At 68.7% G+C, this 57,122-nt stretch carries 49 protein-coding genes and 3 rRNA genes (2 of these 52 only partly in view); 30 read left to right on the top strand and 22 right to left on the bottom strand.

The window, feature by feature from the left end; translation table 11 throughout:
• The 4 genes from A4R43_RS19210 to A4R43_RS19195 form a co-directional block, all read left to right on the top strand.
• Nucleotides 1-888, top strand: the 3' portion of a protein-coding gene (locus A4R43_RS19210; protein WP_113693596.1) for a S8 family peptidase. Its footprint begins 324 nt before the window's first position; only the last 888 of its 1,212 coding nucleotides appear in the window; its start codon lies beyond the left edge, outside the window; it ends in the stop codon at nt 886-888.
• Between the two features lie 73 nt (nt 889-961).
• Nucleotides 962-1,714: an SDR family oxidoreductase gene (locus A4R43_RS19205; protein ID WP_113693595.1), complete on the top strand. Its 753-nt coding sequence runs from the start codon at nt 962-964 to the stop codon at nt 1,712-1,714.
• Nucleotides 1,714-2,376 carry a histidine phosphatase family protein gene (locus tag A4R43_RS19200; protein WP_113693594.1) on the top strand — a complete coding sequence of 221 codons (663 nt, stop codon included), beginning with the start codon at nt 1,714-1,716 and terminating at the stop codon, nt 2,374-2,376. The genes A4R43_RS19205 and A4R43_RS19200 overlap by 1 nt, the downstream gene beginning before the upstream one ends.
• Before the next feature lie 13 nt (nt 2,377-2,389).
• Nucleotides 2,390-3,307 carry an SMP-30/gluconolactonase/LRE family protein gene (locus tag A4R43_RS19195; protein WP_113693593.1) on the top strand — a complete coding sequence of 306 codons (918 nt, stop codon included), beginning with the start codon at nt 2,390-2,392 and terminating at the stop codon, nt 3,305-3,307.
• 77 nt (nt 3,308-3,384) lie between these two features.
• Here the strand turns inward: A4R43_RS19195 and A4R43_RS19190 are convergent, their stop codons facing one another.
• From A4R43_RS19190 to A4R43_RS19170, 5 genes are all read right to left on the bottom strand, one after another.
• A complete protein-coding gene (locus A4R43_RS19190; protein ID WP_205215378.1) occupies nt 3,385-4,563 on the bottom strand; it encodes an IS30 family transposase in 1,179 nt (392 codons plus the stop codon).
• Nucleotides 4,564-4,616: 53 nt separating this feature from the next.
• The gene (locus tag A4R43_RS19185) at nt 4,617-5,426 is read right to left on the bottom strand and encodes a sugar phosphate isomerase/epimerase family protein (RefSeq protein ID WP_162788517.1); all 810 of its coding nucleotides are present in this window, start codon (nt 5,424-5,426) and stop codon (nt 4,617-4,619) included.
• Entirely contained in the window at nt 5,426-6,583 is a 1,158-nt protein-coding gene (locus tag A4R43_RS19180) for a dihydrodipicolinate synthase family protein (protein ID WP_113693590.1), read from the bottom strand. Before A4R43_RS19180 ends, A4R43_RS19185 begins: the two co-directional genes overlap by 1 nt.
• Before the next feature lie 72 nt (nt 6,584-6,655).
• Nucleotides 6,656-7,813: a mandelate racemase/muconate lactonizing enzyme family protein gene (locus A4R43_RS19175; RefSeq protein WP_113693589.1), complete on the bottom strand. Its 1,158-nt coding sequence runs from the start codon at nt 7,811-7,813 to the stop codon at nt 6,656-6,658.
• Nucleotides 7,810-8,841 (bottom strand): LacI family DNA-binding transcriptional regulator, encoded by a 1,032-nt coding sequence (locus tag A4R43_RS19170; protein ID WP_113693588.1) that lies wholly within the window; start codon nt 8,839-8,841, stop codon nt 7,810-7,812. Before A4R43_RS19170 ends, A4R43_RS19175 begins: the two co-directional genes overlap by 4 nt.
• Before the next feature lie 131 nt (nt 8,842-8,972).
• Here A4R43_RS19170 and A4R43_RS19165 point away from each other — a divergent pair, with 131 nt between their 5' ends.
• From A4R43_RS19165 to A4R43_RS19135, 7 genes are all read left to right on the top strand, one after another.
• Complete coding sequence (locus tag A4R43_RS19165; protein ID WP_113693587.1) at nt 8,973-9,851, top strand: ABC transporter permease; 879 nt, start codon at nt 8,973-8,975, stop codon at nt 9,849-9,851.
• Nucleotides 9,852-9,868: 17 nt separating this feature from the next.
• A complete protein-coding gene (locus A4R43_RS19160) occupies nt 9,869-10,888 on the top strand; it encodes an ABC transporter substrate-binding protein (RefSeq protein WP_113693586.1) in 1,020 nt (339 codons plus the stop codon).
• Nucleotides 10,889-10,896: 8 nt separating this feature from the next.
• Entirely contained in the window at nt 10,897-11,718 is an 822-nt protein-coding gene (locus A4R43_RS19155; protein ID WP_113697723.1) for an ABC transporter ATP-binding protein, read from the top strand.
• A gap of 29 nt (nt 11,719-11,747) precedes the next feature.
• The gene (locus A4R43_RS19150) at nt 11,748-12,908 is read left to right on the top strand and encodes a Gfo/Idh/MocA family protein (RefSeq protein ID WP_113693585.1); all 1,161 of its coding nucleotides are present in this window, start codon (nt 11,748-11,750) and stop codon (nt 12,906-12,908) included.
• A gap of 151 nt (nt 12,909-13,059) precedes the next feature.
• Nucleotides 13,060-14,058 (top strand): hypothetical protein, encoded by a 999-nt coding sequence (locus A4R43_RS19145; RefSeq protein WP_113693584.1) that lies wholly within the window; start codon nt 13,060-13,062, stop codon nt 14,056-14,058.
• A 284-nt stretch (nt 14,059-14,342) separates the two neighbouring features.
• Nucleotides 14,343-17,798 (top strand): ThuA domain-containing protein, encoded by a 3,456-nt coding sequence (locus A4R43_RS19140; protein WP_113693583.1) that lies wholly within the window; start codon nt 14,343-14,345, stop codon nt 17,796-17,798.
• An 11-nt stretch (nt 17,799-17,809) separates the two neighbouring features.
• Nucleotides 17,810-18,658, top strand: coding sequence for a sugar phosphate isomerase/epimerase family protein (locus tag A4R43_RS19135; protein ID WP_113693582.1), 849 nt, complete (start codon nt 17,810-17,812; stop codon nt 18,656-18,658).
• On the opposite strand, the gene A4R43_RS19130 is transcribed toward A4R43_RS19135, so the two are convergent.
• Nucleotides 18,614-19,852, bottom strand: a complete 1,239-nt coding sequence (locus tag A4R43_RS19130) for an MFS transporter (RefSeq protein WP_113693581.1) — start codon at nt 19,850-19,852, stop codon at nt 18,614-18,616. The two genes, A4R43_RS19135 and A4R43_RS19130, sit on opposite strands and share 45 nt — an antisense overlap.
• 145 nt (nt 19,853-19,997) lie before the next feature.
• Between A4R43_RS19130 and A4R43_RS19125 the strand changes: the two genes are divergently transcribed.
• The 12 genes from A4R43_RS19125 (at nt 19,998) to A4R43_RS19075 (ending at nt 31,569) form a co-directional block, all read left to right on the top strand.
• A complete protein-coding gene (locus A4R43_RS19125) occupies nt 19,998-20,405 on the top strand; it encodes a nitroreductase family deazaflavin-dependent oxidoreductase (RefSeq protein ID WP_113693580.1) in 408 nt (135 codons plus the stop codon).
• A gap of 27 nt (nt 20,406-20,432) precedes the next feature.
• Nucleotides 20,433-20,606 carry a hypothetical protein gene (locus A4R43_RS42810; RefSeq protein ID WP_162788516.1) on the top strand — a complete coding sequence of 58 codons (174 nt, stop codon included), beginning with the start codon at nt 20,433-20,435 and terminating at the stop codon, nt 20,604-20,606.
• 8 nt (nt 20,607-20,614) lie between these two features.
• Nucleotides 20,615-21,391 carry a lysophospholipid acyltransferase family protein gene (locus A4R43_RS19120; protein WP_418190833.1) on the top strand — a complete coding sequence of 259 codons (777 nt, stop codon included), beginning with the start codon at nt 20,615-20,617 and terminating at the stop codon, nt 21,389-21,391.
• Nucleotides 21,392-21,408: 17 nt separating this feature from the next.
• Nucleotides 21,409-22,809 carry a dihydrolipoyl dehydrogenase gene (lpdA, locus tag A4R43_RS19115; protein ID WP_113693579.1) on the top strand — a complete coding sequence of 467 codons (1,401 nt, stop codon included), beginning with the start codon at nt 21,409-21,411 and terminating at the stop codon, nt 22,807-22,809.
• A 347-nt stretch (nt 22,810-23,156) separates the two neighbouring features.
• Entirely contained in the window at nt 23,157-24,566 is a 1,410-nt protein-coding gene (locus tag A4R43_RS19110) for an amidohydrolase (protein ID WP_113697721.1), read from the top strand.
• Nucleotides 24,567-24,699: 133 nt separating this feature from the next.
• Nucleotides 24,700-25,509: a nuclease gene (locus A4R43_RS19105; RefSeq protein WP_236809120.1), complete on the top strand. Its 810-nt coding sequence runs from the start codon at nt 24,700-24,702 to the stop codon at nt 25,507-25,509.
• 80 nt (nt 25,510-25,589) lie between these two features.
• Nucleotides 25,590-26,630: a sensor histidine kinase gene (locus tag A4R43_RS19100; RefSeq protein ID WP_113693577.1), complete on the top strand. Its 1,041-nt coding sequence runs from the start codon at nt 25,590-25,592 to the stop codon at nt 26,628-26,630.
• Entirely contained in the window at nt 26,630-27,409 is a 780-nt protein-coding gene (locus tag A4R43_RS19095; protein WP_113693576.1) for a LytR/AlgR family response regulator transcription factor, read from the top strand. Before A4R43_RS19100 ends, A4R43_RS19095 begins: the two co-directional genes overlap by 1 nt.
• Before the next feature lie 3 nt (nt 27,410-27,412).
• Nucleotides 27,413-27,760: a hypothetical protein gene (locus A4R43_RS19090; RefSeq protein ID WP_113693575.1), complete on the top strand. Its 348-nt coding sequence runs from the start codon at nt 27,413-27,415 to the stop codon at nt 27,758-27,760.
• The gene (locus A4R43_RS19085; RefSeq protein ID WP_113693574.1) at nt 27,757-29,529 is read left to right on the top strand and encodes a sodium/solute symporter; all 1,773 of its coding nucleotides are present in this window, start codon (nt 27,757-27,759) and stop codon (nt 29,527-29,529) included. Before A4R43_RS19090 ends, A4R43_RS19085 begins: the two co-directional genes overlap by 4 nt.
• A 67-nt stretch (nt 29,530-29,596) precedes the next feature.
• On the top strand, nt 29,597-29,971 hold the full coding sequence (locus A4R43_RS19080; RefSeq protein ID WP_113697720.1) for a DUF485 domain-containing protein: 375 nt from the start codon (nt 29,597-29,599) through the stop codon (nt 29,969-29,971).
• Complete coding sequence (locus tag A4R43_RS19075; protein WP_113693573.1) at nt 29,968-31,569, top strand: solute symporter family protein; 1,602 nt, start codon at nt 29,968-29,970, stop codon at nt 31,567-31,569. Before A4R43_RS19080 ends, A4R43_RS19075 begins: the two co-directional genes overlap by 4 nt.
• Nucleotides 31,570-31,603: 34 nt before the next feature.
• Here the strand turns inward: A4R43_RS19075 and idi are convergent, their stop codons facing one another.
• The 12 genes from idi to A4R43_RS19010 all read right to left on the bottom strand — a co-directional run bounded on the left by idi (nt 31,604) and on the right by A4R43_RS19010 (nt 42,554).
• Entirely contained in the window at nt 31,604-32,194 is a 591-nt protein-coding gene (idi, locus tag A4R43_RS19070; protein ID WP_113693572.1) for an isopentenyl-diphosphate Delta-isomerase, read from the bottom strand.
• 98 nt (nt 32,195-32,292) lie between these two features.
• Nucleotides 32,293-33,045: an IclR family transcriptional regulator gene (locus tag A4R43_RS19065; protein ID WP_113693571.1), complete on the bottom strand. Its 753-nt coding sequence runs from the start codon at nt 33,043-33,045 to the stop codon at nt 32,293-32,295.
• Nucleotides 33,046-33,084: 39 nt separating this feature from the next.
• Nucleotides 33,085-33,792: a hypothetical protein gene (locus A4R43_RS19060; protein ID WP_236809119.1), complete on the bottom strand. Its 708-nt coding sequence runs from the start codon at nt 33,790-33,792 to the stop codon at nt 33,085-33,087.
• 13 nt (nt 33,793-33,805) lie between these two features.
• Nucleotides 33,806-34,309 carry a hypothetical protein gene (locus A4R43_RS19050; RefSeq protein ID WP_113693570.1) on the bottom strand — a complete coding sequence of 168 codons (504 nt, stop codon included), beginning with the start codon at nt 34,307-34,309 and terminating at the stop codon, nt 33,806-33,808.
• On the bottom strand, nt 34,294-35,505 hold the full coding sequence (locus A4R43_RS19045; RefSeq protein ID WP_113693569.1) for an MCE family protein: 1,212 nt from the start codon (nt 35,503-35,505) through the stop codon (nt 34,294-34,296). The genes A4R43_RS19050 and A4R43_RS19045 overlap by 16 nt, the downstream gene beginning before the upstream one ends.
• On the bottom strand, nt 35,505-36,554 hold the full coding sequence (locus A4R43_RS19040) for an MCE family protein (protein WP_113693568.1): 1,050 nt from the start codon (nt 36,552-36,554) through the stop codon (nt 35,505-35,507). The genes A4R43_RS19045 and A4R43_RS19040 overlap by 1 nt, the downstream gene beginning before the upstream one ends.
• Complete coding sequence (locus tag A4R43_RS19035; protein ID WP_113693567.1) at nt 36,551-37,651, bottom strand: MCE family protein; 1,101 nt, start codon at nt 37,649-37,651, stop codon at nt 36,551-36,553. Before A4R43_RS19035 ends, A4R43_RS19040 begins: the two co-directional genes overlap by 4 nt.
• Nucleotides 37,648-38,640 (bottom strand): MCE family protein, encoded by a 993-nt coding sequence (locus A4R43_RS19030; RefSeq protein ID WP_113693566.1) that lies wholly within the window; start codon nt 38,638-38,640, stop codon nt 37,648-37,650. The genes A4R43_RS19035 and A4R43_RS19030 overlap by 4 nt, the downstream gene beginning before the upstream one ends.
• Nucleotides 38,637-39,641, bottom strand: a complete 1,005-nt coding sequence (locus tag A4R43_RS19025) for an MCE family protein (protein ID WP_113693565.1) — start codon at nt 39,639-39,641, stop codon at nt 38,637-38,639. Before A4R43_RS19025 ends, A4R43_RS19030 begins: the two co-directional genes overlap by 4 nt.
• A complete protein-coding gene (locus tag A4R43_RS19020) occupies nt 39,638-40,909 on the bottom strand; it encodes an MCE family protein (RefSeq protein ID WP_113693564.1) in 1,272 nt (423 codons plus the stop codon). Before A4R43_RS19020 ends, A4R43_RS19025 begins: the two co-directional genes overlap by 4 nt.
• On the bottom strand, nt 40,906-41,766 hold the full coding sequence (locus tag A4R43_RS19015; protein WP_113693563.1) for an MlaE family ABC transporter permease: 861 nt from the start codon (nt 41,764-41,766) through the stop codon (nt 40,906-40,908). The genes A4R43_RS19020 and A4R43_RS19015 overlap by 4 nt, the downstream gene beginning before the upstream one ends.
• Complete coding sequence (locus tag A4R43_RS19010) at nt 41,766-42,554, bottom strand: MlaE family ABC transporter permease (RefSeq protein WP_113693562.1); 789 nt, start codon at nt 42,552-42,554, stop codon at nt 41,766-41,768. The genes A4R43_RS19015 and A4R43_RS19010 overlap by 1 nt, the downstream gene beginning before the upstream one ends.
• A 538-nt stretch (nt 42,555-43,092) precedes the next feature.
• On the opposite strand from A4R43_RS19010, the gene A4R43_RS19005 reads away from it, so the two are divergent.
• The 4 genes from A4R43_RS19005 to A4R43_RS18990 all read left to right on the top strand — a co-directional run bounded on the left by A4R43_RS19005 (nt 43,093) and on the right by A4R43_RS18990 (nt 49,655).
• Nucleotides 43,093-44,612 (top strand): 16S ribosomal RNA (locus A4R43_RS19005).
• Nucleotides 44,613-44,894: 282 nt separating this feature from the next.
• A 23S ribosomal RNA gene (locus A4R43_RS19000) occupies nt 44,895-48,014 on the top strand.
• Between the two features lie 82 nt (nt 48,015-48,096).
• Nucleotides 48,097-48,213 (top strand): 5S ribosomal RNA (rrf, locus tag A4R43_RS18995).
• The 16S, 23S and 5S rRNA genes sit together here, the layout of an rRNA operon.
• Nucleotides 48,214-49,022: 809 nt before the next feature.
• On the top strand, nt 49,023-49,655 hold the full coding sequence (locus A4R43_RS18990) for a hypothetical protein (protein ID WP_236809118.1): 633 nt from the start codon (nt 49,023-49,025) through the stop codon (nt 49,653-49,655).
• 74 nt (nt 49,656-49,729) lie between these two features.
• Here the strand turns inward: A4R43_RS18990 and A4R43_RS18985 are convergent, their stop codons facing one another.
• Together A4R43_RS18985 and A4R43_RS18980 are read right to left on the bottom strand one after the other, a co-directional pair.
• Nucleotides 49,730-51,085: a DUF6801 domain-containing protein gene (locus A4R43_RS18985; protein WP_113693561.1), complete on the bottom strand. Its 1,356-nt coding sequence runs from the start codon at nt 51,083-51,085 to the stop codon at nt 49,730-49,732.
• Between the two features lie 106 nt (nt 51,086-51,191).
• Nucleotides 51,192-51,791, bottom strand: a complete 600-nt coding sequence (locus A4R43_RS18980) for a DUF6801 domain-containing protein (protein ID WP_113693560.1) — start codon at nt 51,789-51,791, stop codon at nt 51,192-51,194.
• Between the two features lie 444 nt (nt 51,792-52,235).
• Between A4R43_RS18980 and A4R43_RS18975 the strand changes: the two genes are divergently transcribed.
• Nucleotides 52,236-53,231 (top strand): RCC1 domain-containing protein, encoded by a 996-nt coding sequence (locus A4R43_RS18975; RefSeq protein WP_113693559.1) that lies wholly within the window; start codon nt 52,236-52,238, stop codon nt 53,229-53,231.
• On the opposite strand, the gene A4R43_RS18970 is transcribed toward A4R43_RS18975, so the two are convergent.
• On the bottom strand, nt 53,212-54,189 hold the full coding sequence (locus A4R43_RS18970) for an LLM class flavin-dependent oxidoreductase (protein WP_418190832.1): 978 nt from the start codon (nt 54,187-54,189) through the stop codon (nt 53,212-53,214). The two genes, A4R43_RS18975 and A4R43_RS18970, sit on opposite strands and share 20 nt — an antisense overlap.
• Nucleotides 54,190-54,252: 63 nt before the next feature.
• Nucleotides 54,253-56,382: a HelD family protein gene (locus A4R43_RS18965; protein WP_113693557.1), complete on the bottom strand. Its 2,130-nt coding sequence runs from the start codon at nt 56,380-56,382 to the stop codon at nt 54,253-54,255.
• Between the two features lie 108 nt (nt 56,383-56,490).
• On the opposite strand from A4R43_RS18965, the gene rsmD reads away from it, so the two are divergent.
• Both rsmD and coaD read left to right on the top strand, forming a co-directional pair.
• Nucleotides 56,491-57,048: a 16S rRNA (guanine(966)-N(2))-methyltransferase RsmD gene (gene rsmD, locus A4R43_RS18960; protein ID WP_205215377.1), complete on the top strand. Its 558-nt coding sequence runs from the start codon at nt 56,491-56,493 to the stop codon at nt 57,046-57,048.
• A 13-nt stretch (nt 57,049-57,061) separates the two neighbouring features.
• Nucleotides 57,062-57,122 carry the start of a pantetheine-phosphate adenylyltransferase gene (coaD, locus tag A4R43_RS18955; RefSeq protein WP_113693556.1) on the top strand. 422 nt of this gene lie beyond the right edge of the window, so only the first 61 of its 483 coding nucleotides appear in the window; its start codon is at nt 57,062-57,064; its stop codon lies beyond the right edge, outside the window.

Here is a 57,122-nt window from a genome sequence, read left to right as displayed (position 1 = left end):
GCGGCCGACTCGAAGGTCGCCTTCGTCTCGCAGAACAAGACCGTGCACGCCAGTGAGACCCAGCAGAACCCGCCGTCGTGGGGGCTGGACCGGGTGGACCAGAAGGACCTCCCGCTGGACAAGGCCTACAACTACGACACCACCGCCGAGAACGTCACCGCCTACGTGGTCGACACCGGTGTGCTGGCCGACCATCCGACCTTCGAGGGCCGCGTGTCCGGTGGCAAGGACCTGATCGACAACGACGACGACCCCTCCGACGGCAACGGCCACGGCACGCACGTGGCGGGCACCATCGGCGGCAAGGAGTACGGCCTGGCCAAGGGCGTCAAGATCGTCCCGGTCCGCGTGCTCGACGACAACGGCAGCGGCACCACCGAGCAGGTCGTCGGTGGCATCGACTGGGTGGCCGAGAACGCCAGCGGCCCGTCCGTGGCGAACATGAGCCTCGGCGGTGGCGCGGACGAGGCGCTCGACGCCGCGGTCCAGGGCGCCATCGGCAAGGGCGTGACCTTCGCGGTGGCGGCGGGCAACGACTCGGCGGACGCCAGCGACTACTCGCCCGCCCGCGTCAAGGAAGCCATCACCGTGGCCTCCAGCGACGACCAGGACGCGCAGTCGACCTTCTCCAACTTCGGTGAGATCGTCGACATCTACGCCCCGGGCACCGACATCACCTCGGCCTGGAACGACGGTGCGGAGAAGACCATCAGCGGTACCTCGATGGCCACCCCGCACGTGGTGGGCGCCGCGGCGCTGTACCTGTCGGCCAACGAGTCGGCCACCCCGGCCGACGTCGCCGAGGCGCTGACCGGTGCGGCCACCCCGGACAAGATCACCAACCCGGGTTCGGGCACCCCGAACAAGCTGCTCTACACCGGCAAGTGAGCTCGACCTGAACGGCGAACGGGGCCCGGCGCGTGCCGGGCCCCGTTTGTTACTTGCTAGTACGGTGTCGGTCATGACCGTGCGGAAGAGGATCGTGATCACCGGTGCCAGTTCCGGGCTCGGTGAAGGCATGGCCAGGCAGTTCGCCGCGCGCGGGCGGGACCTGGCGTTGTGCGCGCGGCGGACCGACCGCCTCGACGCGCTGGCCGTGGAACTGCGGGAGGCGCACGGGGTGCGGGTGCTCACCCAAGCCCTCGACGTGACCGACCACAGCCGGGTGTTCGAGGTGTTCCAGGGCTTCCGCGAGGAGTTCGGCACCATCGACCGGATCGTCGTCAACGCCGGGCTCGGCAAGGGCCAGCCGGTCGGCACCGGCCGGTTCGACGCCAACAAGCAGACCCTGGAGACGAACCTCGTCGCCGGGCTCGCCCAGGCCGAGGCGGCCATGGAGATCTTCCGCGACCAGCGCGCCGGCCACCTCGTTTTTGTCTCCTCGTTCACCGCGCTGCGCGGGTTCCCGAAGAACCTGACCGCCTACGCCGCGTCCAAGGCCGGGCTGGCCACGCTGGCCGAAGGCATCCGGGCCGAGCTGACCGGCACCCCGATCAAGGTGACCACGCTGCTCCCCGGCTACATCGACTCCGAGATGACCGCGCGCGCGGCCCGCCGCAACCCGCTGCAGGTCGGCGCCGAAGCCGGGGCGGTGGCGATGGTCAAGGCCGTCGAACGCGAACCGGCCAAGGCGTTCGTGCCGACCTTCCCGTGGCTGCCGCTGAGCGTGGTCGTCCGGCTCGCCCCGGCGTCGCTGTTGCGGAGGTTCGCCTGATGGGCGCCATCTACCTGATCCGGCACGGGCAGGCGTCGTTCGGCGCCGAGGACTACGACCGGCTCTCCGAGCGCGGGGTCCGGCAGTCCGAAGTGGTCGGTGCCGAACTCGCGCGGCGCGGGGTGGAGTTCACGCTGGCGCGCTGCGGTTCGCTGTCGCGGCAGCGGGCGACCGCGGCGGGCGCGCTGAAGGTGCTCGGCGGCCCGGCGGAGATCGGTGAGGACGCGCGGTGGAACGAGTACGACCACGTGGACATCGCCAAGCACCACGGCGGCGGCATCGCGCAGGACAGCGCGGACCCGCGTGCCTTCCAGGCCGCGCTGGACCAGGCGCTGGTCGACTGGGTGCTGGCGGCGGAGGACAGCCCGTGCGCGGAGAGCTGGCCCGCGTTCTTCCACCGGGTCTCCGGCGCGCTGGCCGATCTGGCCGGGGCGCTGGGCAAGGGGCAGGACGCGGCGGTGTTCACCTCGGGCGGGGTGATCGCGGTGATCTGCGGGGCGCTGACCGGTACCCCGGAAGCGGGCCTGGTGAAGTTCAACCGGGTGACGGTGAACGGCGGGATCACCAAGCTGGTCTCCGGACGTGGTGGGGTGAGCCTGCTGTCGTTCAACGAGCACGCCCATTTCTCGGGAGAGGCCGAGGCGCTGCTCACCTATCGATGAGGAGGTCCGTGAAGTGAAACCGTTCGGGCAGGTGCGGCTGGTCCCGGTCAACGGGCACGGGCCGGAGGACGTGGTGGTGGCCGCGGACGGCGCGGTCTACACCGGGTTCGAGGACGGCCGGATCATCCGGATCACCGAGGACGGGCGCCGGATCGAGCTGGTCGCCGACACCGGCGGGCGCCCGCTCGGGCTGGAGCTGTACGGTGACGACCTGCTGGTCTGCGACGCTTCGCGCGGGCTGCTCGTGGTGTCGCCGTCGTCCGGTGCGGTGAAGACGCTGGCCACTTCGGCGCTGGGCAAGCCGATCCTGGTGTGCAACAACGCCGCGGTCGCCGCCGACGGCACCATCTACTTCTCGGATTCCTCGGACCGCTTCCCGTTGCCGGCGTGGCGTGAGGACCTGATCGAGCAGAACGCGGGCGGGCGGCTGCTGCGGCGTGCGCCGGACGGGGAGACTTCCCTGGTGGGCGACGGGCTGCAGTTCGCGAACGGAGTCGCGCTGGCGCCGGACGAGTCGTTCGTGGCGGTCGCGGAGACGGGCGCGTTCGCCGTCCGGCGGTACTGGCTCGACGGCTCGGGGCGGCAGGACCTGCTGGCCTCGGACCTGGCCGGCTACCCGGACAACATCTCCACCGGCGGCGACGGGCTGATCTGGGTGACCCAGGCGAGCCCGCGGGTGGCCGCACTCGACCTGGTCCGGCGGCTGCCGGGCCCGCTGCGCCTGGGCATCCGGCGGCTGCCGACCAGCCTGCAACCTTCGCCGTCCCGCACGACCGGCGTGCTGGGGCTGTCGGTGGACGGCGCCGTGGTGCACGACTTCCGCGGGGAAATCCCCGGCTTCCACATGGCCACGGGCGTGCGGGAACGGGACGGGCTGCTGTACCTGGGCAGCCTGGAGGAAAGCGCGATCGCCATCACCTCGGTGAACTAGACACGGGCCGGGTGGGCGCCGCCTCGTGTCACGAATGTGGCTTTCGAGACGTGTGGTGTCTCGAAAGCCACGCGGGCTCAAGCGGTGGTTGCAACGGGGGACTGTCCGGACAGTACTCGGTTGAGGGATTGGGCTGGGGTGAGCCAGCCCAGGGTGTGGCGGGGGCGTTCGTTGAGTTCGGCGGCGACGGCGGCGAGGTCGTCGGCGGTGTGCCTGGTCAGGTCGGTGCCTTTGGGGAAGTACTGGCGGAGCAGGCCGTTGGTGTTCTCGTTGGTGCCGCGTTGCCAGGGTGAGTGCGGGTCGCAGAAGTAGATGGCCATGTCGGTGGCCAGGGTGATCTCGGCGTGGCGGGCCATTTCGTTGCCGCGGTCCCAGGTCAGCGAGCGTCGCAGCTGGGCGGGCAGGGTGGTGATGGTGGCGATCATCGCGTCGCGGACGTGCTCGGCGGTGTGACCGTGGGGCAGGTGCAGCAGCAGCACGAACCGGGTGGACCGCTCCACCAGCGTCCCGATCGCGGAGCTGTTGCCGGCGCCGAGGATCAGATCGCCTTCCCAGTGCCCGGGCACCGCGCGGTCGGCGGCCTCGGCCGGGCGCGCCGAGATCGGGATCGGGCTGGGCAGCCGGGGCGGCAGGTGGCGGCGGGCCTGGCCGCGGGGACGGCGCAGCGCCCGCCCGGTCCGCAGGCACGCGGCCAGCTCACGCCGTAACGCGCCCCGGCTCTGGACGTAAATGGCCTGGTAGATCGTCTCGTGCGACACCCAACGCTCCGGCTGATCGGCAAAAGCGAGCTTGCGCGCGGCCGCGATCTGCCCGGGCGACCACCGCTTCTCCAGCCGAGTCTGCACCCACGCCCGCAGCCGGGCGTCAACAGCCAGCTTCACCGGTTTCGGACGCCGCGCCCGCACCCGCGCCGCGCTGTCGGCAACCACCGCCCGATACGCCACCGGCCCGCCATGACGAGCCACCTCCCGGCTCACCGTCGACGCCGCCCGCCCCAGCCCCCGAGCGATCCTGCGCAACGACCACCCCGCACACAACCCCCGCGAGATCTCCTCCCGCTCAGCCAACGACAAATACCGCCCGCCCAGCGCACACGGCGCGTTCCCGATCACCCCACCAGCCTGCGCGAACCACCGCCGCCCCGTCTCATGCGACACACCCGCCAACCCCGCCGCCGGCCGCACCGCCCACCCCGCCCGCACCAACCCCCAAAACCGCACCCGAACATCACGACCCAGCACCATCACAACTCCCATCAACAAGGGTGTTGCAACAACCACTGGAATCCACCCCACATTCGTGACATCGGTTAGGCCACGTGTGTCCGGTATGCCTGGATGGTTTCCGCCAGGACTTCGTCGCCGGGGCGGGCCCACAGGTCCGCGTTGAACACCTCGACCTCGATCGGGCCGTCGTAACCGGCGGCTTCGACGCACGAACGCAGCCGCCGGTGGTCGATGGGGCCGTCGCCGGGGAGCGCCCGGCCGAGCAGGGTGTCGGTCAGCGGGACCAGTTGGTCGCACACGTGGAACCCGGCGATCCGGCCCGCCGCCTTCGCGATCAGGTCCTCGATGCGCGGATCCCACCAGACGTGGAACTCGTCCACCACCACGCCGACCGCCTCCGCCGGGTACGGCTCGGCGATCGCCAGCGCCTGGTCCAAAGTGGACAACACGGACCGCTCGGCGCACTGCATCGGGTGCAGCGGCTCCAGCCCCAGCCGCACACCGCGGTCGAGCGCCAGCGGCACCAGCTCCTCGACCGCGTCCGCGACCAGCTGCCGCGACCGCACCAGGTTGTTGTCCGCGATGCCGCCGACCACCAGCACCAGCACCTCGGCACCGAGCCGCGCGGCCTCGTCGATGGCCACCCTGGTGTCCGCCACACCGTCCACAGGGGACCCGTCGGGCGTGACCCCGGTGAAGAAACCACCACGGCACAAGGAAGACACCCGCAGCCCGTGGTCCTTCACCAGCCGCGCCGCCTCGTCCACGCCGACCTCGGCCACCTTGTCCCGCCAGAAGGCAATCCACTCCACCCCGGACTCGGCGCACCCGCGCACCGCCTCCGGCAGCGACCACGACTTCGTGGTGATCTGGTTCAGGCTCAGCTTCTCCATCACGCCACCCCCGCCACGCCCAGCAGCGACCGCATCCGCGCCACCGCGAGATCCGGGTCCTCCAGCACCCCGGCCGCGTCGGCCAGGCGCAGCACGTCGGACAGGTGCACGATCGAGCGGGCCGACTCCAGCCCGCCGATCATCCGGAAGTGCTCCTGGTGCCCCATCAGATAGGCCAGGAACACCACGCCCACCTTGTAATGCTTCGTAGGAGTACGGAAGATTTCCCGTGACAGCGCCACGGTCGGGTCCAGTAGCGAGTGGAACCCCGCCACGTCACCGGAATCCAGCCGGTTCAGCGCCGCGCCCGCCACCCGCGCGATCGGGTCGAAGATGCCGAGCAGCGCCTCGCTGTGCCCCTGCTCGTCACCCGCGATCAGCTCCGGGTAGTTGAAGTCGTCACCGGTGTAACACGACACGCCGGCGGGCAGCGACCGGCGGAAGCCGACCTCGATTTCCGCGTCCAGCACGGAAACCTTCACCCCCGCGATGACCGAAGCGTGCTCGGTGCACAGCTTCGCCAGCTCGGCGGCGGCGTCGCGGACGTCCGCGTGGCCCCAGTACCCGGCCAGCGCCGGGTCGAACTGCTCGCCGAGCCAGTGCAGCAGCACCGGCCCGTCGGCGTCGGCGAGCAGGCGGCCGTACGCCGCGTGGTAGTCCTCCGGCCCCCGCGCCACCGCGGCCAGCGCGCGGCTGGCCATCACCACCGGCACCGCGCCCGCTTCGCTGACCAGGGCGAGCTGCTCCCGCCACGCCTCGACGATGGCGTCCATCGAAGCCGGTCCCGGCGGCAGCTGGTCGGTGCCGACCCCCGCGCACCAGCGCCCGCCCGACGCCTTCGCCTCGGCACCGGTCCGCCGGATCAGCTCCTGCGTGGCCGCCCAGTCCAGCCCCATGCCGCGTTGCGCGGTGTCCATCGCCTCGGCCACGCCCAGCCCGCTCCGCCACAGGTGGTGCCGGAACCGCAGCGTGGTCTCCCAGTCCACGGTGACCTCGTACGCCGGATCACCCGGCGCCAGCGGATCGGCGACCACGTGCGCGGCCGCGTAGGTCACCCGCGAGGTGACCGGCGACGGCGAGGGCAGCGGGGTGGTCCGGCCGCTGGGGGAGAAGGGCTCGAGCGTCCGCTCGCGCGTCGGCAACAGCAGTGGGCTCATCGGCGGGCTCCCGTAAGGTGAAAGCGCTTTCTCAACAAGGTAGGCAAAACTCAGCGGAACAACAAGGGGCCGTCAGGGCACTCCCGCGCGCAGCACGTCGAAGGACAGTTCCCGGACCACCGCTTCGTCGACGTCGACCCCGAGCCCCGGACCGGTGGGCACGTGGGCGGTGCCGCCGTCGACCCGCACGGTTTCCCCGGTGGCGTAAGCGGATTCGACGAACTGGCGGCCGTTCAGGTCCACCGGCGTGCCGATGCCGAAGGCGGCGAACAAGTGCAGAGAAGCGGCCAGCCCGAGATCCGAGTCGGTCAGCCCGGAGCCCATCAACCGCACGCCGCTGTCCTCGGCCAGCGCGCACAACCGCCGGGAAAGCGTCAGCCCGCCACTGCGCTGCACCTTCGCGATCGCCACGTCGACCGCACCCAGTTTCACGAAGGTCGCCAGATCGCTCGGGTGCCGCAGGCTTTCGTCCAGCGCCACCGGCACCGCCGATTCGGCACGCAGCCTGCCGAGCCCAGCCACGTCGTTGGCGGGCAACGGCTGTTCGAATGCGTGAACGTCCAATTCGGACAGGATGCGGGAGATCCGCACCGCCTCGTCCACGGCGTAGGCCTGGTTGGCGTCCACCCACAGCGGCGCGTCCGGCCCGGCCGCCTCCCGGACGGCCCGCACCACGGCGAGGTCCTCGGCTTCGGAGTGCAGGCCGATCTTCACCTTGAACGCGCGATAACCGGCTTCGAGGCCCTCGGCGACCCGATCGGCCACCTCGTCCGCCGTCTGCCCGGAGACCATCCAGCCCAGCTCGATCCGCTCGGCCCGGCGCTGCCCCCACCACACGCCGAGCGGTACCCCGAGCGCGCGCCCGAGCAGATCGTGCAACGCCAGGTCCACCGCGGATTTCGCGAGCGGCGCGCCGATCGAGAAGCCCCGGTTGATCACCCGGTCGAACACCGCGGTGATCCCGTCGAGGTCCCAGCACGGCCTGCCGAGGATGGCGGGCGCGAGATAGCGGTCGATGGTGGAGACGATCGACTCGGCGGTTTCGTAGGTCCACGCCGGAATGGGCGTGGCCTCACCCCAGCCGCTCACGCCGTCCGCGCTGACCTTCACCAGCACGCGCACGCTGGGCCTTCCCGCCACCGCGACGGCACCACCGGCGACCCCGAACGAGCGCAGCGTCGGCAGGGCCACCGCGAAGGTCTCCACCCGCTCGACCACCAGGTCCTTCATCGGCGTGCCGCCGTGCTCGACCGCAGGACCACCTCGCCCGCCAGCCGCAGGATCCGGCTGCGGCTGCCCTTGTTGCCCTTGATAGCCAGCTCCATCGCCTTCTCGCCGAGTTCCTCCAGCGGCAGCGCCACCGTGGTCAGCGGGGGATCGAGGTCGCGCACCACCGGGATGTCGTCGAAGCCGGCCAGCGACACCTGACCAGGCACCGAAATGCCCGCCTCGCGCAGTGCGGTGAGCGCGCCGATCGCCATCACGTCGGTCACCGCGAACACGCAGCCGCTGTCCAGGCCGCGCCCGATCAGCTCGTTCATCGCCTCGTAGCCGCCGTCGCGGGTGAACGGCGCCTCCACGATGTCGCTCTCGGCCAGCTCGATCCCGGCTTCGGCCAGCCCGTCGCGGAAACCGCCGAGCCGATCGACCACAGTGGTCAGCGCACGCGGCCCGGACAGCACGGCGAACCGGCGATGTCCCTGCGCCAGCAACGCTTTTGCCAGCGCGGCGGCGCCCTCGCGGTTCTCCGGTTGCACGGTGTCCACCCGCAGGCTGCGGTGCCTGCTCACCACGGCCACCTGCCCGCCACCGCGGCGGTACGGGTCGATCTCCGCGGCCAGCGCCTTCTCCCAGGTCTTGTCCTCGAACCCGGAACCGATCAGCAGGATCGCCGAGGCCCGCTGCGCGCGCAGCATGGACACGTACGCGATCTCCTTCTGCGGGTCGCGGAACGTGCTGGCCAGCATCACCAGCAGCCCGTTGTCCCCGGCCACCCGCATCACGCCGCGGGCGATGGCGGCGAAGTACGGGTCGCTCACGTCGTGGCAGATGACGCCGACCGTGCGGTGCGAGGCACCCGCGAGCGCCTGCGCGTGCGCGTTCGGGGTGTAGGCCAGCTTCTCGGCCGCCGCCACCACGCGGTCCCGCAGGTCGGCACGCACCTTGGTGGTGCCGTTCAGCGCTCTCGACGCCGTCGCCAGGGAAACCTCGGCGGCGCGGGCCACGTCCTCGAGCGTGACGTGCGGACGACCGTTCATCGCGGCTCCCCTCTGCATGAACTCCTTGACCGGCCTGTCTGGTGTGCATACTCTACCTGAAAGCGCATTCAGAAAGCGCATTCAGGGCCGGGAAAGCGCACCTTCGGGTGTGCCTCGCAGGACGGAGGGTCATGGTCACGCGAACCCCGACCGAGGGTCTCGGGCAACCGGTGGGAGATTCACCGGGCGGTGTGGTCGAACGCGAGCGGCCGGGTGCCGGCGATCGCTTCGCGCGCTTCCTCGAACGCTCGTGGCGCCCGTTCGTCCTGCTGGCACTGCTGTTCGCCGGCTGGTGGGCGATCACCGCGGCGGAACTGGTGGAGCCGTACGAGGTCGCCTCACCCGGTGTCACGCTGGAGACGATCCTCGCCAAGCCGGACTACTTCCTCGACCACGCCTGGACCACCACCTACGAAACGCTGCTGGGCTTCGTCATCGCCACGGTGATCGGCGTGTTCGCCGCGGTGGTGATGGTCTACTCGTCGACGATCGAGAAGAGCCTCTACCCGCTGCTGCTGTTCGCCCAGGTGATCCCGAAGATCGCGGTCGCCCCGCTTTTTGTGGTGTGGCTGGGGTTCGGGCTCGGCCCGAAGGTGATCGTGGCGGTGCTGATGGCCTTCTTCCCGGTGGTCATCTCGATGGTCACCGGGCTCAAGTCGATCGACCCGGAAATGCTGGAACTGTCCGCCACCATGGGCGCCAAGCCGTGGCAGACCTTCTGGAAGATCCGGTTCCCGGCTTCGCTGCCGCACCTGTTCTCCGGGCTCAAGGTGGCCGCCACGATGGCGGTGACCGGTGCCGTGGTGGGTGAGTTCGTCGGTTCCGAAGAGGGGCTCGGCTTCATCATCCAGCAGGCCAACGGCAACTTCGACACCCCGACGCTGTTCGCCGGACTGGTGATCATTTCGCTGATGGGTGTGCTGCTCTTCCTGATCGTGGAATGGCTCGAGGCGCTCGTGCTGCCGTGGCACGCGAGCCGCCGGTCCGACAACGTCACTACAACGCTGTAGAGAAGAGGCGTTCAAGAATGAAACTCCGCGCTCTCGCCGCAGGAGCCGCCGCGGTGCTGCTGCTGGCCACCGGTTGCGGTGGCTCGGAAACGCCGCAGTCCACCAGTGCCGACGGCAAGACCCTGGACAAGGTCACGCTCACGCTGAACTGGTACCCGTACGGCGAACACGCCCCGTTCTACTACGGCAAGAACAAGAAGATCTTCGAAAAGCACGGGATCGACCTGGAAATCCGCGCCGGGCAGGGTTCGCAGAAAACCGTGCAGGCCACCGGCGCCGACCAGACCGATTTCGGCTGGGCCGACACGCCCGCTTTGCTGGCCGGGGTCGGGCAGGGCATGAAGGTCAAGAGCATCGGCGTTTTCCTGCAGACCACCCCGTCTTCGGTGCAGTTCTTTTCGGACAAGGGAATCGCCACGCCGGCCGATCTCAAGGGCAAGAAGATCGCCAGTACCGCCGGTGACGCGCTGAGCAAAACGTTCCCCGCCTTCCTCAAGGCGAACGGCTTGGCCGAAGGTGACGTGACCCTGCAGAACACCGACGCCGCCGGCAAGATGGCCGCGGTCATGTCGGGCCAGACCGACGCGCTGCTCGGTTACGCCACCGACCAGGGCCCGACCATGCAGGAGAAGGCCGGCAAGCAGGTCTCCTACCTCCGCTTCGCCGAGCACGGGCTGAGCTTCTTCTCCAACGGCCTGCTCACCTCGCAGAAGACGCTCACCGAGCGCAAGGACCTGGTGCAGCGCATGGTCACCGCCTCGAGTGAGGCCTGGACCGCGGCCAAGGGCGACCAGGCCGCCGCGGTGGACGCGATGCAGGGCTCCTCGGAGCAGCTGCCGTCGAAGCCGGTGCTCACCGAGCAGTTCGCCAAGACCCTGGAACTGCTCAACACCCAGGCGACGCAGGGCAAGGCGCCCGGCGTCAACGACGAAGCCGACTGGCGCAAGACCATCGAGATCTTCGCGAGCGCCGGCGTGATCCAGAAGGCCGAAGAGCCCAGCGCCTACTGGGACGGCGCGCTCGCCCCGAAGGGATGACGGACGACATGAGCACGGCTGCATCCACGCCGATCACGCCGACCACGCCGACGGGCACCGGGCACGCGGTCGAACTGACCGACGTCGCGGTCCGCTTCCGCACCAAGAAGCGGGACGTCACCGCGCTGCACGAGGTGACGCTGAAGGTCGAGCCGGGGGAGTTCGTCGCGATCGTCGGCCCGTCCGGCTGCGGCAAGTCGACCCTGCTGAAACTGGCCTCCGGGCTGCTCAAGCCGTCCACCGGCGGGGTGCGCGTGCTCGGCGCGGAGGTCACCGGGCCGCGCCGCGACATCGGTTACGTGTTCCAGCGCGCGGCACTGCTGGAGTGGCGCTCGGCCCGCAAGAACATCCTGCTGCAGGCCGAAATGCGCCGGATGGAGCCGGAGGCGGCGCGGCGCCGGGCGGACGAGCTGATCGAGATGACCGGCCTCGCCGGGTTCGAGGACGCCTATCCGCACGAGCTGTCCGGGGGCATGCAGCAGCGCGTGGCGTTGTGCCGCGCGCTGCTGCACCGGCCGCCGGTGCTGCTGATGGACGAGCCCTTCGGCGCGCTGGACGCGCTGACCAGGGAGCAGATGAACGTCGAGCTGCGGCGCATCTGGCAGGAGACCGGCACCACGATCCTGCTGGTCACGCACTCCATCGCGGAGGCGGTCTACCTGGCCGACCGGGTGGTGATGATGACCGCGCGCCCCGGCACCATCGCCGGCGTCGTCGACGTGGACCTGCCGGTCGAGCGCGAGTACGCGGCGACCATGGCGGAGCCCGAGTTCGCGCGCGCCACCAGGGTGATCCGCGACCACCTCGGCTCGGCCTCCGCGGCCGACTGACACATTCGAAGACTTCGGGAAGGGCTGGCATGGCGGGGATCGAACAGCGGTCGATCGGGATCGTGATGAACGGCGTGACCGGCCGGATGGGCTACCGGCAGCACCTGCTGCGGTCCATCCTGGCCATTCGCGAGCAGGGCGGGCTCCGGCTCGCCGACGGCGCCGTGCTGCTGCCGGAGCCGATCCTGGTCGGGCGCAGCGAGGCGAAGCTGGCCTCGATCGCGAAGGACCACGGCATCGACCGGTGGACCACCGACCTGGACGAGGCACTGGCCCTGCCGGACACCGAGATCTACTTCGACGCCCAGGTGACCAGCGCGCGGGCGGACGCCATCAAGAAGGCGATCGCGGCGGGCAAGCACATCTACACCGAAAAGCCGACCGCCGAGCACACCGAGGGCGCACTGGAGCTGGCCAGGCTGGCGCGTGACGCGGGGGTCAAGGCCGGGGTGGTCCAGGACAAGCTGTTCCTGCCCGGTTTGCGCAAGTTGAAGCGGCTTGTCGACGGCGGCTTCTTCGGGCAGATCCTGTCGGTGCGCGGTGAGTTCGGCTACTGGGTGTTCGAAGGCGACTGGCAGGAGGCGCAGCGGCCGTCCTGGAACTACCGCGCCGAAGACGGCGGCGGAATCATCGTGGACATGTTCTGCCATTGGCGGTACGTGCTGGAGGAGATCTTCGCCGGCGTGCGGACCGTGCAGTGCCAGGGCGCCACGCACATCCCGCGGCGGGTCGACGAGGCGGGCCGGTCCTACCCGGCCACCGCGGACGACGCGGCCTACGGCATCTTCGAACTCGACGGCGGCATCATCGCGCAGGTCAACTCGTCCTGGGCGACCAGGGTGTTCCGCGACGAACTGGTCGAGTTCCAGGTGGACGGTACCGAGGGCAGTGCGGTGGCCGGGTTGCGGCGCTGCCGCGTGCAGCACCGCGCGATGACGCCGAAGCCGGTGTGGAACCCGGACCTCCCGGCAGGCGAGGACTTCCGCGCCCAGTGGCAGGAGGTCCCGGACAACGAACAGTTCGACAACGGATTCAAGGTTCAGTGGGAGCTTTTCCTGAAGCACGTGGTTCTGGGTGAGGAATTCCCCTGGGACTTCCTGGCCGGCGCGCGGGGGGTCCAGCTCGCTGAACTGGGCTTACGGGCCTGGCGTGCGGGCAGGCGTCTTGACGTTCCGGATTTGAAGCTGTAGGCATTGCGTGAAGTCTGTTGCCCCGAATGCTCGATTGACTTCAAGGATTCCGAATCTAATGTTCACAGGGGTAACTGATAGCGCTTTCTTTCAGTTTTCTTGAATAAAACCCAACCGGAACTAAAACGACGCTGAAACGGAAGAGGTCCACATGTTCGGTCTCAGTCATGCCCGCACGAAGTCCCTGGCCGCGCTCACCCTGGCCGCCGCCAGCTCCAGCCTCGGGCTGGTCGCGCTGGCGACCCCGGCGAGCGCCGGTTTTGTCACCTTCTGCGAAGGCAGTGGCGGCGCCGTGACCGTGCCCGGTGAGCTCCGGGTGGCATCGGGCAAGTCGTGCGTGCTGGACGGCACCAGAGTCACCGGCTCGGTGACCGTGGAGCCGGGTGCGAACCTGGTCGTCACCGGGGGCACCTTCGACGGTGGTGTCGCAGTGCAGGACGACGGCTTCTTCGACGCGCAGGCCACCAAGATCGCCGGTGACGTGGTGCTCACCGACGCCTACGGCACCTTCCTCTCCGGTGGTCCGGTCGGCGGCAACGTCAAGGTCTCCGCCGCGGCCCACCCCGAGCGCTCCACCTACGCCTTCCTCAGCGGTGCCGAGGTCGGCGGCGACGTCACCTCCACCGTCGGTGAGGTCTACGCGGAGAACTCGGAGTTCGCCAAGTCGGTCACCGGCACCGGGGTGTCCTACCTGGACCTGACCAACGTGGTGGTCGGCGCCAACCTGAGCGTTTCGGGCGCCACGCTGGGCTCGGTGTTCTGCGGTGGTGAGGTCTACGGCAACGCCACCTACACCGGCAACTCGCACACCCTGCAGATCGGCGCCGACGGCCCGGTCATCGGCTGCACGCAGGCCAGCTACTGGGGCGGCAACGTCACGATCTCCGACAACACCGCCGACGTGCGCGTGAGCAACAACATCATCCGGGGCAACCTCGCCGGCACGGGCAACTCCCCGGCTCCGACCGGATCGGACAACCGCGTGCGCGGCACCGTCTCCGGTCAGTTCGAAAACCTGTCCGCTTCCGCTTCCGGGTTCGCCGCCCGGTCGGCCGCGGTCAGCCCCGAGGCCGAGGCCCAGGCCAAGGTCGACCAGCGCCGTTCCGCCGCCGAGAACGCGGCCGCCGTCGCTGGGCCCGCTCAGCTCTGATCCGCACCACACCGCGCTGAACGGGCTGGGGAAGTAGCTCCAAACCGTGGGTGCGGCACCCGCCAGGTGCCGCACCCACGGTTAGTGGTCGCCATCGGGAGTCCGCCGAGGATCTCGACGGCCCAGCTTCCCGCTGGCCGCACCGCGCCAAGGCCCGAGTACGACCCGGTACGAGGGCCTTAACGCGGCACACCCAGCGGAAACCTGGATCCGCCGATACCCCCGACGGACTCCCGATGGCAACCACATCGCAGCGAACGCCAACAGAGAGGTTGGACCCCGTGATGCGGTTGAAGTCCCGTGCGAAAACCAGGTGGTCGGCTTTGGCCGGGTTGTTGCTGGCCACGGCCATGGCGGCGGCCTTGACCGCGGCACCAGCCGCGGCACAGGCCAGATTCTCGGTACTGGTGTTCTCCAAGGTCACGAACTTCTACCACGACTCGATCCCGGCCGGGATCGCGGCGATCGAGAAGCTCGGCGCGGAGCACCAGTTCGACGTCGAAGCCACCGACGACGCGGCCGCGTTCACCGACGCGAACCTGGCCCGGTTCGACGCGATCATCTTCAACAACACCAACTCCACGCCGGAGAAGGGCGACCTGCTCAACGCCGAGCAGCGCGCGGCCTTCCAGCGCTTCATCCAGGCCGGTGGCGGTTACACCGGCATCCACGCGGCCTCGGCCAGCGAGCGCGACTGGGCCTGGTACGAGGGCCTGGTCGGCGCGATCTTCACCCACCACCCCACGCCGCAGGTCGGCCGGGTCAAGGTGCTGGACCGGGTACACCCGTCCACAAAGGACCTTCCGGAGCTCTGGGAGCAGCACGAGGAGTGGTACAACTGGAAGGTCAACCCGACCGGCAAGGTGCACACGCTGGCCCAGATCAAGATCGGGGACGGCCTCCCTGGTCTGGACCAGGGCCTGGAGCACCCGTGGTCGTGGTGCCAGAACTACGACGGCGGCCGCTCCTGGTTCACCGCGGGCGGGCACGCCAAGGAGAAGTTCGCCGACCCGCTGTTCCTGAACCACCTGCTCGGCGGCATCGAATGGGCCTCCGGCGCGAAGCCGGGTGAGTGCGGGGCCACCCAGGACAAGAACTTCCAGCGGGTGCCGCTGCAGACCCAGGGCCTGGCCGACCCGTTCGAGCTGGCCGTGGCCCCGGACCGCCGGGTGTTCTACATCCAGCGCACCGGCGCCCTGAAGATCATCGACCAGCAGACGCTGAAGATCAGCACCGCGCTGGACTTCCAGTACAGCTCCGACATGACCAGCCAGTCCGACGGCCTGCTCGGGCTCACGCTGGACCCCGGCTTCGCCGAGAACCACCACCTGTACCTGCTCTATTCGGACAAGGTGGAGAAACGGCTCAACGTCTCCCGGTTCACCGTCACCGGTGACACCGTGGACCCGGCCAGCGAGAAGCGCCTGCTGGAGATCCCCACCTTCCGCGGTGAGGGCCGCGCCAACTCGCACATGGCGGGTTCGCTGGCGATGAGCAAGGGCGGCGACCTCTACATCGCCACCGGCGACAACACCGACCCGTTCGCCTCCGACGGCTTCACCCCGATCGACGAGCGCGAAGGCCGCCGGGCGTGGGACGCCCAGGGCACCGCGGGCAACACCAACGACCTTCGCGGCAAGGTCCTGCGGATCACGCCCCAGCCGGACGGCACCTACACCGTGCCCGAGGGCAACCTGTTCCCGCCGGGCACCGAGAAGACGCGCCCCGAGATCTACGTGATGGGCATGCGCAACCCGTTCCGGATCACCGTCGACCCGCACACCGGCGCGCTGCTGGTCGGGGACTACGGCCCGGACTCACGCGCCGCCAATCCCGAGCGCGGCCCGGAGGGCACGGTCGAGTTCGACCGGATCACCAAGGCGGGCAACCAGGGCTGGCCGTACTGCGTCGGCAACAACACCCCGTTCAACGACTGGGACTTCGCCACCAACACCAACAAGGGCAAGTTCGACTGCGGCAAGCTGGTCAACGACTCACCGAACAACACCGGCCTGACCGAGCTGCCGCCCGCGACGCCGGCGTGGGTCTGGTACGCCTACTCGGCCTCGAAGGAGTTCCCCGAGCTGGGCACCGGTGGCGGTGGCCCGATGGGCGGCCCGGTCTACGATCACAACCCGGACAACCCGCTGGTCACCAAGTTCCCGGAGTACTTCGACGGCAAGTGGCTCAACTACGAGCTGACCCGCAAGTGGTTCAAGGCGATGTCGGTCCAGCAGGCCGACCAGACCTTCACCGACCCGAAATTCGGCCCGGTCAAGGCCGGTGACCTGAACTCGATCAACAGCATGCTCGGCGGGATGAGCTGGATCCAGCCCTTCGAGGCGGAGTTCGGCCCGGACGGCTCGCTGTACGTGATCGACTTCGGCGCGGGCAGCGGCACCGGCCGCGGTGGCAGCAACGAGGGCGCCGGCATCTACCGGATCGACTACGTGGCCAACGGCCGCGCGCCGTCGGCCAAGGTGACGCCTTCGGTGGACAACGGCCGTGTGCCGCTGACGGTGAACTTCTCCAGCGAGGGCACCGGCGGTGGTGACGGCGAGCCGATCACCTACGCCTGGGACTTCGACGGCAACGGCACGGTGGATTCGACCGAGCCGAACCCGACGCACGTCTACACCGAACCGGGCCGGTTCGCCGCCAGGCTCACCGTCACCAGCACGACGAACGACCTCACCGGGGTCGCGGTTGCCGAGATCACGCCCGGCAACACCCGGCCGGAGGTCAAGGTGACCACGCCGGTGCACGGCGGCATGTTCGACTTCGGCGACCGGATCCCGTTCACCGTCGAGGTCACCGACCGCGAGGACGGCCGGATCGACTGCTCGAAGGTGGTGGTGCAGTCCCAGCTCGGGCACGACTCGCACCTGCACCCGATGGACAACGTGACCGGCTGCACCGGCACCGTCCAGACCGACGCCGGCGGCAGCCACGGCCCTGGCCAGAACCTGTTCGCCGCGCTCAGCGCCACCTACACCGACTCCGGTGGCCGCGGCGCGCCGAGCCTGGTCGGGTCGGCGCACCTGACCCTGGAGCCGAAGCGCAAGGAGGCCGAGCACCACGAGGGCACCGGCGGCACCAACGGCGGCGCGCAGACGATCAACAACAGCGGCGCGTCGGCCGGCAAGCGCCTCGGCGAGATCGAGCACGGTGACTGGGTGGCCTACGACCCGATCAACCTCAAGGACATCGGCTCGGTGACCGTCGGCGCGGGTTCCGGCGGGCTCGGCGGCACCATCGAGTTCCGCGCGGATTCGCCGACCGGGCCGCTGCTCGGCTCGGTGGCCATCCCGAACACCGGCGGCTGGGGCAACCTGGTCTCCCCGACCGTGCCGCTGACCGATCCGGGCCGCCCGATCAAGCTGCACGCGGTGTTCGTCAACCCCGAGTGGGCACCGGGCAAGGCGGACCTGCTTTCGCTGGACTGGCTGCAGTTCAACGGGCAGGGCGCGACGCTGCCGGGCATCAACGCCGCGGTGGACGTGACGGCGGCCCCGGCTTCGGGCGCGGCGCCGCTGACGGTGGCGCTGAGCGCGAAGGTCACCCCGCCCGCCGGTCGCACGATCACCGAGTACCACTGGGACTTCGGTGACAACACCAAGGCGGACGGCCAGACCGCGAGCCACGCGTACCCGCGCAAGGGTACCTACACCGCCCGGCTCACGGTGGTGGACGACACCGGCGTCACCAGCAACGGCCACGTGGTCGTGACGGTCAACTGAAGGGAGCAGCTGTGGAATCACGACGTACTTTCCTGAAGCTGGCCGCCGGAACCACGGTGGCGCTGGGGCTCACCGGCGGCATCAGCGCGGTCGCCGCGGCCGAGCCGCTGACCTCGGTGCCGCTGGACCACATCGGCATCCAGCTGTACACCGTGCGCTCGCTGATGACCGCGGACGCGCAGGGCACGCTCAACGCGCTCGGCACGATCGGCTACGCCACGGTCGGGGTCAGCGGGCTCTACGGGCACAGCCCGCAGGCGTTCCGCGCCATGCTCGACAAGGCGGGGCTGCGGGCGGTGCTCACGCACACCAGCTGGGACGCCATGCGTGCCAACGCGGTCAAGGAGATCGAGACCGCGAGGGCGCTGGGGGTGCGGTACATCGTCGTGCCCTCGCTGCCGGGTTCACTGCAGACGGTCGCCGGCTACCAGCTGGCGGCGTCGGAGTTCGGCAGGTGGGGCGTGCTCGCCCGCAGCGCCGGGTTGAAGTTCCTGTTCCACAACCACGGGGTCGACTTCAAGACCGTCGACGGCCGGGTGCTCTACGACATCCTGGTCGAGGAGACCGATCCGCGGTTCGTGAACTTCGAGCTGGACATCTACTGGATCTACCAGGGCGGGTACGACCCGCTGGCGTACTTCGCGCGGTATCCGGGGCGGTTCCCGGTCTACCACGTGAAGGACATGGCGCCCAACGGCTCGTTCGAGGACGTCGGGCACGGCATCCTCGACTGGCCGGAGATCTTCCGCGCCCACGCCCAGTCCGGGATCCGGGAGTACGTGGTCGAGCACGACCAGCCCAAGGTGCCGCTGGACTCAGCGGCGCGCAGTTACGAGTACCTGCGCACGGTCCGCTTCTAGCGGGCGGTTCGCGGCAGCCCACCTCACCGCCGGGCCCATGGCGAGCCCGGCGGTGAGGAAGGCACCACCGAGCACCAGCCAGCCGAGCGTGCCGCCGGAGAGCACCAGCGTGGTCAGCACCAGCGGCCCGATCATCCTGGCCACGGCGAAGCCCGAGCCGAAGAAGCCCTGGTACTGGCCGTGCCTGCCGTCCGGTGCCAGCGCGAAGCTGATTTCCCAGGCACCGGAGGCCTGCATCATTTCGCCGAGCGCCTGGAGCGCGGCGGCGCCGAGCAGGATGAGCGCGGCGGTCCACGGTCCGCCGGTGGTGGAGAAGGCGAAGACCGCGCACGAGGCGAGCAGTAACACGCCCGCGTACCGGATCGTGCGGCTCGCGCTGGTCAGGTCCTTGACGCGGCGGGCCACGCGGACCTGGAACAGCACCACGCTCACCGTGTTGAGCACGAGCAGCCCGGACACCGTCCAGCCGGGGGCTGCCGTGCGCTCGACTATCCACAGTGGAATCGCCAGTCCGATCATCGGGATGTGCAGCTGCATGACCAGGTTGAGCAGCGACACCAGCGCGTACGGCCGGTCGCGCAGCACGGCCAGCCGTGGTTCGCCCGCGGTCCTGGCCGGGGCGGGCGGCGTCGGCGGCAGGCGGCGCAGGAGCAGCGCGGCGACCACGAACCCGGCCACGTCCACGGCGAAAACCGCCAGGTAGGCGGGCCGGGTGTCGGCGTAGAGCGCCAGCCCGCCGAGCGAGGCACCGACCGCGAGCCCGGCGTTCGTGCTGGACTGGAGGCGGGCCCGCGTCCGCGTGCGCTCGGCCTGGTCGACCAGCGCGGCGAGCAGCGCCTGCCGGGCCGCCGCCAGTCCACATTGCATCGAGGCGTAAACGCAGGCGGCCAGCACAAAAGCGGCGAACGAGCTGATGAAGACAAACGCGCCGACCGCGGCCGCGGTGCCCAGCGCGAGCGCGACGGCCGTCGCTTTCGGACCACGCCGGTCGGCCAGCGCGCCCAGCGGCACGCTCGCCAGGAAGCCCGCCGCCCAGCCCGCGGTCAGGCCGAACCCGGCCTCGGTCGCCGACAGGCCCACCACCCGGGTGAAGTACAGCGCCGAGGTGACGTAGAAGGCGCCGTCACCGCAGGAGTTGATCAGCTGGGCGAGCGCGAGCACCCGAGGTGGTCCAGGCTGGGGGAGAACGCTCATGGCAGTGACGGTAGGAGCCACATTGGCATGTCGGAAGGTCCAATGACGGACCAGGTCGATTGGGCCAATCCCGCGGCCGCGGAATAGCGGGGCGCGGGCAGGCGTCTGTGCTGACCGGAGAACCTGTACGGAGAGGAGCTTTTCCATGCTGTTCGGTGACGAGCACGTCCGCCGATACGAGGAGACCGACGGGGAAGAAGGGCACGACTGGCAGAAGGGCGCGCCCGTGCTCATCCTCACCACCAAGGGCCGCAAGACCGGGCAGGACCGCAAGTTCGCCCTGATCTACCAGGAGCACGAGGGCGACTACGTGGTGGTGGCTTCGAAGGGCGGCGCCGACTCGCACCCCGGCTGGTACCTCAACCTGCAGGAGAACCCCGAGGTGAAGGTGCAGGTCAAGGCGGACAAGTTCACCGCGCGGGCCCGCACCGCCAGCGAGCAGGAGAAGGCGGTGCTGTGGCCGAAGATGGCGGCGGTGTGGCCTGACTACGATGAGTACCAGAAGAAGACGGACCGGCCGATCCCCGTGGTCGTGCTGGAGCGCCAGGGCTGAGTCCCGGCGCGGTCACCAGGGAGCGCCATGTCGCAGGAGCCGACCGTGGAGGTCGCCGGATTGCTCGCCAAGCTCGCCGAAGCCGAACGGCAGGCGGAGCGGGGTGAGCTGAACCCGGCCGAGGTGCCGGGACTGGTCCGCGCGCAGCGCATCGTGCGCGAGCTGGCGGACTGGCCGGTGGAAGCCGACTCGGACCGCTAGGGCCCGGCGTGCTGCGGAAGAAGAATCCGAGGTGGACCCCGCTCGATTCCGGGCGGGGTCCCTTCACGCTCCGGCAGGCGGTGGCGGTGACCAGGCGGTTCCCCCGGCGCGGCCGCGGGTTCTGGTACGGCCTGGCGATCGACGTGATCTGGCCGATGCTGGTGTTCGGCTCGCGGCAGAGCTTCCGCGGCACCGAGCACCTGCCCGCGTCCGGCGGGGTGCTGGTGGCGTCGAACCACCTGTCCTACGCCGATCCGACCACGTTGACCGCGTTCTGCCTGTCGGCCGGCCGGGTGCCGAGGTACCTGGCGAAGGCCGAGCTGTGGCGGTTGCCGCTGGTCGGCTCGATCATGTCCGGGGGCGGGCACATCCCGGTCCACCGGGGCAAGCCGACGGCGTCGGGGGCCTACCGCGACGCGGTGGGCGCGGTCCGGCGCGGGGAGTGCGTGGTGGTCTTTCCCGAGGGCGGGTTCTCCAAGGAGGAGGACCACTGGCCGTCGCGCGGCAAGACCGGGATCGCCAGGATCGCGCTGGAAACCGGGGTCCCGGTGGTGCCGGTGGCCAACTGGGGGACCCACGAGCTGCTGCCGCCGGGCAGCCCGCTGCCGCGGTTCTTCCGCCGGCCGCGGGTCCAGCTGGTGGCCGGGCCGCCGGTCGAGCTGTCCGACCTGGTCGGCGCGGACCCGACGGCGGCGGTGCTGCGGGAGGCCACCGACCGGATCATGACGGCCGTCACCACCCTCCTCGGTGAAGTCCGCGGCCAGACCCCACCCGTCACCCGTTAGGGGCATAGGCTGCAACCATGAGTGCTCATTTCGATGTGGTGGTGCTGGGAGCGGGGCCCGGCGGGTACGTCGCGGCCGTGCGCGCTGCCCAGCTCGGACTGAAGACGGCGATCGTCGAGGAGAAGTACTGGGGTGGGGTCTGCCTGAACGTGGGCTGCATCCCGTCCAAGGCGCTGCTGCGCAACGCCGAGCTGGCGCACCTGTTCCACAACGAGGCGAAGACGTTCGGCATCCAGGTCGACGGGTCGGTCAGCTTCGACTTCGGGGTGGCGCACGACCGCAGCCGCCAGGTCGCGGAGGGGCGCGTCAAGGGCGTGCACTTCCTGATGAAGAAGAACAAGATCACCGAGTTTTCCGGGCGGGGCAGCTTCACCGACGCCAACACGCTCGAGGTGGCGCTCACCGACGGCGGTAGCGAGACGATCACCTTCGGCAACTGCATCATCGCCGCCGGCGCGACCACGCGGCTGCTGCCGGGGACCGCGGTCAGCGATCGGGTGGTCACCTACGAGGAGCAGATCCTCACCCGCGAGCTGCCGGAGAGCATCATCATCGCCGGGGCCGGCGCGATCGGCGTCGAGTTCGCGTATGTGCTGCACAACTACGGGGTGCAGGTCACCATCGTCGAGTTCCTGGACCGGATGGTGCCGCTGGAGGACGCCGAGGTGTCCAAGGAGCTGGCGCGCCGGTACCGGAAGCTCGGCATCGAGGTGCTCACCTCGACCCGCGTCGAGTCGATCGACGAGTCCGGGGCGAAGGTGCGGGTGACCGTGTCGAAGGACGGCAAGGAGCAGACGCTCGAAGCGGACAAGGTGCTGCAGGCCATCGGGTTCCAGCCGCGGGTGGAGGGCTACGGCCTGGAGAACACCGGCGTCGAGCTGACCGAGCGCGGCGCCATCGCGATCGACGGCTTCTGCCGGACGAACGTGCCGCACATCTTCGCCATCGGTGACGTGACCGCGAAGCTGATGCTGGCGCACGCGGCGGAGTCCATGGGCATCATCGCGGCCGAGACGATCGGTGGCGCGGAAACCATGGAACTGGACTACCAGATGATCCCGCGGGCGACGTTCTGCCAGCCGCAGGTGGCTTCGTTCGGCTGGACCGAGGAACAGGCCAGGGAAAAGGGCTTCGACGTCAATGTGGCGAAGTTCCCGTTCACCGCGAACGGGAAAGCGCACGGGCTGGCGGATCCGGTCGGTTTCGTGAAAATCATCAGCGACAAGAAATACGGGGAGTTGCTGGGGGCCCACATGATCGGGCCCGATGTGACGGAGTTGCTGCCGGAGCTGACTTTGGCGCAGCAGTGGGATTTGACGGTGCACGAGGTGGCGCGGAACGTGCATGCGCACCCGACGCTGTCGGAGGCGGTCAAGGAAGCCGTGCATGGGCTGGCTGGGCATATGATCAACATGTAGGTGGTTCTTGGGGGCCGCCCCGATTTTTTATTGTGACTACGGCGAAGAAGCCCTTGTCAAGGCTGGAAAGAGTACCTTGACAAGGGCTTCTTCGCCGTGTTTTGGGCGGTGGATCGGGGGCGGGGGTGGTGTGGGCGGCCTGGCCTTGGGTTTGGTGCCCGGCTTCCCGTTGGGAGGACAGTGGGCTCACCTTGCGTTGGGATGGCGGAGCTGGCAGGGCGGCTGCGGTGTCACGAATGTGGCTTTCGAGACGTTTGGCGTCTCGAATGTGGCTTTCGTGACACCTGGCGGAGGGGTGGCGGGCATGATCGGAGGGCGTCGTCTAGTGGGTGTGGAGGGTGATCGCGGTGAGTGAGTTGTTCCTGCGCGACGTGCGGCTGGGGCTCGACGGGCCGCTGGTCGACGTCCGCGTCTCCGGCGGGCGGGTGGCCGCGATCGGGGACGCCGCGCCGGGCGGCGCCGAGGTGGTCGACGGGGACGGGGGCACCTTGCTGCCCGGGCTGGTCGACTCCCACGTCCATTGTGAACAGTGGGCGGCCTCCCGCCGGCGCATTCCGCTGGGCGACGCGACCTCCGCCGCCGAGGTGGTGGAGTTGCTCGTGCGGCACGGGCATCGGCCGGGTGAGGTGGTGCTCGGGCACGGCTTCCGCGACGGGCTCTGGCCGGACGCACCGCACAAGGATCTGCTCGAGCGCGCGCTGCCCGGGCAGCCGATCGCGTTGTTCAGCGCCGACCTGCACACGTTGTGGCTGAGCCCGGCGGCCCTCTCCCTCATCGGCCGGGAGCACCCGACCGGCGTCCTGCTCGAGAACGACTGCATGAGCGCCACCGCCGAGCTGCCGTCGGCGCCGCCGGAGGTGGTGGACCGCTGGGTGCTGGAGGCCGCCGAGGCCGCGGCGGCGCTCGGCGTCACCAAGATCGCGGACTACGAGTACACCGACACGATCACCGCGTGGCAGCGGCGCCGGGAACTCGGTCCGCTGCCGACGCGCGTTTCGTGCGTGATCGCGCGGCACCTGCTGGACACCACCATCGCGCTGGGCCGGCGTACCGGCGACACCGACGGCCTGCTGAGCGTCGGCCCGTACAAGCTCTTCGTGGACGGTTCGCTCAACACCAGGACGGCCTACTGCCACCACGCCTACGACGGCGGCGACCACGGCCTGCTGGAGTTGCCCTACGACGAACTGGTGGCACTGATGCGACGCGCCGCCGAGCACGGTATCTCGCCGGCGGTGCATGCGATCGGTGATCACGCGAACACGCTCGCGCTGGACGCCTTCGAGGCACTCGGCCTCGGCGGGCGGATCGAGCACGCGCAACTCGTGCGTGCCGAGGACGTGCCGCGCTTCGCCCAACTCGGGGTGGTGGCGAGCGTGCAGCCCGCGCACCAGCCGGACGACCGGGACGTGGCCGACCACCACTGGGCCGGTCGCACGGCCGACGCCTTCCCTTACCGCGCCTTGCTTTCCGCCGGGGCCACGCTCGAGTTCGGATCGGACGCGCCGGTGGCGCCGCTCGACCCGTGGGACGGGATCGCGTCGGCGGTGGCGCGGACCGACGACGACCGGCCGGCCTGGCACCCCGAGCAGGCGATACCGCTGGAAGCCGCGTTGCGCGCCGCTTGCGGTGGGCGGGGCACGGTCGCGGTCGGGGACGTGGCCGACCTGGTGGTGGTCGCGGCGGACCTGCGGACCGCCAACCTGCGTTCGGTTCCGGTCACCGCCACCGTGCTCGGCGGGCGCCGCACATTCTGAAACCTTCCATTCATTGGGCTGAATGGCTGATGCACCTGTAATTGCGACCTTCGCTACTTAGCATGGCCCCATGACGCTGACTTTGATCAAGGGCACCTTTCAGATCGTCGGAGCATCGCCCGACGGTGATTCGGTGCGGTTTTACCCAACCGACGGTGACGCGTTCCTCAAAGCCGGGCTGCGTGTCCGGCTGAACTCGCGTGGCGGCGCACAACTGCGCCTCGAAGGCATCGACGCGCTGGAAACCCATTACCAGAGCCAGGCGCCAGGTGGCGGGAGGTGGCACCAGCATCCCGCGCTGGCGAAGGAGGGCGCCGACGCGCTCCTGCGGCAACTCGGTTTCAGGTCGGTGGAAAGGGACGAAGACGGAACGGTTGTCTCGGCCAGTCCGGAAAGCGTGCCGGGACACATCCTGACGCGGTTCGCCGACAAGTACGGGCGCCCGGTTTCGTTCGCCTTCCGCGGGCAGCGCGGCCGCGCGAAAGATGGCAGCCAGGTGCACCTGGACGCGAAGGGAGTGGCGAATTCGGCGAATTTCGAACAGCTCGCCGCCGGGCACGCGTTCCCGACGTTCTACTCGCTGCTCTACGTCGACCTGCGTCAGGCGATGGCCGACGCCGCGACGGCCGCGCGGGAGAAGAAGGCCGGGATCTGGGCGCACGACGTCTCCACCGAAGGATTCCGGCTGACCTCGCGGAAGCAGCTGCAGGAAGAAGTGGTGCTGCTGCCGAAACTGTTCCGGCGCCTGGTCGACTACCTCGGGCTGGACGAGAGCGGCGGGGTCTCGCTGGCCAACTTCGCGCGTTACCTGGACACGCGCGACGACCGCCTGTTCACCACGCCCGATGGCCACGCCACCGAGCTGGCCACCCTGGTCGAAGTCAAGCGCCAGCAGTTGCGCCTCACCGTCGACCCGGAACGCATCGTCTTCCTGGAGGCCTGACCCGACCGCGCCGCGCTGTCACGCGCTCACCCTCGGACAGCGGCTACCATCTAGCCACTTCGACGACGAGGGGAGCACGCATGCCGGGGCTGCGCGCGCTGCCCAGGGCGGAGCCGGCGGAGGTGCTGCACACCGCCCGGCAGATCGCCGCGGAGCTCAAGGGCGGGCTCGGCGGCCGCGGGGCACGCAACGCCGCCCGCGGCATCCGCCGCCTGCTCGACGCCGACGCCATCGGGCTGGCCGACCTGTCCGGCGCCGTGGTCTGGGCCGGGCATCCCCCGGCCGGGGTGGACGCCGGGGCGCTGGTGCACAACGTGCTGCACACCGAGACGGCCAGCGGCCGCCCGCCCGCGCAGGCGCAACCCCTCTACGCCCGCGACGACCTGGCCGGGGTGCTGGTGATCTGCGGCAGGCCGGACAGGGCCGCCGTGCGCGAGGTCACCGGCTGGGTGGCCGACGCGCTGGAGCGCGGCAGGCTGGAGGCCTCCGCCGAGAACGCCGCCCGCGCCGAGCTGCGCGCGCTGCGGGCCGAGATCTCCCCGCACTTCGTCTACAACGCACTCACCGTGATCGCCTCACTCGTCCGGTCGGAACCGGATCGCGCCCGCGAGCTGATGCTCGACTTCGCCGACTACATCCGGTACAGCCTGGCCAGGCACGGCGAGTACACCACGCTCGCCGACGAGTTCCACGCCATCGAGACCTACCTGGCCCTGCAGCGCGCGGTGCTGGGGGAGCGGCTGACCGTGCAGGTGCGGGTGTCCCCGGAGGTGCTCGCGGTGGCGGTGCCGTACCTGGTGCTGCAGCCGGTGGTGGAGAACGCGGTCCGGCACGGGATCGAGCCGTCGCCGGGCAAGGGAGTGGTGCACGTTTCCGGCGTGGCCGAGGGGACGGACTGTGTGATCAGCGTGGAGGACGACGGGGTCGGCATGGAGCCGGAGAAGGCGGAGGCCATTCTCGCCGGGCAGGGCGATCCGGACAGCCTCGGGCTGGCCAACGTGGACAAGCGCCTGCGCAGCGTCTACGGGCCCTGGTACGGGCTGGTGGTGGAGACCGCGAAGGACGCCGGGACCCGCGTGGTGCTGCGGGTGCCGCGGTTCCAGCCGGGGGTGATGCCGTGATGGCCGATGGACTGCGCGTGCTCGCCGTGGACGACGTGCCGCCCGCGCTGGCCGAGCTGTGCCGCCTGCTGGAGGACGCGCCCGAGGTGGCCGCGGTCAGCGGCGCGCCGGACGCGGTGACCGCGCTGCGGATGATCCAGAGCGAGCCGTTCGACGCGGTGTTCCTGGACATCTCCATGCCGGGCCTGGACGGGCTGGAGATGGCCGGCCTGCTGGCGAAGCTGAGCGAACCGCCGGTGATCGTTTTTGTCACCGCGCACGAGGAGCACGCGGTCGCCGCGTACGGCATCGGCGCGATCGACTACCTGCTCAAACCCGTTCGCGCGGAACGGCTTTCGGCCACCCTGGCGCGCGTGGTGAAGATGGCGGGCGGCGGTGGCGGTGCCGAACCGGCCACGCGGCAAACCGACGCGATGGCCGCGCTGCCGGTCGAGGTCGGCGGGCGCACCCGGTACGTGCGCCGCAGCGAGGTGCAGTTCGTCGAGGCACACGGTGACTACGTCCGGCTGCACACGCCGTCCGGCGTGCACCTGGTGCGCATCCCGATCTCCCGTATGGAGGAGTACTGGGGTGGGGCGGGTTTTGTCCGCGCGCACCGGAGTTACCTGGTGGCGTTGTCGGCGGTCCGCGAGCTGCGCAGCGATTCGGCGGGCGGGCTGCTCGCGCACACCGATCTCGGTGACGTCCCGGTGAGCCGCAGGCACGCGCGTGAACTGCGTGAGCAGCTGCTCAGCGCGGCGCATCGAGGTGAGCTGGACAGCCCGGGACGGGGAGCCTAGCCGGTGCGCACGAAGCGGGTCGCGGTCACCAGCCCGCAGACGCGACTGGCGCACTCCCGCCGTCGCGCGAGGACACGCTCGCCGGTGGCGAAGCTGGAGGCCGCCGACGCCGGGCGGGCGGTGCGGATCTACCGCGCGCAACGGCGGATGGCGGTGACCGCGCTGGTGCTGCTGTTCACCTTCCTGCTCGGCCTGCCGCTGCTGCTGTCGCTGCTGCCCGCCCTGGGTGAGGTGCGGGTGTTCACGATCCCGGTTTCGTGGCTGGCGGTGGCGGTGCTGCCGTACCCGGTGCTGGTGGTGCTGGCGCGGTGGCAGCTGCGCCGGGCCGAGCACGCGGAGGACCGCGAATGATCGCGGCGCTCGCCGTCGCCCCGGTCGTCCTCATCACGATCCTGGTCGGGCTGCGTGCCGTGGCCGCGATGCGGACCACTTCGGACTTCCTGGTGGCCTCCCGCCGGGTTTCGCCGTTGCTCAACTCCGCCGCGGTCTCCGGTGAGTACCTGTCCGCCGCGTCGTTCCTCGGCGTGGCGGGGCTGGTGGTCAAGGACGGCATCGGCTCGCTCTGGTACCCGGTCGGCTTCACCGCGGGGTACGTGGCGATGCTGGTGCTGGTGGCCGCGCCGATGCGCCGGTCCGGTGCGCTGACCGTGCCCGACTTCGCCGAGGCGCGGCTGGCGTCCCCGGTGCTGCGCCGGATCGCGGCGGTGGTGGTGCTGGTGATCGGCGGGCTCTACCTGGTGCCGCAGTTCCGGACCGCGGGGCTGGTGCTGGGCGCGGTCGGCGGCACCCCGTACTGGGTCGGCGTGGTGATCGCCGGGGTGGCCGCGGCGACCACGCTGTCACTGGGCGGGATGCGCGCGGCGACCTACGTGCAGGCGTTCCAGTTCTTCCTGAAACTGGTGCTGTTCCTGGTGCCCGCGGCCTGGCTGGTGTTCCAGGTCGGCCCCGACGTGCGCGCGCAGGCGGTGGACCCCAAGGAGTTCACCCACTTCAGCCACGACACCACCATCGAATTCCGCGTCGGGGCCACGCTCGAGTTCCGCGTGCCCACCGAGGTCCGCGCGCCCGACGGCACCACCGAGCTGATTCCCGTCGGCAGCAAGGAAATCGAGGCGGGCCGGACGATCGTGTTCCCGGCCGGTGCGCCGGCCCCGTCGGTGGGCAACGAAGCACCGGGCGGACCGGGTTGGGATTTGCCCACTTTGGACCCGCAGAACGCCGGTTACCCGGTGCTGAGCACGTGGGCGGTGCTGATCGCCACCATGCTCGGCACGATGGGCCTGCCCCACGTGCTGATGCGCTTCCACACCAGCATCGACGGCCGCGCCGCGCGGAAAACCGCCGCGCTGACGGTGTTGCTGCTCAGCGCCTTCTACCTGTTCCCCGGCATCTACGGGGTGCTGGGCACGGTGCTGGTGCCGCACCTGTACCTGTCCGACGCCACCGACACCGCGGTGGTCGCGCTGCCGGCGGTGGTCGATCCCGGCCCGGCCGGCGCGTTGTTCACCGTGTTGCTGACCGCGGGCGCGTTCGCCGCTTTCCTCGCCACGTCACTGGGTTTGCTGCTCGCGGTGGCCGGGGCGATCTCCCACGACCTGCTCGAAGGCGGGCTGCGGCAGATGCGGTTCACCGTGCTCGCCGCCGCGGCGGCGGTGGTGCTGCTGGCGCTGCCCGCGGTCCGGCTGGACGCGGGCGTCCTGGTCACCTGGGGCTTCACCGTGGCCGCGTCCACCTTCTGTCCCTTGCTGGTGCTGGGAATCTGGTGGCCGCGGCTGACCACCACCGGCGCGATCAGCGGGGTGGTGGTCGGCCTGACCGCGTCGGCCGGAGCCATCGCCACTACGCTGTTCGGCCCAGCTTTGCCGGGCTGGCAGGCTATTCTGGTGGCGCAGCCCGCGCCGTGGTCGGTGCCGCTCGCCTTCGCCACCATGGTGCTGGTGTCGTTGCGCGGACGCCCGCCCGCCTGGTCGCGTGACGCGATGCTCCGCCTGCACCTCGGTGAAGGACGCAGCCCTTACTTGAACCAGCGGCTGTTGCAGGGCCGTGATCCAGGCCACTCATCGCGGACCAGCGGTCGTTCGTCAACCGTTCGTCGCATGGCCCGTCGATTCGTCCGCTGATCCTTACGCGGTCCGGACCCGCCTCCCTACTGTGTCGCGGCACACACCCCTCGACGTGGAGGTCGACGTGAGCATCTCTGAACCCGCCGTAGGGCCACCAGGCGAAGACGTGGACTGGAAGACGGTCCAGTCCGGTCCCGAGTTCCAGCAGTTGCGCAGGCGGCTGCGGATCTTCGTGTTCCCGATGACGGGCCTGTTCCTCGGCTGGTACCTGCTCTACGTGGTGCTGGCGGACTACGCGCACGGGTTCATGTCCACCAAGCTGGTCGGCAACATCAACGTCGGCCTGGTGCTCGGTTTGCTCCAGTTCGTCTCGACCTTCGTGATCACGGGGTTGTATGTGCGCCACGCGAATCGTCATCTGGACCCCGTCTCCGACAAGATCCGCGGCGACATCGAAGGCGCCGGCAACACCGGAAACGCCGAAGGGGAGGCCAAGTGAACCTCGCACAGGGAGTTCAGGGCTCCAACCCGATCCTGAACATCAGCATTTTCGGTGCTTTTGTGGTGGTGACGCTGGTGATCGTGTTCCGCGCGTCGCGGAACACCAAGACCGCGTCGGACTACTACGCCGCCGGTCGCGCGTTCTCCGGTCCGCAGAACGGCGTCGCGATCGCCGGTGACTACCTTTCGGCCGCCTCGTTCCTCGGCATCGCGGGCGCGATCGCGGTCTACGGATACGACGGGTTCCTGTACTCGATCGGGTTCCTGGTCGCCTGGTTGGTGGCGTTGCTGCTGGTGGCGGAACTGCTGCGGAACACCGGCAAGTTCACCATGGGCGACGTGCTGGCCTTCCGCATGAAGCAGCGCCCGGTGCGCGCGGCGGCGGCGACCTCGACGCTGGCGGTGAGCTTTTTCTACCTGCTGGCCCAGATGGCGGGCGCGGGCATCCTGGTGTCGCTGCTGCTGGGCATCTCGTCCGGGGTCGGCCAGGCGGTGGTCATTTCCGTGGTCGGCGTGGTGATGATCATCTACGTGCTGGTCGGCGGCATGAAGGGCACCACGTGGGTGCAGATCATCAAGGCCGCGCTGCTGATCACCGGTGCCTTCGCGATGACCATCTGGGTGCTCGCGCGCTATGGCTTCAACCTCTCCGAGCTGCTCGCCAGTGCGGTCGAGCGCGCCGGTTCGGACTCCGTGCTGAACCCAGGTGCGCGCTACGGCGTCTCGGACACCTCGAAGATCGACTTCCTGTCGCTGGGCATCGCGCTGGTGCTCGGCACCGCGGGTCTGCCGCACGTGCTGATGCGCTTCTACACCGTGCCGACCGCGAAGGACGCGCGGAAGTCCGTGGTCTGGGCGATCGCGCTGATCGGCTTGTTCTACCTGTTCACCCTGGTGCTGGGCTACGGCGCGGGCGCCATCGTCGGCAAGGACGCGATCAACAAGGCACCGGGCAAGGAGAACTCGGCGGCACCGCTGCTGGCGCAGGCACTCGGCGGCCCGATCTTGCTGGGCTTCATCGCCGCGGTCGCCTTCGCGACCATTCTCGCGGTCGTGGCGGGCCTGACGATCACCGCGTCGGCGTCGTTCGCCCACGACGTGTACGCCAACGTGATCAAGAAGGGCAAGGTCTCCGACAGCAACGCCGAAGTCCGCGTTGCCCGGATCACCGCGCTTGTCATCGGCGCGGTGGCCATCGTCGGCGGCATCCTGGCCAAGGACCAGAACGTCGCCTTCCTGGTGGCACTGGCGTTCGCGGTGGCGGCCTCGGCGAACCTGCCGACCATTCTCTATTCGTTGTTCTGGAAGCGGTTCAACACCTCGGGCGCGTTGTGGTCGATCTACGGTGGCCTCGGCGTCACGGTCGTGTTGATCATCTTCTCGCCCGCGGTGTCCGGGTTGCCGACGTCGATGATCAAGGGCGTGGACTTCCACTGGTTCCCGCTGCAGAACCCCGGGCTCGTCTCGATCCCGGTGTCGTTCTTCCTCGGCTGGCTGGGCACGGTCCTGTCGAAGGAGCACAACGAGGACAAGTACGCCGAGATGGAGGTCCGTTCCCTCACTGGAGCGGGAGCGGAAAAAGCCGTCTCGCACTGACCCCACCCCCGGGGTCGTGAGTGCGCGGGGTCGGTTACCGGCCCCGCGCACTCACGAGTGCGGCAGGAGGCAGGCGGTGGTGCTCGGCGGACGGCCAGTCGAGCGGATCCGGGCCCAGCTCACGCAGTCCGGTCAGCTGCTCGCGGCACCACGGCGAAATCGGCTGGCTGCCGTCGTCGATCTCGCTGACCAGCCGGTCCCACTCGACCCAGCGGTAGGCGTCCACCTCGGCCGGGTCCGGCTCGGGCTCGCCGGTCACCTCGACCCGCCAGACCGGGCACTTCTCGTTCTCCACCACCCCGTCCATCTCCGCGCGGTACTGGAACTCCGGCAGCACCAGGTCGATGCCGACGCTGGTCAGGCCGAGTTCCTGGGACAGCCGCCGGATGATGCCGTCGGCCATGTCCTCACCGGGCGCGGGGTGCCCGCAGCAGCTGTTGGTCCACACCCCGGGAAAGGTGCGCTTGCGCAGCGCCCGGCGGGTCAGCAGGAACTGGCCGCGCTCGTTGAAGGCGTAGGCGGAAAAGGCCAGGTGCAACGGGGTTTCGGCGTGGTGCACGCCGGCCTTGTCGGCGACACCGATCGCGTGCCCCTGCTGGTCGAGGAGAACCACCTGCTCAGTCATGGGTTAGACACTAATCCGCGACCGGCGGCGGGCGGCAAGCCCGCGAAGGCGAATCACCCAGCGTGGCAGCGGTGGTCACCTACTCGTTCCAACGGTGCTCACCCTGCGGGGTCGAGGCCGAGCCGGGAGATCCACTGCGCCGAGGTGACCACCGCGCTGACGAAGTCGGCGACCCGCTCCTCGCTGAACCGGGTGGTCGGCCCGCCGATGGCCAGCGCGGCGATGATCCGGCCCTCACGATCGACCACCGGCGCGGCGACCCCGGAGGCACCGAACTCGCGCTCACCGTGGCTCACCGCGTGCCCGTCGATCGCCGCCAGCCCCGCCTGCTTGCGCAGCTCGTCCGCGAACTCCTTGCCGTGCGGGGAAAGCGCCGCGACCCGATCGACCACAGTGGACTCGACGCCGATCAGCAGCACCTTGCTCGCCGCCCCGGCCCACAACGGCAGCTCGTCCCCGACGCGGACCACGTGCCGGATGTGCTGCGGGCCTTCGTGCTGCGCCACGCACACCCGTGCGGTGCTGCTGCGGACGTAGATGTTGACCGTCTCGCCGCACTGCGTGGCCAGCTCGCGCATCACCTGGCGGACCGGCTCGGACAGCTGCCAGGCGGACTGCCCGAGCTTCGCCCAGCGCAGCAGGCCAGGGCCGACGGTGACCTGGCCGTCCTCGCGGGTCCACAGCAGGCCACGCTGCTCACAGGTGGTGACCAGCCGGATCACCGTGGTCTTGGCCAGCCCGCTGGCCTCGGTCAGCTCGCGGATGCTCCACCACCGGCGGTGCTCGGTGAACAGGCCGAGCAGGTCGAGCGCGCGCAGCACGGCGCGCACGCCGCCTTCGTCACCGTCCATGCCGCCTCCGCCCCTTCACGAGAGGCGCGAAGGTATCACCTAACGCGGCTCCAGTTCGACGATCACCCACTGCCCGTCCTGCTTTTCCGCGGTCACCGTCAGCTGGGAGGCGGCCGCGCTGGTCGAGCTGTTGTCGGCCCTGGTGGCGGACTGGTCCAGGAACACCAGCAGCCGCGCGCGGTCCCCGGACAGCGACTGCACCGCCGAGCTGACCACCCGGGTGGTGAGCACCAGCTTCTGCTGCGGCGCGAGCGCGCGCACCTGACCGAAGAGCTGGTTGTAGGTCTCCAGCGCCCGCCCGCGCAACGCGGTGGCGGCGGCCTGCTCGGTCACCTCCGTTTTGTCGTAGGAGTAGGAGAAGATCCGGTTGAGGGAGTTGGTGACCGCCGAGTTCACCTCGGCCGTGGCGCCGGTGTCGACCAGGGCGGAGTTCGACGCCGAATCCGCGGAGCGCAGGGAGACGGCCTGCCAGGTGAAGAAGCCGCCCAGCAAGGCCAGCACCACCGCCGCCACGATCAGGTACCGGGGCAGTGGCGACGGCGCTTCACCCTCTGCGACGGCCTCGGCCTCAGCGTCCGCAGCGCCCTCGGCCTCAGCGTCCTCGGCCTCAGCGGCCTCGACCTCGGCGTGCTCGGCGGCTTCGGCAGGTTCGGCGGCTTCGGCCTCGGCTGGATCGATGTCAGCGTGCTCGGCGGCCTCGGTGTCTTCGGCAGCCCTGGCCCTGGCCCCGGCCTCGGTGGTGGTCATCTCGCGTTCCTCCTCAGCCGGCACCGATGGGCACCTGGTCCATGGCACTGACCTTCCAGCCCGACTCGGTCCTGGTCAGCTGCGCCGAGAACCGGTTCCGCTTGGTCGACGTGGCCGCGCCCTCCTTCGCCACGGTGATCTCCACCGAAGCCAGCAGCCTGGCCGTGCCCGCGTGGTCGTCGAGCGAGTTCACCGCCGCGTCCAGCACCTTGCCGGTGGCCACGGTCCCGCCTTCACGCAGCGACTTCCGGGTGGCCTCGTCGGTGCGCGCCAGCTCGTCGTGCAGCTGGCCGGTGGACACCTCCAGCCAGCGGTTGATGCCCTCGTCCACGCGGTGGTGGTCCAGGCTGTTCAGCTCGGCGATCTGCGTGCGGCCCGCGGCGAGCGCGTCGTCGCGGGACTGGGCGTAGGACAGGTGGTCGTCCATCGCGGCGCTCACCCACAGCCAGCCGGAAACCCCGGCGAAGACCACCGCGGCCACCAGCACGCCGACCGCCAGCTTCAGTTTGGCAGCCACAGCAAATCCTCCATGTCCGTGGAAACCTGCGGCAGCGACGGCGTGCTCAACGGCCCCGGCAGCGCCGAGCCCGGTACCGCGACCGGCGGCACCCCGCCCTTCGGCGCGTTCTGCGAGCCACGCACCGAACTCGCCGAGCCCTTCGGCAGCGTGCACGCGGCCTCGGTGTTCATCGGCAGCGGAGCCAGCTCCAGCGGCGTCCGCCGCTGCGTGCCCTCGTAACCCTGCTTGCACACCGGCGGGTCCACCAGCTTCGTCACGATCGACAGGTCCCCGCTGACCGGGTCGATGGAGGTCGACGTGGCCGCCACCGCCTTCGGAATGGTGGCGAACAGCTCCTCCATGCCCGCGGTCCTGGTGGCGAACACGTCCGCGGTGGTCAGCAGGTTCGCCAGCAGGATGGACAGCGACGGGTCGGTGTCCTCGAGCAGCCCGCTGATCTGCGTGGCGGCCTGCGGCGCCGTGCCGATCAGCGCACGCAGGTCACCGTCGGCGCTGGCCAGCTCACCGGCGAAGAGCTTCGCGTTGCTGGAGAACGACTTCCACGCGTCGCTCGAGTCCAGCTGCGTCTGGAGCACGGTCGTGCCGTCGGTGAGCAGCTCCTGCGTCTGCGGCAGGTGCGCCGCCGCGGTCTTGGTGAACGCGGTCGAGGAGTCCAGCAGCACCTGCAGATCCGGCCCGGCGCCGTGGAAGGCGTCGTAGAACTCGTCGACCACCGTGCGCAGCGCGTCCGTCGGCACCGAGGCGTTGAGCGAGCTGAGGTTGGCCAGCAGGTCCTGCACCGGCAGCGGCACCCTGGCCGACTCCATCGGGATCGACGAGCCGTCTTCGAGGAACGGCCCGTCGCCGGTGCGCGGCTGCAGGTCGACGTACTGCTCGCCGACCGCCGAGCGGTTGCTCACCACGGCCGCCGAGTTCACCGGGATCGGCGGCGCCGAACCGTCGATGCGCAGGTCGACCTCCATGCCCTCGTCGGTCAGCCGCAGTTCGCCGACCCGCCCGACGGCCACCCCGCGATAGGTCACCTCGCCGTTGGTGAACACTCCGCCGCCGTCCGCGAGCCGCAGCGACACCACGTACCCGCTGCCGCCGAACAACTGCCCCAGCCCGGCGTACTTGCCGCCGATGAACGCCACCGCGGACAGCGCCACCACCACGAACGCCAGCACCTGCACCCGGACCCTGGTGGTCAGCATCAGTTGCCTCCGAGCGTCTGCACGTCACCGCTCGCGGGCAGCGGCAGCACCGGGCCGTCCGGCGGCAGTTCCACGCCGTCACCGGGTGCCATCGTGACGAAGATGTTCATGTAGTCGCCCTTCACCGCGTCCAGCACCGGATCGGTGAACGGGAAGGTCGGCAGGATCTCCAGCGAGTTCGGCAGGTCCTGCCCGGCGTCGGCGAGCCGCTCCAGAATGGGCGCGAGCGCGCGGAGGTCGGCGACCATGTCGTCCTTGCTGCGGTTGATGGTGTCGATGGCCACGGTGGACAGCTCGTCGAGCGAGCGCAGCATGGAGACCAGCGACTCCCGCTGCTCGGCGAGCGTGGCCAGGCCGGGCGTGAGGTTCGACAGCGCGCCGTCGATCTGCTCGTCGCGGTCGGCGAGCGTGGCCGAGAGCTGGTTCAGCCCGTCCAGCGCGGCGGTGATGTCCCCGGAGTGCGCGTCCAGGTTCGTCACCAGTTCGTCCACAGTGGACAGGAAGGTGCGGATCTCCGGCTCGTTGCCGTCGAGCACCTTGGTCAGCTCCTGGTTGATGGTCTGCAGCTGGCTGATGCCACCGCCGTTGAGCAGCAGCGAAAGCGCGCCGAAGACCTCCTCGAACTCGGGGTTCCGGTTGGTCCGGTCGACCCCGATCACCGCGCCGTCGGCCAGCGCGCCGACCGCGTGCTCCGGCGCCGCCAGCTCGACGAACTTCTCGCCGAGCAGGCTCGACTGGCGCAGCCGGGCCAGGCTGTTGCCGGGCAGCGCCACGTCGCCGTTGACCGCGACCACCGCCTCGGCGGTCCAGCCGTCGGCACCCAGCCGGATCGTCTCCACCCGGCCGACCGGCACGTCGTTGACCTTCACCGAGGCCTGCGGCACCAGGTCCAGCACGTCGGCGAACTGCACGGTGACGCGGTACGGGTGGTCGCCGAGATCGGCGCCGCCGGGCAGCGGCAGGTCGTAGACGCCCTTGAACCCGTCACCGGAGCACGCCGTGGTCAGCAGCGCGCTCGCCAGCACCACACCCAGCCAGCGCCGCCTCATCCCGCACCTCCAGGCACGTACACCGGACCGGACGCGGGCAACGGCAGGCTCGGTGCGGACGACGGCACCGGCGCGCCGTCGGGCAGCGCCTCCATACCCGGTGGCACGCTCACCTTCTTCGGGTTCAGGTACTCGTCCAGGAAGGCGCGGCCCTGCAGGGTGCCGGAATCCGCGTCGAAGGCACCGAGCAGGTTGCTCGCCGCCAGCGGCAGCGTGTCCAGCGTCTCGGCCAGCCCCGCGCGCTGGTCCACCAGCACCTGCGTGGTCTGGCTCAGCTTGTCCACATTGGACTTGATGGCGGCGCGGTTGTCGCGGATGAACGCCTGCACCTCACCGAGCGCCGAGCCCAGCGCGGTGAGCGCGCCGGAAAGCTCCTCGCGATCGGCCGACAGCGTCTGCCACACCCTGGCCAGCTGCTGGTTCACCGTCTCCACGTCGTTGTCGTTGGCCGCCAGCATGTCGGTGAACTTGCCGAGCTGGTCCAGCGTGCCGAACAGGTCGTCCTTCGAATCGGCCAGCGTGCGCGCCAGGTCGGCGAAGTTGCGGATGTTCTCGTTGATCGCCTTGCCGTTGCCGTCCAGGTTCGCCGCGCCCGTCTCGAGCAGCTGCGACAGCGCGCCGTCGGAGTTCGCGCCCTTCGGCCCGAGCGAGGTGGCCAGGTCGTTCAGGCTGGCGTACAGCTCGTCCAGTTCCACCGGCGTGCCGGTGCGCTCGACGCCGATCACCGTGCCGTCGGTCAGCCGCGCCTCGCCCCGGCGCGCCACCGTGGAGAACTGCACGTACCGGTCGGACACCACGCTCGGCGCCACCACCAGCGCCTTGGTGCCCGCCGCGACCGGCGCCTGCCCGTCCACGCTGAGCGTGACCTCCACGTGCTCGCCGACCGGGGTCACCGTCTCCACCTGCCCGATCCGCACACCCAGCAGGCGCACGTCGGAACCGGTGTACACGCCGACCGCGCGCGGGAAGAGCGCGGTGATCCGCTTGCTGCCGTCACCGGAGAAGATCCACCACAGCGCACCGGCCACCACCAGCGCCGTCACCACCAGCACGGTGGCGATCCGGGCGGCCCGCAGGCCCGCTCTCGTGCTGATCATTTCCCACCCCCGGCCGCCTGCGGTGGCAGGCACGGCTCCCGGTTCTCCGGGACCAGCTCGCAGATGTAGTTGTCCACCCAGCGCCCGTTGCCCATGGTGTTGTTCACCATCCGGAAGTAGGGACCGGCGATCTCCAGGCTGGCCTTGATGTTCTCGGTGTGCCGCTGCAGCACGCCGGTGACCTTGTCCAGCTTCTCCAGCGCGCCGGAGAGCTGGCCCTGGTTGTCCTTGACCAGCCCGGACAGCTGCCTGCCCAGTTCCTGCGCGCCGACCAGCAGCTGGTGGATCGACTCGCGCCGCCGGTCCAGCTCGGCCAGCAGCAGGTTGCCGTCGTCGATCAGGGTCTGGAACTCCTCCCCGGACTCGGCCAGCGAATCCGCCACCGACCGGGCGTTCCGGAGCAGCTCGGCCAGCTCATCGTCCCGCGAGGACACCGTCTTCGACAGCGAGGTCAGCCCGTCGAGCGCGGTCCGGACGTGGCTGGGGGAGTCCTTGAAGGTCTCCGACAGGGTTCGGAAGCTGGTCGCCAGCTGGTTCGTGTCGATCGCGTCGATGGTGTTCGACAGCCCGTTGAAGGCGTCGGTCACGTCGTACGGCGTGACCGTGCGGTCGCGGCCGATCGGTGTCTCCGGGTCCTGCTCGCCGTCACCGATCGGGTACAGCGACAGGAACTTCCGGCCGAGCAGGGTCTTGATCTTGATCCCGGCGGAGGTCTGGTTGCCGATCCAGGTGTCCTCCACCCGGAAGCTGACCAGCACGTGGTCCTCGTCCAGCTCGACCTCGGTGACCTCGCCGACCTTGATCCCGGCCACCCGCACCTCGTCGTTCTCCTGCAGCCCGGCCGCCTCGCCGAACTCGGCCTGGTAGGTGGTGCCGCCGCCGACGATCGGCAGTTCCTCGTAGTAGAAGGTGGCCGCGGTGATCGCGGCGATCGCCAGCGAACCGGCGATGCCCAGGGTGAACGGGTTGCGCTCGCGGAAGGAGGTCATCCCTGGCACCTCGCTTCGCCGGACCGGTAGCCGATCGGTGGATCCGTGGTCAGCACCGCTTCACACAGGTAGAAGTTCAGCCACGAGCCGTAGGTGCCGGTGCGCCCGACCGCTTCGAGCTTCTTCGGCAGCAGCTCGAAGAACTGGTCCAGCTCGCCCTCCTGCGCGGCGAGATTGCCGGAGACGTTGCCCAGTTCGGCGATGGTCTCCTTCAGCGGCGGCCTGGCCACCTCGAACAGCCCGGCGGTGGCGTCGGACAGGTCCGCCACGCCCTGCACGGCTTCCCCGATCGCGGTCCGGTCCTCGGCCAGCCCGGAGACCAGCTGCTGCAGCGTGCCGACCACCTGGGAGAGCCGGTCGCCCTTGCTGTTGATGGTCCGGAGCACCGAGTTCAGGTTCGTGATCACCTCGCCGATCACCTGGTCCCGGCTGGCCAGCGTGCTGGTCAGCGCGCCGGTGTGCATGAGCAGGCTCTCCACCGTGCTGCCCTCGCCCTGCAGCACCTGCACGATCTCACCGGAGAGCTGGTTCACGTCGGTCGGCGACAACGCCTGGAACAGCGGCTTGAACCCGTTGAACAGGTCCGTCAGGTCCAGCGCCGGCGTGGTGCGCTCCAGCGGGATCTCGTCGCCGGGCACCATCGGCTCGGCGCCGGGCAGCTTCCCGCGTTCGAGCGCGATGTACCGCTGGCCGACCATGTTGCGGTACTTGATGGTGGCGCGGAGATCCGACGGGAGCTGGCGGCCGCGGTCCACCGAGAAGGTCACCTGCGCGATGTGCTGGTCCACCACCTTCAGCTCCTCGACCTGGCCCACCCGCACCCCGGAGATCCGGATGTCGTCACCGGCGTTGAGCGCGGTCGCGTCGGTGAACCGGGCGCGGTAGAGGTCGCCCTCGCCCACGCCGGTGTTGGCGATGGACAACGCGAGCAGCGTGGTGGCGAGCGTGGTCACCAGGATGAACAGCAGGCCCTTGACCAGCGGTGCGCCGAAGTTCCTCATCGAAGGGTCACCTCCGTGCCCCGGTAGAGCGGTCCGACCAGCACGCTGCTCCACGGCGCCACGTCACCGGGTGCCACGCCGATCTGCGGCGCCACCAGCGTCGAAATCAGCTCGCGTTCCTGCGGTGAGTTCGGCAGCCCCAGCTCACCGGAGGCGCCGGGCAGCAGCGGGTGCGCCGGGCTGCCGGTCGGCGCCGCGGTGGTCCCGGTGGTCGGCGCGACCCCGCTCGGGTAGCACTTCGGGCCACCGCCCGCGGTGTAGGCCGGGTCGTCGACGCCCGGCAGGTAACCACCGCGGTCCTCGGTCACCGACGCGGTCACGTGCATGCCGGGCTCGTCGGTACCGGCCCCGAGCACCTTGTCCATGGCGGGCTTGAGATCGGTCATCGCCTTGAGCGTGCAGGGAAAACTGGGGGAGTACGCGGCGGCGAGTTCGAGCGACTCGCGGCTGTCCACGGCGAGCCGGATGATGTTTTCCTTGTTGTTCCGCAGGAACGTGGTCACGTCCTGCGAGGAGTCGGTGACCTGGCCGTAGAGCGCGCCGAGGTCCGGCTTCTTCTCCGCGACCGTCTGCAGGGTCACCGCGCTGTCGGTGAGCGAGTCCAGCAGGTCGGGCGCGATGTCGCCGTAGAGCTTGCTGACGTCGGCCAGGTCGCGGATGTTCTCGTTCAGCTCCGGCAGGCTCGGGTTGAACCGCTCCAGGTAGTCGGCGGCGGTCACCAGCGTGTCGCCGAGCTGGTCACCGCGGTCGCGCAGGGCGGTGGACACCGCGGTCAGCGTGGTGGACAGCTTCTGCGGCTGCACCGCCTTGAGCACCGGCAGCAGGTCGTCGTAGACCTTCTCCAGCTCGATCGCGTTCGCCGAGCGGTCCTGGCTGATCACGTCGCCCTCGGCGATCCGCGGCCCGCGTGGCTCGGGAATGGACAGCTGCACGTACCGCTCGCCGAACAGGGTCTTCGGGATGAGCAGCGCGGAGACGTTCTTCGGCAGCTTCTCCGACTTGTCCGGGTCCAGTGCGAGCGTGATCTCCGCTCCGCTCGCACTGGACCGGATCTCACGCACCTCGCCGACGACCACGCCGCGCGCCTTGACCTCCGACGCGACGTGGAGCTGGTTGCCCACCCGGTCGGTCTTCAGGGTGACCGACACCGAGGAGACGAACTCCTTGCGGTAGATGGCGACCGACAGCGAGACGAACGCGAGCATGGCGGCCAGGAAGAAGACCCCGGCCGTGCGCCGCACGTACTTCTGCCTGCGTTCCTTTCTCATCCGGCCACCTTCACCGTCGTGGTGGCGCCCCAGATGGCGAGGCTGAGGAAGAAGTCGAGCAGGCTCACCGCGACGATCGCGGTCCGCACCGCGCGGCCGACGGCCACGCCGACCCCGGCCGGGCCGCCGCTGGCGCGGTAGCCGTAGTAGCAGTGCGACAGCACCACGATCACGCTGAACACGAGCACCTTGAGGAACGACCAGAGCACGTCGATCGGGGGCAGGAACAGCTGGAAGTAGTGGTCGTAGGTGCCGGCCGACTGGCCGAAGAACCAGATGGTCACCTGCCGCGAGGCCACGTACGAGGTGAGCAGGCCGATCGCGTAGAGCGGGATGATCGCCAGGAAACCCGCCACGATCCGGGTGGCCACCAGGTACGGGATGCTCGGCACGCCCATCACCTCGAGCGCGTCGATCTCCTCGGAGATGCGCATCGCGCCGAGCTGGGCGGTGAAGCCGCAGCCGACCGTCGCCGACAACGCGATGCCCGCCACCAGCGGCGCGATCTCGCGGGTGTTGAAGTAGGCGGAGATGAACCCGGCGAAGGCCGAGGTGCCGACCTGGTTCAGCGCCGAGTAACCCTGGATGCCGACCACCGCGCCGGTGAACACGGTCATCCCGACCATCACGCCGATCGTGCCGCCGATCACCGCCAGCGCCCCGCTGCCGAAGCTGACCTCGGCCAGCAGGCGGACGATCTCCTTGCTGTAGCGGAAGATCGCGCGCGGGGTCCAGGCCAGCGCCTTGAGGTAGAACAGCACCTGGTCGCCCAGGGTGTCCAGGAAGCCGAACCGCCGGTCGATCGCGCGGCCGGCGCGCCGCACCCGCGTGTCGGGCGGGAACCCGGTCTCGGTCATCACATCCCCTTCGGCGGCACCAGCTGCAGGTACAGCGAGCTGAGCACCAGGTTCATCAGGAACAGCAGCAGGAAGGTGATGACCACCGACTGGTTCACCGCGTCGCCGACGCCCTTCGGCCCGGCCTTGGGGTTGAGCCCGCGGTAGGCCGCCACGATCCCGGCCACGAACCCGAACAGCAGCGCCTTGATCTCGCTGATCCACAGGTCGGGGAGCTGGGCGAGCGCGGAGAAGCTGGCCAGGTAGGCACCGGGCGTGCCGTCCTGCATGAGCACGTTGAACACGTAACCGCCGAGCACGCCGACCACGCTGACCAGGCCGTTGAGGAACACCGCCACCGCCATCGCGGCGAGCACGCGGGGCACGATCAGCCGCTGCACCGGGGAGACGCCGAGCACCTCCATGGCGTCGATCTCCTCGCGGATGGTGCGCGAGCCGAGGTCGGCGCACATCGCCGAGCCACCGGCGCCGGCGATCAGCAGCGCGGTGACCACCGGGCTGGCCTGCTGGATGATCGCCAGCACGCTGGCCGCGCCGGTGAACGACTGCGCGCCGATCTGCGTGGTCAGCGAGCCGAGGTGCAGGGCGATGACCGCGCCGAACGGGATGGAGACCAGCGCGGTGGGCAGGATCGAGACGCTGGCGATGAACCAGAACTGCTGCACCAGCTCGCGGAACTGGAACGGCCGCTTGAAGATGGACCGCGCCACGTCCAGGCCGAGCGCGTAGAGCCTGCCGGTCTCCCGGACCGCGCCAGCGCCGGGAAACGAGCGGGTCTTCGTGCTCATTCCGGCACCTTTCGGCTGCTGTGACCAGGGTTACTGACCAGTACGCTAACTACGGGCCTGGCGGTCGACAAGCGATCCGCAAGATCGGCTGATTACGGTCCTGACAAGGCGTTTTTCCTTGTGCGCCAGTGACAAATCCGCCGTCGGGGAGCTGTCCGAAAGTGAGCAAGACCCGGCGCGGGGTGGCAAACGGAGCAGTGCGCGGGCATCCTGGAGGGGCCGCCCCGGGTGCGCCCGGGTGCTTCCGGGCCCGCCCCGGCGGCGCTCGAGTGGCTCTCGACGGCCGGTGCGGGCTGCCCGCACCACCTCCGAGCAGGCAAGATCGCGTTAGGGGACCCCCCTTTTCGGGGCCTGTTCGCGGGCATGTAATGTTCTCTTCGTCGCCAGGGAGACCGGGCGGACAGCGAGAAACAAAACTTCGTGTGTTGCTTGAGAACTCAACAGTGTGCTAGTGAACTAAGCCAGTAGAGCTTATATTGAAACCCCCTCGTCGGGGTTTCCTTTGAGGAATACTAGATAGTAGTCTAGATCAAATTCATTGTTGGAGAGTTTGATCCTGGCTCAGGACGAACGCTGGCGGCGTGCTTAACACATGCAAGTCGAACGATGAAGCCCTTTCGGGGGTGGATTAGTGGCGAACGGGTGAGTAACACGTGGGTAATCTGCCCTGTACTTTGGGATAAGCCCTGGAAACGGGGTCTAATACCGGATAGGACCGCGCATCGCATGGTGTGTGGTGGAAAGCTCCGGCGGTACGGGATGAACCCGCGGCCTATCAGCTTGTTGGTGGGGTGATGGCCTACCAAGGCGACGACGGGTAGCCGGCCTGAGAGGGCGACCGGCCACACTGGGACTGAGACACGGCCCAGACTCCTACGGGAGGCAGCAGTGGGGAATATTGCACAATGGGCGCAAGCCTGATGCAGCGACGCCGCGTGAGGGATGACGGCCTTCGGGTTGTAAACCTCTTTCGACAGGGACGAAGCGCAAGTGACGGTACCTGTAGAAGAAGCACCGGCTAACTACGTGCCAGCAGCCGCGGTAATACGTAGGGTGCGAGCGTTGTCCGGAATTATTGGGCGTAAAGAGCTCGTAGGCGGTTTGTCGCGTCGGCCGTGAAAACTGGAGGCTTAACCTTCAGCTTGCGGTCGATACGGGCAGACTTGAGTTCGGTAGGGGAGACTGGAATTCCTGGTGTAGCGGTGAAATGCGCAGATATCAGGAGGAACACCGGTGGCGAAGGCGGGTCTCTGGGCCGATACTGACGCTGAGGAGCGAAAGCGTGGGGAGCGAACAGGATTAGATACCCTGGTAGTCCACGCTGTAAACGTTGGGCGCTAGGTGTGGGCGACATTCCACGTTGTCCGTGCCGTAGCTAACGCATTAAGCGCCCCGCCTGGGGAGTACGGCCGCAAGGCTAAAACTCAAAGGAATTGACGGGGGCCCGCACAAGCGGCGGAGCATGTGGATTAATTCGATGCAACGCGAAGAACCTTACCTGGGCTTGACATGCACTGGAAACCGGCAGAGATGTCGGCCCCCTTGTGGCCGGTGTACAGGTGGTGCATGGCTGTCGTCAGCTCGTGTCGTGAGATGTTGGGTTAAGTCCCGCAACGAGCGCAACCCTTATCCTATGTTGCCAGCGGTTCGGCCGGGGACTCGTGGGAGACTGCCGGGGTCAACTCGGAGGAAGGTGGGGATGACGTCAAGTCATCATGCCCCTTATGTCCAGGGCTTCACACATGCTACAATGGCTGGTACAGAGGGCTGCGATACCGTGAGGTGGAGCGAATCCCTTAAAGCCGGTCTCAGTTCGGATCGCAGTCTGCAACTCGACTGCGTGAAGTCGGAGTCGCTAGTAATCGCAGATCAGCAACGCTGCGGTGAATACGTTCCCGGGCCTTGTACACACCGCCCGTCACGTCATGAAAGTCGGTAACACCCGAAGCCCATGGCCCAACCCCTTGTGGGAGGGAGTGGTCGAAGGTGGGACTGGCGATTGGGACGAAGTCGTAACAAGGTAGCCGTACCGGAAGGTGCGGCTGGATCACCTCCTTTCTAAGGAGCAACACATCCCAGCCCACGGGCTGGGAGTGGCCAGGGTTCAAGTGCCGAATGTGTACTTGCCGTGGTTGCTCAAGGAATTGTGGAACTACTGGTTATGGTCGATGGTCGGGTTGTCGGCGGTTGAGTACTGCTTCCTTCGGGGGGCGTGGAAATGCCGGGTGGTGGCTTGGGCAGAGGTTGTTTGCTGGCACGCTGTTGGGTCCTGAGGCAGCACGCTGGTGTTGTTTCTGGTGTGGTGTTTGAGAACTGTAGAGTGGATGCGAGCATCTTTGTGGTCAAGTTGTTAAGAGCACATGGTGGATGTCTAGGCATCAGGAGCCGATGAAGGACGTGGGAGGCTGCGATAAGCCTCGGGGAGCTGTCAACCGAGCTGAGATCCGAGGGTGTCCGAATGGGGAAACCCAGCACCAGTTATGTGGTGTTACCCGCCGTTGAATATATAGACGGTGTGGAGGGAACGCGGGGAAGTGAAACATCTCAGTACCCGTAGGAAGAGAAAACAACCGTGATTCCGTGAGTAGTGGCGAGCGAAAGCGGATGAGGCTAAACCGTGCGCATGTCAAGCTGTCAGGCGTTGTGTGTGCGGTGTTGTGGGACCTGTCTTCCAGGAACTGACATTTCTGGCATGATGCTGCATGGTTAGTGGAATCACCTGGGATGGTGGACCGGAGTGGGTGAGAGTCCCGTACGCGAAAACTGTGTTGGTGTTGTGTGATGGTGTTCCCGAGTAGCAGCGAGCTCGTGGAATTTGCTGTGAATCTGCCGGGACCACCCGGTAAGCCTAAATACTTCCTGGTGACCGATAGCGGACTAGTACCGTGAGGGAAAGATGAAAAGTACCCCGGGAGGGGAGTGAAAGAGTACCTGAAACCGTGTGCTTACAAGCCGTCAGAGCCTTGTGAAGGGTGATGGCGTGCCTTTTGAAGAATGAGCCTGCGAGTTAGTGCTGCGTGGCGAGGTTAACCCGTGTGGGGTAGCCGTAGCGAAAGCGAGTCTGAATAGGGCGTCTGTAGTCGCGTGGTCTAGACCCGAAGCGGAGTGATCTACCCATGGCCAGGGTGAAGCGCCGGTAAGACGGTGTGGAGGCCCGAACCCACTTAGGTTGAAAACTGAGGGGATGAGCTGTGGGTAGGGGTGAAAGGCCAATCAAACTCCGTGATAGCTGGTTCTCCCCGAAATGCATTTAGGTGCAGCGTCGTATGTTTCCCATCCGGGGTAGAGCTACTGGATGGCCTAGGGGCCTTACCGGGTTACCGAAGTCAACCAAACTCCGAATACGGGTGGGTGAGAGTGCGGCAGTGAGACGGCGGGGGATAAGCTTCGTCGTCGAGAGGGAAACAGCCCAGAACACCAGCTAAGGCCCCTAAGTGTGTGCTCAGTGGGAAAGGATGTGGGATTGCCCAGACAACCAGGAGGTTGGCTTAGAAGCAGCCATCCTTGAAAGAGTGCGTAATAGCTCACTGGTCAAGTGGTCCTGCGCCGACAATGTAGCGGGGCTTAAGCACATCGCCGAAGCTGTGTCATTGACACAATAGATCCGCTTCGCTCTTCGGAGCGTTGTGTAGTCGTGTTGATGGGTAGGGGAGCGTCCTGCATCCAGGGAAGCCGCGGTGTGAACCAGCGGTGGAGGGTGTGGGAGTGAGAATGCAGGCATGAGTAGCGAATGCAGAGTGAGAAACTCTGCCGCCGGATGACCAAGGGTTCCTGGGCCAGGCTAATCCGCCCAGGGTAAGTCGGGACCTAAGGCGAGGCCGACAGGCGTAGTCGATGGACAACGGGTTGATATTCCCGTACCCGAGCATGTGCGTCCCTGATGAGGCAGTTGATACTAACCACCCAAAGCTGTTGTTGGATCCTTCGGGTGAAGACTTCAGTGGAGCGTGGGGCCTGATTCTGTAGTAGTCAAGTGATGGGGTGACGCAGGAAGGTAGCTCCGCCAGTGAATGGTAGTACTGGTGTAAGCGTGTAGCCCGGAGTGTAGGTAAATCCGCACTCCGTGAAGGGTGAGACGTGATGCGTAGCCGATTGAGGTGAAGTAGAGTGATCCTATGCTGCCGAGAAAAGCCTCTAGCGAGTGCGTGCACGGCCCGTACCCCAAACCAACACAGGTGGTCAGGTAGAGAATACTAAGGCGATCGGGTGAACTGTGGTTAAGGAACTCGGCAAAATGCCCCCGTAACTTCGGGAGAAGGGGGGCCAAACACCTTGAAGTCCCTTGCGGGCTAGGGGTGGGTGGCCGCAGAGACCAGCGGAAAGCGACTGTTTACTAAAAACACAGGTCCGTGCGAAGAAGTAATTCGATGTATACGGACTGACGCCTGCCCGGTGCTGGAACGTTAAGAGGACCGGTTAACTCCCTTTGGGGGGTGAAGCTGAGAATTTAAGCGCCAGTAAACGGCGGTGGTAACTATAACCATCCTAAGGTAGCGAAATTCCTTGTCGGGTAAGTTCCGACCTGCACGAATGGCGTAACGACTTTCCGGCTGTCTCAACCACAGGCCCGGCGAAATTGCATTACGAGTAAAGATGCTCGTTACGCGCGGCAGGACGGAAAGACCCCGGGACCTTTACTATAGTTTGGTATTGGTTTTCGGTTCGGTTTGTGTAGGATAGGTGGGAGACTGTGAAGCCTTCACGCTAGTGGGGGTGGAGTCGTTGTTGAAATACCACTCTGGCCGGATTGGGAATCTGAACCTACGCCCATGATCTGGGTGAGGGACAGTGCCTGATGGGTAGTTTAACTGGGGCGGTTGCCTCCTAAAGGGTAACGGAGGCGCCCAAAGGTTCCCTCAGCCTGGTTGGCAATCAGGTGTTGAGTGTAAGTGCACAAGGGAGCTTGACTGTGAGACTGACGGGTCGAGCAGGGACGAAAGTCGGGACTAGTGATCCGGCACCTCCTGGTGGAAGGGGTGTCGCTCAACGGATAAAAGGTACCCCGGGGATAACAGGCTGATCTTGCCCAAGAGTCCATATCGACGGCATGGTTTGGCACCTCGATGTCGGCTCGTCGCATCCTGGGGCCGGAGTAGGTCCCAAGGGTTGGGCTGTTCGCCCATTAAAGCGGCACGCGAGCTGGGTTTAGAACGTCGTGAGACAGTTCGGTCCCTATCCGCCGCGCGCGTAGGATACTTGCGGAAGGCTGTCCCTAGTACGAGAGGACCGGGACGGACGAACCTCTGGTATGCCAGTTGTCACGCCAGTGGCATGGCTGGTTGGCTACGTTCGGAAGGGATAACCGCTGAAGGCATCTAAGCGGGAAGCCTGTTCCTAGATGAGGTATCCCACCCCTTTGTGGGTTAAGGCCCCCAAGAGACGATTGGGTTGATAGGCCAGAAATGGAAGCGCAGTAATGTGTGGAGTTGACTGGTACTAATAGGTCGAGGACTTGCTACAAAGGTGCTTCGCATCCACTCTACGGTGTCTGAGACACCACACCAGAAACGTTTGAGCAGCATTGTGTGTTGTTTCGTAGTGTTTCGGTGGTTATAGCGGCGGGGAAACGCCCGGTCCCATTCCGAACCCGGAAGCTAAGCCTGCCAGCGCCGATGGTACTGCACTCGAAGGGGTGTGGGAGAGTAGGACGCCGCCGAACTTAACTTGATGAGGTAGACGGGTGGGGCCCGAGCCAGGACATGGCTCGGGCCCCACCCTTTTTCATGCCCGCAGCCAGAAGGCCGGAGTCCCCCGCCCTTCTTTTGTGTCAGGAGGAAGGCTCAGGTCCCCTTTGTGCCCGAAGCAGCAGGGCTGGGTGCTTCCGGCCGCCGTTTTTTCGTGCCCGAAGGAGCTCCGCTTCCTTTTGTGCTCGACGCAGGGGCTGGTGGCCTCTGGTCCCGTTTTTGCTGTCTGGCACAGGGCTGGGATCTCGCCTGCCTTGGGTCCGCGGTCAAGCTTGGGTCCGCGGTCAAGGCAGCGTGCGAGCCCACCGGGGCCAGGCCGCGCAGGCCGAGCCGCGCAGGGCCGAGCTGGGTAGGCCGAGCTGGGCAGGCCGAGCTGGGCAGGCCGAGCCGCTGAGCTGCCGGGTCGCCGCCTCGCCGAGGGGCGCGAGTGGCGCCGAGGGTGCTGCGGCGCCCCGGGTTCCGGATTCTGGGGACCGGTCGTCGAAGAGGGGCCGGGCGTCGAAGAGGGGCCGGTCGTCGAAGAGGGGCCGGGCGTCGGGGAGGGGCGGGCGAAGGCGGGGCCTGCGACCGCATTCGTGATCGGGGCGGAGTCGTGCGAGTGTGCCGGCCGCCCAGGTGACTCGGCAAAGACGTATCGCGGTGACAATTTCCGGGGGCGCATTTGTCGGGAAGTGAGCAAAGAATGGGTGTGGCAATTTTGGTGGCTTGTATCCCGCCGGTCCCCAGAACTAGCATACTCGTCAGTAAGTTGCACTTCCGCCGACCCCCGAACAGAGGAATTGCGATGTCGAAAATGTTGTCCAGGTTCCGCAGACCGGCCGCGGTGATGGCCATGGTGATGGCCGTTTTCGGCGCCGGGGTACTGGCCGCGGCGCCCGCGTCGGCGGCCACGATCAAGGTTCGCTACCCGGTCTCCGGCGAGTCGGTGGTGAAGAAGACCGGCAGCCCCCTCGCGCTCGGGCCCGGCACCCTGGACACCACCGTGACCACCAAGCCCGGCGGCGGCGACGTCTCCGGCGTGCTCACCATCCCGCCCGCCAAGGCCTCCTTCGAGGTCTTCGGCTTCATCCCGGTCAAGGCCACCGTCACCGTCATCCCCACCGGCCCGGTCACCGGCGAGATCAAGCAGGGCGTCATCACCACCCACGCCGACGCCTACATCCAGCTCAGCGACATCTGGGTGGCCGGCGTTTTCTACACCCCGGTCGGAAACGAGTGCAAGACGCAGACCCCGGTCGGCATGGACCTCAAGTCCGAAGGTGACTTCACCATTTTCAACGGCGGCACCGTCTCCGGCACCTACACCATTCCCGAGTTCAAGAACTGCACCATTTTCGCCCCGTTGCTCAGCTCGCTGGTGTCCGGCCCGGACAACACCATCAAGCTGGTCCTCGGCAAGGCCTCCTCGCTGCCCTGATCACCAAACCTGATCACCACGAAGCAGAAGGCCCGCCATCCCGAACCGGGACGGCGGGCCTTTCCGCGTGCGGCCTACTTGCCGACCGTCTTCAGCACCAGCGTGACCTGGTTGCCGGGGCCGGACACCAGCCCGGTGATGATCGGCGAGATGTCCTCCTCCACCCCGCACCCGCTGAACGGCGGAATGGTGAACGACCGCTGCGACTCCAGCGGCGCGTCCGGATGGGTGCCGATGGTGCCGCCGGCGGTCACCAGGTACTGCCCCCACAGGTCCAGCGAAACCTTGCCGGTGCGGCAGTCCGGGCCCACGTCGTACGGCACGCCGTTGATCTCCACGTCACTGATCCGCAGGATCACCTCGGTGTGCGCGAACAGCATGCTGTCCGGCTTCGGGAAGGTGCCCTCGGTGAAGGTGAGCTTGCCGTTCGCGTCGTTCGCGGGCAGGAACTCCGCCATCCCGGTCACCGGCAGGAAGTCGAAGGCGTAGAACGGCGTCTTCGCCTTCGGCAGCGCCACGTCACCGCGGATGCCCGGCGGATTGATGTACTGCCCGCCGTTGACCATCATGCCCGGGCCCAGCACCACCTTCGCGCCGGTTTTCGCCACGGTCGACTCGCCGTTGATGTACTGCGCGGTGAGCGGGAACAGCGGTGCGGCCATGATCCCCGGCCCCGCTTCGGCGGCCTGCATGCCCGGAGCGGAAGGCATTCCCGGCAACAACGCGCCGTCCGATCCCGGCGCGCCCGGCATCCCGGGCAGCGGGGGAGCGCCCGGTGCGCCCGGCTCTGGCTCGCCGGGCAGCAGCACGGCCACCGCGCCCAGCAGGAAGTCCTGTTCGGGAGCCGGTTCGCAGACCGCTTCGACGAGCACCTCGGTGCCCATGGTGCCCTCGGCCGGGTGCGTGGTCAGCGTGATCGACGGCGGCCCGACGGAAATGGTGAGCGAGCCCGCCGCGTTGGTCTGCCAGACCGGGGCGGTGCCAGTCGACTTCACCGTCAGCGCGCCGGTTTCCGGCACCGGCGTCGCGGGCACCGGCAGCTCGGTGCTCACCGTTTCGGGCTTCGCGTCCTGCACGCCGAGCAGGTTCGTGGTGACCGTGCCCTCGATCGATGCGGGCGCGCCGAGCGCGGGCCACAGCGCCTCGGGCAGGACCAGCTCGGCGTTCAGCGCCCCCGCGGCGACCGGCTCCCCGACCAGCACCGAGGTGGGCAGCGTGGTGTCGATGGTCAGGCCGACCGGCAGCGGTTCGGTCGTGCCGAACGCGCACTGGTAGGTCAGCGCCAGCGACACCGGGACGTGCTCCGCCGGTGCGTCGGGTGCTTCCGGGGCGGCGGAACCCGCGCCGGTCAGCCCGCTGGTCAGCCCGGCGGCGAGCAGCGCGACGGCCGCTCCGGTGCCGAGCCGTTCCCGGAGTTCTTTCTGTGCCATGCGCCGTTCCTTCGCCGGAATGCCGGGGTGCCGGAAGGCCGGAAACTCCGGCCACGCGTCGGGGGCGTGGCCGGAGCACCGGGGGAAACTACCTGTTGCGGTGAAATCAGCCGATCGTCAGCGACGGCGAGAACGCCGTGTCCTGACCTTCGTTGAGCGTGCAGTTGAAGGATTCCGGGCCCTGCCATTCGGGGGTGGCATTGGTGTAGTGGAAGTCCAGCGACGCCGAGAAGGTCTGGCCGAGCGACGCGGTCAGCGTCTGCCCGCTCGCCCCCGCGGTGATCGCGGGCACCACCGTGTTCGGCCCCTGGACCGCGTTGACCGGGAAGGCCGCGTCGGGGTCGGGCACGAACTGCTCCGGCACGTCGAGGCCGGTCACGTTGACCGTGCTCGGGGTCCCGTTGGTCACGTCCACGCTGGCGTCGGCGGTGCCGCGGACACCGTCGATGCCGCCCAGGTAGTACAGCGCGCTGACCACGTCGGCAGGCACGGTGGCCACCGCGGTCACGGTGTGGGCCTGGAAGGTGCCTCCCGCCGAGATCGCGTCCGGGCCCTGGAAGGTGGCCGTGACGTCGAGGAGGTTCTCGCCGATCAGCGGGTAGTTGCAGGTGTAGGACAGCGTGGTGGTGGTGCTGTACGCCTGGTCGGCCAGTGCGGTACCGGCGCCGGCCACGGTCAGGCCGAGCACCATGCTCGTGGTCGCCATACCGGCGAAGAGTCTGCCGAATCGTCGTGACATAAGCGATAATCTCCTCAGTCGTTCTGCTGGTCCGCGTAAAACGGGCACGGCGGCTGCTCGCCGATTCTTCGGCGGCCGAGTAAAGTGGAGATCGATCCCGGGGTAGAGCTGATACCGGACGGCGGAGCCCCCTTTTTACACCGTCCGTTCTCGGGTTACCCGCTAGTAGATTACGAGCGTGTGTCCTGGCGAATCAAGAGGGCGCAAGGAATCCAGGGCAAACTCGGCTCCTGTATCGGTGAATTTGTCACCTCCGCCGGATCGGCCGCCCCGGCTTTGTCACCAGCGTATGAAAAATGACCCCGGTAACCGCGACGGACCGTGTTCGGCGTGGTCCTGTCGTAAAGTTCGACTGTCTTCTACGCATGCCGCGTTCGGGCGAACGGCCGCAGGTGATGGTCCGGAGGAACAATGCGGAAATCGGCTTCGCTCGTGGTGGGCGCGCTGGGAGCGGGGCTGTTGCTGGCCGGCGCGCTGACCGCGGTGTCGGTGGAACCCGAGCCCGCGCCGCCCGCGCCACCACCGGCCACCGAGTCGTCCGCGTCGTCCGAGCCCGCGCCGCCGGTCGAGGCCGCCGCGGCAGCGGACGGCACCGGCGGGGTCATCGCCTGGGGCAACGGCATCTGGCAGCAGCGGCCGGTGCCCGCCGGGCTCACCGCCGGGGTCGCGGAAGTGCGCGTCGGTGGCGTGCACGCGCTCGCGCGCAAGGCGGACGGCACCGTGGTCGCCTGGGGCAACAACATCTACGGGCAGACCACCGTGCCCGCCGAGGCGCAGGGCGCCAGCGCGCTCGCGGCCGGGTGGGGGCACAGCCTCGCGCTCAAGAACGGTGGTGTCGTCGCCTGGGGCAACGACTGGTTCGGGCAGCTGAAGGTCCCCGACGCGGCAAAGTCCGGTGTCACCGCCATCTCTTCCTACGGCTTCCACAACCTCGCGCTCAAGCAGGGCGGGCAGGTGGTCAGCTGGGGACTGCGTGACGACGTGCCGCCGGAAGCGAAGTCCGGCGTGAGCGCGATTTCCGTCGGCGGCGACCACAACCTGGCGCTGAAGAACGGCGGGGTCATCGCCTGGGGCGGCAACGACTGGGGTCAGCTCGACGTGCCGGCCGCGGCGAAGTCCGGGGTCACCGCGATCTCCGCGGGCTGGGACCACAACCTCGCGCTCAAGTCCGACGGCACGGTGATCGCCTGGGGCAACAACGAGTACAAGCAGGCCACCGTGCCCGCCACGGCCACCGGCGTGACCGCGATCGCGGCGGGCTGGACGCACAGCGTCGCGCTGCTGTCCACCGGCAAGGTGATCGCCTGGGGCTGGAGCAACAGCAGCGCGATCGCGGTGCCCGCGGCGGCGGGATCGGGCGTGTTCGCGATCGCCGCCGCCGACCGGTTCAACCTCGTGCTGAAGTGACCAGCTCGTAGGAGCGCTTCCGGTCCTCTTCGCCGTGGACCATGGTGGTGATCATCAGCTCGTCCGCGTCGGTGTCCTCGAGCAGGGCTTCCAGGCCCTTGCGCACGGTCTCCGGCGAGCCGAGCACGGTGGTGCCGAGCCGTTCCTCGACGAACATGTTGTCGACGTCGGTGTACGGGTAGGCGGCGGCTTCCTCCGGCGTGGGCAGCGGGATCGGCCGCCCGCGGCGCAGGCTGAGGAAGGTCAGCGCGCTCGGCCCGGCCAGGTAGCGCGCGTGCTCGTCGGTGTCCGCGGCGAGCACGGAGACACCCAGCATCACGTACGGCTTGTCGAGCACCTCGGACGGCTGGAACGACTCGCGGTACAGGCGCACCGCGGGGATCGTGTTCTGCGCGCTGAAGTGGTGCGCGAAGCTGAACGGCAGCCCGAGCGCGCCGGCGAGCTGGGCGCTGAACCCGCTCGAACCGAGCAGCCACACCGGCACCTTGTACCCCTCCGCGGGGAACGCGCGCACGGCGCGGCCCTCACCCGGCTCGAAGTAGCCGCGCAGTTCCTGGAGCTTCTGCGGGAAGTCGTCGGCGGACAGCCCGGCGGGCCCGCGCAGCGCGAGCGCGGTGCGCTGGTCGGTGCCCGGCGCGCGGCCGATGCCCAGGTCGATGCGCCCGGGGTGGAAGGCCTCGAGCATGCCGAACTGCTCGGCGATCACCAGCGGCGCGTGGTTGGGCAGCATGATGCCGCCGGAGCCGACGCGGATGCGCTCGGTGGCGGTGGCGATGTGGCTCATCAGCACCGAGGTGGCCGAGCTGGCGATGCCCGGCATGTTGTGGTGCTCGGCCACCCAGTAGCGGTGGTAGCCGAGGCGCTCGGTGAACTTGGCCAGCTCGACGCTGCTCTCCAGCGCGGCCCGCGCGTCCGATCCGCTGACGATCGGCGCCAGGTCGAGCACGGACAGGGGCACTTCAGACAGGGAACTCACGCCTGGGTTGAACGCGCGCGGGCCCCGAAACCTTCCCTGCGGCTACTACGGCAGCCAGGAGGGATCGGAGGCCAGCACGGTCAGCTGCTGCGTGGCGCGGGTCAGCGCGACGTAGAGCACCCGGCGTCCCGTCGAGGACTCGGTGACCAGCTCCGCCGGTTCCACCAGGACGACCGCGTCGTATTCGAGCCCCTTCGAGTCGAGGCTGCCGACCACCTTGAGCCGTTCGTCGGCCTGGCCGGCCAGCCAGCGCTCGACCTCGGGCACCCGGTCCATGGCGCAGATCACGCCGACCGTGCCCTCGACCGCGCCCATCAGCTCCTTGGCCGCCGCCTGCACCGAGCTTTCCCACGCGGCCGGGTCGACCGGCCGGACCTCGGGCTCCAGCCCGGTGGTGCGCACCGCCTTCGGCAGCTCGTCGGCCTCGGCCTGGTTGGCGACCACCTTGGCCGCCAGGTCGAAGATCTCCGCCGAGTTCCGGTAGTTGGTGCGCAGGGTGAAGCGCCGGTGCGCGGTGCCGCGGCCGAACGCCTGCTCCCTGGCCTGCGCGGCCTCCGGCGGGTCCGGCCACGAGCTCTGCACCGGGTCGCCGACCACGGTCCAGCTCGCGTACTTCCCGCGCCGCCCGACCATGCGCCACTGCATCGGCGAGAGATCCTGCGACTCGTCGACCACGATGTGCGAGTACTCGTCGTAGTGCTCCGGCCGCTGCGGGCCGGTGCCGGTGGTGCCGCGCGCGACCGGCGCGGCGTCCAGCTCGATCGACTGGGCGCGGCGGCGGCGCTTCGGCGGCGGGCCGATCAGCACGCGCAGCTCGTCGAGCAGCGCGATGTCGGCCACCGACCAGCCGGTGGTGGTGTCGGCCAGCGAACCGGCCAGCAGGGTGATCTCCTCGCGGTTGAGCAGGCCCTTGCCCACCTTGGCCAGCCGCTTTTCCTCACCGAGCCAGCGCAGCACCTCGGCCGGGTGCAGCACCGGCCACCACACCACCAGGAACCGGTGGAAGTCGATGCGCTCACCGAGATCGGTGATCAGCTCGGCGCGCTCGGCGGTGCGGCCGTCGGCCTTCGCGTACTCCTCGGCCTTGTCGGCCAGCGCTTCGAGCAGGGTCTCCGCGGCCCGCACGCGCGACCGGTTCGGCGGCCCGCCCTGGGTGTGCACCTTGCGGCGGACCTTCTCCAGCTCCCGCGCGTCGAGCTTGAGCACCTCGCCCTTGTAGACGATGCGCATCTCGGTCGGCGCGTCCGGCGGGGTTTCGCGCATGGCGCGCGCGAGCAGCTTGCGCATCCGCGAGGAACCCTTGATCGCGGCGAGGCGGGCCGGGTCCTGGTGGGTGCCGGTGGCGCCGTCGAGCAGCTCACCGAGCGCGCGCAGTTCCACGTTCGTCTCGCCCATCGCGGGCAGCACGCGCGAGATGTAGTTGGTGAACACCCCGGACGGGCCGACCACCAGCACCCCGGCGCCGCCGAGCTGGCGGCGGTGGCGGTAGAGCAGGTAGGCGGCGCGGTGCAGGGCGACCGCGGTCTTGCCGGTGCCCGGCCCGCCGGTGATCTCGGTGACCCCGCGCCACGGCGCGCGGATCACCTCGTCCTGCTCGCGCTGGATGGTGGCGACGATGTCGCGCATCTTCTCGCCGCGGGACCGGCCGAGCGCGGCCATCAGCGCGCCCTCGCCGACGATCCGCATGTCCTCCGGCACCGATTCGGCCATCAGCACGTCGTCGTCGACGTCGAGCACGGTCTGCCCGGAGCAGCGGATCACCCGGCGGCGCACCACGTCCATCGGTTCCTCGGCGGTGGCCTGGTAGAACGCCGCCGCGGCCGGTGCGCGCCAGTCGGTGACCAGGTTGTCGAACTCGGCGTCGCGGATGCCGAGGCGGCCGACGTAGACCGGCTCGCTGTCGGAGGCGTGGTCGAGCCTGCCGAAGACCAGGCCCTCGTACTCGGCGTCGAGCGTCTGCAGGGTCTGGTTGGCGTGGTAGACCATCATGTCCCGCTCGAACAGCATCGACGCCTGCTCGAACACGGCCTCGCGCTGGGCGCCGTGGCCGAGTTCGTAGCCCTTGGCGCGCATCGCCTCGGCTTGGGTCCGCAGTTCCGCGAGCCGGGTGTAGACCCGATCGACGTGGGTCTGTTCGATGGCGATCTCGGCCCGTCTGACCCGAGGTTCCGACACGCAGCGCTCCTACAGCTCACTCGCCGGGAAGGGGAAGAACGACAATACGCGTCCCCGTGCCGGGGTACAGCCAGTCCCGGTCAAAAACACAGGTGCGACCATTTCCCGGTGACCAGGATCGTGGCGGGGACCGCCGGTGGCCGGAAGCTGAAGGTGCCGCCGAAGGGCACCCGGCCGACCTCCGAGCGGGTCCGCGAGGCCTTGTTCAACGCCCTGGAAGTGGCTGGTGAGCTGGACGGCGCCCGGGTGCTCGACCTCTACGCGGGCACCGGCGCGCTCGGCCTCGAGGCGCTTTCCCGCGGTGCGCGCGAGGCGGTTTTTGTCGAGGCCGACAAGCGGGCGGCCGACGTGCTGCGCGGAAATGTGACCGCACTCGCACTCGGTGGCGGGGTGCGGCACGGCAAGGCGGAGACGGTGCTCGCCGCCGGCACCGACGCGCCGTTCGACCTGGTGCTCGCCGATCCGCCGTACGACCTCGGCGCGGCGCAGCTGGCGGCGGTGCTGGGCGCGCTGGTCACCGGCGGCTGGCTGGTGCCGGGCGGGCTGGTGATCGTCGAGCGGGCGCTGCGCGACGGCGAACCGTCCTGGCCGGACGGCCTGGAGCCGTTGCGCACCAAGCGGTACGGCGACACGGCACTGCACTGGGCCGAATTCGCCGCGAGTTGATAGCGTCCGCGTCATGCGGCGCGCGGTCTGTCCCGGCTCCTACGATCCGGTCACCCTTGGGCACATCGACGTCT

The organism is Amycolatopsis albispora, assembly GCF_003312875.1.
GTDB classification, from domain to species: domain Bacteria; phylum Actinomycetota; class Actinomycetes; order Mycobacteriales; family Pseudonocardiaceae; genus Amycolatopsis; species Amycolatopsis albispora.
The sequence above is the reverse complement of the archived record's forward strand: the minus strand, read 5'-3'. Positions and strand labels throughout refer to the sequence as shown.

What these genes read in the sequence shown, in the direction of transcription:
- A4R43_RS19205 (WP_113693595.1), top strand. Translation starts at nt 962, where the DNA reads ATGACCGTGCGGAAGAGGATCGTGATCACCGGTGCCAGTTCCGGGCTC.
- A4R43_RS19200 (WP_113693594.1), top strand. Translation starts at nt 1,714, where the DNA reads ATGGGCGCCATCTACCTGATCCGGCACGGGCAGGCGTCGTTCGGCGCC.
- A4R43_RS19190 (WP_205215378.1), bottom strand. Translation starts at nt 4,563, where the DNA reads ATGGGAGTTGTGATGGTGCTGGGTCGTGATGTTCGGGTGCGGTTTTGG.
- A4R43_RS19185 (WP_162788517.1), bottom strand. Translation starts at nt 5,426, where the DNA reads ATGGAGAAGCTGAGCCTGAACCAGATCACCACGAAGTCGTGGTCGCTG.
- A4R43_RS19180 (WP_113693590.1), bottom strand. Translation starts at nt 6,583, where the DNA reads ATGAGCCCACTGCTGTTGCCGACGCGCGAGCGGACGCTCGAGCCCTTC.
- A4R43_RS19175 (WP_113693589.1), bottom strand. Translation starts at nt 7,813, where the DNA reads ATGAAGGACCTGGTGGTCGAGCGGGTGGAGACCTTCGCGGTGGCCCTG.
- A4R43_RS19170 (WP_113693588.1), bottom strand. Translation starts at nt 8,841, where the DNA reads ATGAACGGTCGTCCGCACGTCACGCTCGAGGACGTGGCCCGCGCCGCC.
- A4R43_RS19165 (WP_113693587.1), top strand. Translation starts at nt 8,973, where the DNA reads ATGGTCACGCGAACCCCGACCGAGGGTCTCGGGCAACCGGTGGGAGAT.
- A4R43_RS19160 (WP_113693586.1), top strand. Translation starts at nt 9,869, where the DNA reads ATGAAACTCCGCGCTCTCGCCGCAGGAGCCGCCGCGGTGCTGCTGCTG.
- A4R43_RS19155 (WP_113697723.1), top strand. Translation starts at nt 10,897, where the DNA reads ATGAGCACGGCTGCATCCACGCCGATCACGCCGACCACGCCGACGGGC.
- A4R43_RS19150 (WP_113693585.1), top strand. Translation starts at nt 11,748, where the DNA reads ATGGCGGGGATCGAACAGCGGTCGATCGGGATCGTGATGAACGGCGTG.
- A4R43_RS19145 (WP_113693584.1), top strand. Translation starts at nt 13,060, where the DNA reads ATGTTCGGTCTCAGTCATGCCCGCACGAAGTCCCTGGCCGCGCTCACC.
- A4R43_RS19140 (WP_113693583.1), top strand. Translation starts at nt 14,343, where the DNA reads ATGCGGTTGAAGTCCCGTGCGAAAACCAGGTGGTCGGCTTTGGCCGGG.
- A4R43_RS19130 (WP_113693581.1), bottom strand. Translation starts at nt 19,852, where the DNA reads ATGAGCGTTCTCCCCCAGCCTGGACCACCTCGGGTGCTCGCGCTCGCC.
- A4R43_RS19125 (WP_113693580.1), top strand. Translation starts at nt 19,998, where the DNA reads ATGCTGTTCGGTGACGAGCACGTCCGCCGATACGAGGAGACCGACGGG.
- A4R43_RS42810 (WP_162788516.1), top strand. Translation starts at nt 20,433, where the DNA reads ATGTCGCAGGAGCCGACCGTGGAGGTCGCCGGATTGCTCGCCAAGCTC.
- lpdA (WP_113693579.1), top strand. Translation starts at nt 21,409, where the DNA reads ATGAGTGCTCATTTCGATGTGGTGGTGCTGGGAGCGGGGCCCGGCGGG.
- A4R43_RS19100 (WP_113693577.1), top strand. Translation starts at nt 25,590, where the DNA reads ATGCCGGGGCTGCGCGCGCTGCCCAGGGCGGAGCCGGCGGAGGTGCTG.
- A4R43_RS19095 (WP_113693576.1), top strand. Translation starts at nt 26,630, where the DNA reads ATGGCCGATGGACTGCGCGTGCTCGCCGTGGACGACGTGCCGCCCGCG.
- A4R43_RS19085 (WP_113693574.1), top strand. Translation starts at nt 27,757, where the DNA reads ATGATCGCGGCGCTCGCCGTCGCCCCGGTCGTCCTCATCACGATCCTG.
- idi (WP_113693572.1), bottom strand. Translation starts at nt 32,194, where the DNA reads ATGACTGAGCAGGTGGTTCTCCTCGACCAGCAGGGGCACGCGATCGGT.
- A4R43_RS19065 (WP_113693571.1), bottom strand. Translation starts at nt 33,045, where the DNA reads ATGGACGGTGACGAAGGCGGCGTGCGCGCCGTGCTGCGCGCGCTCGAC.
- A4R43_RS19060 (WP_236809119.1), bottom strand. Translation starts at nt 33,792, where the DNA reads ATGACCACCACCGAGGCCGGGGCCAGGGCCAGGGCTGCCGAAGACACC.
- A4R43_RS19045 (WP_113693569.1), bottom strand. Translation starts at nt 35,505, where the DNA reads ATGCTGACCACCAGGGTCCGGGTGCAGGTGCTGGCGTTCGTGGTGGTG.
- A4R43_RS19040 (WP_113693568.1), bottom strand. Translation starts at nt 36,554, where the DNA reads ATGAGGCGGCGCTGGCTGGGTGTGGTGCTGGCGAGCGCGCTGCTGACC.
- A4R43_RS19035 (WP_113693567.1), bottom strand. Translation starts at nt 37,651, where the DNA reads ATGATCAGCACGAGAGCGGGCCTGCGGGCCGCCCGGATCGCCACCGTG.
- A4R43_RS19030 (WP_113693566.1), bottom strand. Translation starts at nt 38,640, where the DNA reads ATGACCTCCTTCCGCGAGCGCAACCCGTTCACCCTGGGCATCGCCGGT.
- A4R43_RS19025 (WP_113693565.1), bottom strand. Translation starts at nt 39,641, where the DNA reads ATGAGGAACTTCGGCGCACCGCTGGTCAAGGGCCTGCTGTTCATCCTG.
- A4R43_RS19020 (WP_113693564.1), bottom strand. Translation starts at nt 40,909, where the DNA reads ATGAGAAAGGAACGCAGGCAGAAGTACGTGCGGCGCACGGCCGGGGTC.
- A4R43_RS19015 (WP_113693563.1), bottom strand. Translation starts at nt 41,766, where the DNA reads ATGACCGAGACCGGGTTCCCGCCCGACACGCGGGTGCGGCGCGCCGGC.
- A4R43_RS19010 (WP_113693562.1), bottom strand. Translation starts at nt 42,554, where the DNA reads ATGAGCACGAAGACCCGCTCGTTTCCCGGCGCTGGCGCGGTCCGGGAG.
- A4R43_RS18990 (WP_236809118.1), top strand. Translation starts at nt 49,023, where the DNA reads ATGTCGAAAATGTTGTCCAGGTTCCGCAGACCGGCCGCGGTGATGGCC.
- A4R43_RS18985 (WP_113693561.1), bottom strand. Translation starts at nt 51,085, where the DNA reads ATGGCACAGAAAGAACTCCGGGAACGGCTCGGCACCGGAGCGGCCGTC.
- A4R43_RS18980 (WP_113693560.1), bottom strand. Translation starts at nt 51,791, where the DNA reads ATGGCGACCACGAGCATGGTGCTCGGCCTGACCGTGGCCGGCGCCGGT.
- A4R43_RS18975 (WP_113693559.1), top strand. Translation starts at nt 52,236, where the DNA reads ATGCGGAAATCGGCTTCGCTCGTGGTGGGCGCGCTGGGAGCGGGGCTG.